This window comes from Desemzia sp. FAM 23990 (assembly GCF_045528485.1).
Lineage (GTDB): Bacteria > Bacillota > Bacilli > Lactobacillales > Carnobacteriaceae > Desemzia.
This window is the reverse complement of sequence record NZ_JBGQQW010000011.1, coordinates 1-57,671: the sequence shown is the minus strand read 5'-3', so window position 1 is coordinate 57,671 and position 57,671 is coordinate 1. Positions and strand designations below refer to the sequence as shown.

Genomic DNA, 57,671 nt, shown 5'->3' with positions numbered 1-57,671 from the left:
TATCACAAAATCCATCGGAAATAATACAGGTTCTAGTGATCTTGCAGAAGGAAGTGTTAATTTCAATGAAACATTCATATGAAGAATTAATTCATCATCATTAACAGTTAAGATTCCATCTAAATGAATGGGTGAAACGTCTAATATTTCTTCTTCTCTTTTTACTAAAGATTCTTTCAAATCTACGTTGTCAGAAAAGACGAATGGCTCATTTAGATATCGTTTTAATTCGTTTAGTGACCACTTCATTTTCATTTTTTTCACTCCTAAAGCAACAAAATTTATTATACTAGTGAAAAAATCCTTTGTCAAGATATTTTACCTTACACCTAAAAGTTATTTTCAGCTTATTTAAAGCATCTTTTCACTTCTTTTTTTGCAACGGTGAACGATTAAAGTCTTGGTCATCTTGATTTTGTTTCACTGCCAATTGATACACTTTACCTGCTAGAATATCCATTTCCCATAAAGAGTTGTTTTTTTGATTCAAACGACTAATGATCGGTAAAGGAACTTCTTTTTTCACTTCACTTAAATAGCGTTGCCCTTTTTCTGTAAATCCTAACACACGAATAGCCTTCGGACTTCGTAAAGCTTCTTGCATGTCTGTTTTTTTCAATTGCAGCAACACATAGATAAACAATCGTTGCAGGCGCACCCACGGGTATCGTTTTGTCTTTACCAATTCAATAAAGTGTTCAAAGGAATCGGCTTCAATTGCTTTTTGTTTCAATCGATGCTCAATACCTTCGTTCATTTGGTAAATTTCTCTTAGTTGCTCTTCTGACTGAAGGATCAGTTGATAATTTAAAAAGGGCCAAAATTTTTCCCAATTAGCAAAATCACTTTGTTGAAGGCTATCTAACGTTGCCGGCGGGACAGCTGTTTGAATAGCTGCTAATTTCTCAGAACCTTCAGCAGCTTTCAACAATACTTTTCGCAATGCCGTAGCACTTTGAAAGGGTGTATCCCCCAATTTTTCATCATGATATCCAGATCCAACACGTTTGACTGGATATAGGGTCATGGGCTTAGGATAGCGACTGTTTTCTTTCGCGTAAGCTAATCCTAAGATAGTATTCGGGGCTCCAACATTGAGTTCGTTACCTGGTATAACAGCTCTCACTGCTTGCTGCATTTGAGCCGCATAAGTCTCGCCATTATTCTTCAGCTGCCTGAACTTAGCTTCGATCTCTTTTTCATGGCGATCCCAGTTTTCAGTAAATAGCTGAAATTTCTCTCCGGTACCACTTTCAGTACCAAACGAGAGAGAATCACACTGCAGCGCTTGAAGAAGAGAAACACCGCCTTTAGCGAAATAATCAGCTGGTTGGACACTAAATGCTACCGGCAACTCAATGACCAGATCTGCTCCGGAAGACAACGCCATGTCTGCACGGTGCCATTTATCTACTATTGCGGGTTCTCCACGCTGTAAAAAATTTCCACTCATGACAACGATGATCACTTCAGCCGAAGTCTGTTTTTTAGCCTCTTGTATTTGATACCGATGTCCATTATGGAAAGGATTGTATTCGGCGATAATTCCGCAACTTTTCATAGTTGGTCCACCCTTCTCATTTCATTCAGCAAAAATGAAACCCTATTTTGTTTCTTTGCGGCAAACGAAAAACCAGCGTGTTGAATCATTAAGTATCTTTCCTTTTCCATAATCTGCAGAGACTTCAACTGAAGTAAAACCGGCCTTTTTCAACATTGAAAGATACTGTTTGATTGGATAAGTTCGTTCTTTATGGGTCTCATCAAAACGCTCGTATAAATCGATCTCCTCTTGGTAAACAAAAAATGTTAAATCGTGTTCAATGGAATGCGAAAATTCTCCTACATAACTTTTCCATAAAAAACTGATTTCTTCGGTCTGATCGTTAAACGTATAGCCGGGAAAAATTTCATCGATCTGATGAATAGAATGTACGTCAAACAGGAACACGCCATCTTCTGTCAAATGTTGGGAGATTTCTTCAAATGTTTTTTGAACAGCTTCTGCATCTGGCAGATAGCAGAGCGAATCGCAATAACATGTCACAGCATCAAACTGTTCTACCACGCTTAAATCCAACATATTGCCAATGATAAAAGGAATCGCCATGTCTACTTCTTCAGCTCGCTCTTTTGCAAGAGCGATCATTTCAGAAGACAGATCCAATCCAGTAACCTGATAGCCTTCTTGTTTCATTTTAATGGCTAAATGACCTGCTCCGCAAGCCAGATCCAATACATTTTCGTGTGTATCAGATAGGTTTTTTTTCGTGAAATCAATCCATAAATCGTATAGCTCTTCATCCATTAAATCATCATAGACTTGAGCGAAAATATTGTAACTCATTCCGTGATCATACCGGAAATATCCACTAAAGGAGCATCGCTCCATAATTTTTCCAAGTTGTAGAATGAACGTTCTGTGTAGTGGAATACATGGACCACAACGTCTCCTAAATCGACTAAGATCCATTTAGCTGAATCTTTTCCTTCGATTTGTTTGACAGAATATCCAGCTTCTTCAACGCTGTCGACGATTGCTTCCGCAATTGCGACAACTTGTCGATCATTATTTCCATGCATGACTACAAAATGATCGGCTAAAAGAGAAATATTTCGTACATCCATTACCATAATATCTTCCGCTCTTTTATCGTCCGCCGCTTTCACTACAAGTTCAAGCAATTCTTTATTTAATTCACTCATGTCTTTCCTCCTATTTGTTTGCTACCCATTTATTGAAAGTAGCCACTGCTTTTGGGTAAATCTTTTTTTTCGTTTGAATCAAATGCATCAATGTCTGTTGCGTTTCATATGTCACAGCTGCTTCTAAATCGTTGGATGCAAGACTTCTTGCTTCGTCTACTCCAGAAAATTTTCTTCCCGGTTCAATAAAATCTGCCACATAAATCACTCGTTCTAATAAAGACATTTCGCTTCTACCAATGGTATGGTAGCGAATCGCATTTAAGATGTCTTCATCCAAGAGGTGAAACTCTTTTTTGGCTATCTCTGCAGCGCATGGTCCATGCCATATATTGCTTCCATAGTCTAACAACTCTTCTTCCAAATGTTCATCAACAATAATCAGTTCTTTCATTTCATGATCAGGTCGCTCTTTAGCGTAATCATGACAAAGAGCTGCAATACTAGCTGCTTCTACTGAGGCGCCGTATTTATCTGCTAATTGTATAGCAGTCTCTTCCACACCTAATACATGCTTGAACCGTTTGGAACTCATCTGTGTCTCCACTTGAGCTGCCAGTTTATCTCTTGACAGCGAGATGAATCGACCTGAATAAACAAGCTGTTCTGGTTTAAGTTTCATAACTATACAACCCTTCTTGATAAATGTACTCAAGAACTTTTTGAGGAATTAAATAATTCACTGTACAGCCGGTGGCAATTTTTTTTCTTAAAGAAGTTGAACTAACGGCTATTTCAGGAACATCTACCCAAATCAAAGGATATTGACTCTCAATCACATATCCCGGTCTTTTGACCCCTACAAATTGAATCAATTGAGCCAATTCATCGATCTTATGCCATTTGGGCAGATAGTTCACCATGTCTGCACCAATAATAAAATAGTATTCTGTATCTGGATTCTGCTGAGTTAACTGCAGCATTGTCTCATAGGTATAGCTTTTTCCGCCACGTTCAATTTCAATCGTTTCAAGATCAAACTTAGGATTGTCTTGAATAGCTCTTTCCACCATTTTTAACCGATGCTCAGCCGCAATTGTTTTCTTAGTATCCACATGCGGCGGAGCAGCGGTAGGCATAAAATAGACTTTGTCTAATCCCAATTGTTGACATACTTGATCGGCAATCATTAAGTGTGCAACATGTGGAGGATTAAAAGTTCCTCCAAGAATACCAACTCTTTTCTTTGTTGTGGTTTCAGCAACTGGTTCACTTAAAACCTGTGTCCGTTTCCCAGAAAAAAACGATTCTTTCACACGACTTCCACTCCTTCTTACCTGTGTGCTCTTAGACGCGTTGCGAAAGGCAGCTCACACTACCGTTTCACAACCACAACTGTTTGGAAAGAACCCTAAACTGTTGTGGTCGTGAAACGTCCGGTGAGCTAAACGCCTTTCTTCACGCTCTTGGTATTTCTAATGATACTTTACGGTATTTTTCTTGCGTCGAAGGTTTGTACAGCACAATTACTCGGCCAATTTTTTGAACGGCTTGACATCCTACTGCCTGTTCAATTTCTTCAGCCACTTCTGGAACTTCTTCATCTGAGTTTTGCAGAATGGATACTTTGATCAATTCTCTTTTTTCTAATGCTTCCCCGATTTGTTTTAACATATCCGGATTCATTCCGTTTTTCCCAATTTGAAAAATAGGATTTAAATGATGTGCTTTACTACGCAAAAAACTTTTTTGTTTTCCTGTTAAGGCCATGCTGATTCTCCATTTCTGTATACGAACTTTTTTATATAATTGACTTTCTGATTAAAACATCGATTCCTTTAGGAGCCCATCCAGCTACTACAACTCCTGGTTCAGGGACTGTTACCCAGCCTAAACCAGCAAATACGATATCTGTCTTTTCTTTGATTGAAAATTCAAAGCGAACAAGTTCTGGGAAAGTATCTTTTTCTTCATTACGAGGTGGTTGCAATAATTCGCCTTTTTGTTTTTGATACAATTCATCTGCTTTTTCTAATTTAGTTCGATGAATATTCAAATCGTTTGAAACGTAACAAGTAAAGGAACTTCTATCCCCTTTGATAAAGTCAAATCGAGCCACTCCACCAAAAAATAAGGTTTGGCCTTCATTCAATTGGTAAACTTTAGGTTTGATCTCTTTTTTAGGAGCAATCAGTTTTAAGTCTTTTGCACCTAAAACATGCGCCATTTGATGACGATGAATAATTCCCGGTGTGTCAATCAATGAATTACCATCTTCTAAAGGAATTTCTATTTGATCCAACGTTGTACCTGGGAATTGAGACGTTGTAATCAAATCTTTTACTCCAGCAGAAGTATTGATGATTTGATTGATCAAGCTGGATTTCCCAACATTCGTGACACCGACTACGTAAACATCTTTTCCGTTACGATATTGTTCGATCATCTCTTTTAAGTGTTCTACTTCATCGGCTTTCATTGCACTAGTCAAAACAACATCTGTCGGTCGCAGACCAGCTTCATGAGCTCTTTCGCGTAACCATTGAGTCAAGCGTCCTCTTTTTTGTGATTTTGGCAATAAGTCTACCTTATTTCCAACCAGCAATACTGGATTTTTCCCAACAAAACGGTGCAATCCAGGAATCAAACTACCATTAAAATCGAACACATCTACTACGTTGACAATCAAGGCATCTTTAGAGCCTATTTCATTCAATAATTTTAGAAAATCATCATCTGTCAAATGAACATCTTGAATTTCATTGTAGTGACGCAATCTAAAACAACGTTGGCAATAAACTTCGCCCGTTTCTAAGCCTTTTTCTAAAGCTGTTTTTGGAGTATAACCCGCTTTAGTTTTATCAGTGGTTTGCAGCAGAGCACCGCATCCAATGCACCGAATTTCTTCTTCAGTCTTTAACTCTGTCTTTGTCATGTATCGATGTCCTCCATCTCATGTTTGGATCTTTTTTAATCAGGTGATTCATAATGTGCAACTCAAAGAAACGATTGATCTTGGTGTTCCAGGCATCTGAATTGAGAATCGGCTTCACTAAGACATTTTGGATTCCGGCAAGATTGGCGCCCCAAATATCTGTCATGATCTGATCTCCCACCATTAAAATCTCTTCTTTCGACAATTCTAATCCTCTAGTCGCTTCATTAAAACCTTTAGACAGCGGCTTCAATGCTCTGGCAACGTAACGCACACCTAATACATCTGCTACACGTTTCACTCGTTCATCGTTGTTGTTTGAAAGGATAACGATTGGTATATCAGCTGTTTTCATGGCTGAAATCCAAGCGATCAATTCTTCGGTACCATTTGGATTATTCCAGGCAATCAGTGTATTGTCTAAATCTGTCAACACCGCTTTTATGCCGTGCTCATTTAATTGTTCCGGTGTAATTTGGTAGATTGCTTCTACCATCCATGTTGGCTTAAATAAATTTAACATAACATCTCCCTACCCATTAAAATAGGAGCACTTCGTTCAGTACTCCCATAGTCTTCTATATTTTTATTATACGCAAAAAAGAAGGAATTTCAATTTTTGCTTTAATTCTTATGCTTCCTCTGGTGGATGTTGTTTAAACTTCTTAAAGAAGTTTAGTTTTGCCGATTCAATATACATTCGACGTTTTAAAGTAACCCCATCATTGCAGTCCAGCGGGTTAGATACTTTTCCAGTTTTGTAAAATCCTTTGATTTTATCTTTTAGGATTGGGTCTTTAATGTATTTCAACAGCAGCCTTTTAGGGACTACGTTAAAGAGTGCTTCATTTTTGACGATAGTCGGTTCGATCGGTTCCTTAGTCAACCAGTCTTTAATATAGTAGGCAGCTACGTTTTCTCCAGCAGCACAGACATAATAATGACTAACCCCTAATCGGCCATTCAATTCAAAAAACTTGTATTGTCCATCACGAGCATCGTATTTCAAGTCATAATTTGAAAAGGCATCAAAGCCGAACTCTTCGACTAATTTACGTACATTCTCATACACGCTTTCTTCTTCACGCGATAAAATGGCTAAATGATTTCCGATTCCTGATGGCGTGTGGTCTTCTAGTAGAATTTGTCCAAAGGAAATCAATTTCACTTCTCCATCTTGGATAGAACGGTATGCGGTAACCACAGCTTGTGTGCTGTCATCTCCGGGAATGTACTCCTGAAGAGCTACTTCGCCTTGATAGCCGCCTTTGCGCATAGCTTCAAAACTTTGTCTGTATTCTTCCTGGTTCTCTAAGATGTACACTTTTTTCTTTCCTTCAAAATGTAAATCTTGATAATTTTGAGAAGTAATAGGTTTCATGACAATCGGAAATTCAAATGGCAGATCTGCTTCAAATTCAGCACTGATTTTTGTCTTTGGATAAGGCACATTTAGCTTTTCACACGCTTCATAAAAATACTGCTTATCTGTAGCTCGTTTAAATACATTTTCGTCCACATAAGGAACTATCCAATTTTTAGGAAATCGTTCCTTATTGACGATCACAAATTCAGCATACAGATCGTCGCTTCCAAAAATAATTTTAGGGATATCCGGCGTTTCATTTTCCAACTTATTGACTTCATCAAATAGCACTTTTTCTTCTTTGATATCTGGCAAAACGTGGTATTCAAAAAAAGGCACGTCAGCAACAGGACCAATAATTCGCGAACAAAAGACATGGACTTTTATTTTATACTCTTCGTACAAAGAACGTCCAATCCCATAAGCTCCACGACTACCTCCAAGTACTACCGGTATAAATGTTTGTTTCATTACTATCATAGCCTTTCTTGATTATATATGATGCTTATTGTAAGTTTCTAGGTTCTTGATGACATGGAATGCATCACCTTCGTATTCAACATAGCCGTTTCCCACTCGTTGATTTATTTCTGCACCTTTCCCAACCACAGCAACGACAGTCGGCATCTCGATATGGCTCATTGCTTTACGGATAGCTTCTGCACGATCTTCAATAATTTCATAAGATCCGTTTTCAGCTATTACAGCTTCCGCTACTTGTTCAGAAATTGAGCGGACAGATTCATTGGCTGGATCATCCTCTGTAATATACACCATATCTGCAATGCGGCCCGCTACTTCCCCCATCTCTTTACGGCGGTTAAAAGCTTTGCCTCCTGGACAACCAAACACAGCGATCATTTGATGATTTGGATACTCTTTTTTCAACGAATTGAATAATACTTCAAAGCTTAATCGATTGTGAGCATAGTCTACGATTCCTACTAAATTAGTATCATGGCTCGTATACAATTCCATGCGTCCTTTTGCTCGAGCTTTCAACAAGCCTGACTTGATATACTCTACCGGGATCTCCAATACATACATTGCAGCAATTGCAGCTAGAGCATTTTCAACATTGAATAATCCAGCAATTCCTAAAGTCATTTTTTCTGTATACTGAGGAGTACGAACATCAAAAGTAATGTGGTGATCCTCTTTTTGAACGTTGTATCCATAAACATCAGCTTTTTCATTGTGTTGGCTAAACGTAACAACTTTATTGGCTTGTTTAGCGGCATTCTCTATTCTTGCAAGATAATCCGTATCCAAGTTCAAACAAATGGTTTTTGATTGCTTAAACAATAAGAGTTTTGAATTTAAATAATCGTCCATGTCACTGTGTTCTAAAGGACTTAGATGGTCTTCCGATATATTCAGAAAAATTCCTATCTCAAAATCCAGGCCTTTTGTCCGATCGTATTTTAATGCTTGGCTGGAAACTTCCATTTCAAAAAATTCTACTCCAGAATCCACTGCCGTTCTAAAATTTTGTTTTAATACCATAGCTTCAGGTGTGGTCATACGAGAAGGAGCTTTCGTTACCCCATCATAGTTTTCTACTGAAGAGAAATAAGCAGAATTTTTTTTCTGATTGGCTACCAGATAGTCATCTAAGATAGAACGAATAAAGTTCGTAGTCGTTGTTTTTCCTTTTGTACCTGTCACACCCACTAAGGTCAAATCTTTTTCTGGAAAATCAAAGAATAAAGAACTTAACAAAGCCATAGCTTCGCGTATATCCGTTACTAAGATCACCGGTGCATCTACATCATATTCCACTTCGCTCACATAAGCTACAGCACCATATGAAACTGCTTGTCTCAAATACTCTTCTTTAAAATTTGCTCCTTTACAAATAAACAAAGAAGGGTCACTGACTTCTCTTGAGTCATAAGTCATCTGTAAAATGACATTCTCAGTAATCATCGAGTTTTGGTCAATGGTTGTTTTGATCAGAATATCATTTGCAACTAATTGATTGATGTATTCTTGTACTTTTAAAGCTTTCATGTATCCATAACTCCCTTTGCTTAAACTAATGGTTGAGTCCGTCGTGCCAGTTCCACTGTTTTCCGAACCAAAACATCATCAGCATCTACTACATTACTCTTCTTTTTGTGGTCGTAACTATTGAAGATAGATAATTCAGTGCATCCCAGCACTACATAATCACACTGTTCCGCTTCGAAACAGGACACCATCTTATTGTAACGAGGCATATTGATATTGGAATTTTGCTTGATATCTACATAGATCAAGTCGTTAACGATTTTTTGCAACTCTTTGTTCGGTACGTAAGAAGCAAATCCAGCTTCATTGAGTTTATCTTCATAGATTTTCGATTCGATCGTACCTTCAGTGGCAGCAATCCCGATTTTCATCCCTTGTTTTGCTCCCCGTACCATCAGTTCTTTAACTGTTTCATCAATCATGTTTAAAAAAGGAACATTGATCAATTGGGCTAATTCATCGTAAAAGAAATGTGCCGTATTGCAGGGCATCACAATAAAATCAGGTTCCATCGCTGCCAGTTTTTGCAAACCAGAAGCTAGCACAGGAACTGGGTTTGGCGCGCTTTTGTCTAAAATATATTCCGTACGATCCGGAATACTAGCTTTATTGTATACAACATAGTTTAAATAATCTTGGTCTTTATTAGCAGCAGATAACCGGTTTAGTTCCTGAATAAAATTTTCAGTTGCTAAAGTTCCCATACCACCTAAGACAGCAAATAAATGTTCACTCATCCGCTTCTACTCCTTAAGTTAACTTAAGTTTAACAAACTTCTATTCATTATAACAAAATATTCTACTGATTTCATAAATATGAGAGGGCAAACAGATAAAAACACCCGTTTACTCTAAAAAAAACTGTAGCAGTTTCTAAAACTTGACGTGCCAAACAGGCCCTTTATCAAATACAGCGAACGAATACGAAAGGGATTTTATCATTATGGACAAAATAAAACAACCGATGCAGAAATACGACTATTTCTGCATCGGTTGATTGCTTAATCTTGAAGTAGTTCAAATATTTCTATGGCTACGATGTCGATATCATCAAATTGATATACTTGACCGGTTGCTCTTTCTTCTAGTTCATAGATTCCTGCTTTTCCATCATAAGTAATCAAACAGCGCTCAGCGCCCTCTTTTTCAAAACGACGAACTTGTACTTCTCCGTCTGTGCCTTCTTGCATAGCTTCTAATCTTCGTATAATGGCTGTTAATTGTGAAGACTTCATGATTCGTGCCCCTTTCAAACTTGACTCAGTACCATTTTAACAGATTTTATTGCAAATAACACTATACTCACTTGTCTTTTATGAAAAAAAATATCCATCGTCTCTATATCCCTGTTAAATAAAGCTTTCCTCATCATCCAGTACTCACATTTGCCCCACAATTATGATAATTAAATTATAGACACATCCTTAGAATAATCAATTATTATTCCATTAACTGATATCTAATAAAAAAAGAGCTGCAATCATTTCGTCGCAGCTCCTGATAAAATGAACCTAATCAATTTTCCCACCATAGTTTGATCAAAGCTTGAGTTCCATCATTGCCATTCCCTTTGCCTTCTAATTCTTCATAAAGTTTTTCAGCAAGAGCAGTAGCGGGTAAATTAAGATTCATTCTTTTGGCTTCATCTAGAACGATCTTCAAATCTTTCACAAAATGTTTGATGAAAAAACCTGCAGAATAATCTTCTTTTAAGATACGAGGTCCATAATTAGAAAGCGACCAATTTTGAGCGCTCCCTCCTCCAACGGTGTCCAAGACTTTTTCTATGTCTAACCCTGCTGCTTTTGCGTAAACCAACAGCTCTGTCATTCCAGTCATTGTACCTGCAACCATGATTTGATTTGCCATCTTGGTGTGTTGCCCGCTGCCAGCAGACCCTTGCAGATTTAATTTCCCAGAAAACTCTTCAAGAATCGGCTTCACACTATCAAAAACTGGTTCATCTCCACCTACCATAATCGTTAACGTTCCATTTTTCGCGCCTAAATCTCCTCCTGACACAGGAGCATCTAAAACAGCGATTCCTTTTTCTATACCGGTTTGATAAATTCTATTTGCTAGTGTTGGGGTGCTGGTCGTCATATCAATTAAGATATGTCGTTTTGTAGCTGTTTTAAATATTCCGTTTTCGCCATAATACACTTCTTCTACGTCCGACGGGTAACCTACGATGGTGAAGATCACTTCTGCATTTTCAGTTACTCCAGCAGGCGTATTTTGCCATTTAGCCCCCAACTCTATCAACTCACTAGCTTTGCTTTTAGTACGGCTATAAATTTGCACCTCATATCCTGCTGACAATAAATGTTTCACAATTGACGTACCCATTACGCCAGTCCCAATAAACCCTATTTTTTTCTTCGTCATTGATCTATCTCCCCCAATTTATTCTTATAGTGCATCAATTATACCATTTAATGTTGCCCAATAGTCATTACCCAGACATCAAAAGAAGCTTCTACTTCTTGTCGTGAAGGAACTCGCTTTCTAGTTGCTGTTGTTGATAGAACTCTAGCCATAATGCTGCTAACCGTTCTTCAGAATAATAGTGGTTCCCTTCTACAGCTTGCTGTTTCAGTTCAACATACGCATCAGGTTCATTTTTCAAGCGGGATATAGCTTCTTTCATACTCGATCTATCAGCACTAGGAAGATAATAGCCTTTCAAAACTGGTTCATAAAGCGGTAAATCTCTTAACATCACTGGAGTATTACTAGCGAAAGATTCTAATATACACATTGGAAACAGCTCTTCATAAGAAGGCAACAAGAATAAATCAGCCAGGTTGTAGTAGTCCCGCATTTCATCACGCTGAATAATCCCGGTAAAGGACAAGTTTTTTGGCGGTTGCTCCATTATTTTTTTAAACTTCTCATAACCATCCGTGATTTTCCCAAATGAAAATCCGCCAGCCCAAATAAATTGCACATCCGGCATCTCTTCTGCTAATTTCACAAAATCATAGACTCCTTTACGTTCTTGCACTTGACCGGCACCAAAAACAACAAATTTCTCTGCAGAAATTCCTTTAGCTTCTCTGAGTTGTTTTTTTTGTTCTGGCAAGTAAGCAAAAAAATCCTTTTTCGCTACAAAATTAGGAATATATGTAATTTTATTTTCAGCAATTCCGTATTTCTTTAATTCTTCAATAAAAATAGGATTTACCACAACTAAATGGTCCATCCTTTTATAAAAAGATATGACGTATTTGTAAAAAGTATTTTCTATGATACGCGGTAAATGAATACTGCCTTTAAGAGTAGACGGTAAAAAATGCACATACCCTATCTTTCTTCCAAATCGCTTTCTAAAAAAAGTGCTGAGATAAAAAGGCAGGTCAATAGTGTGGTAGTGACTGATAGCCGTTTTAGAATATTTATTGATCGATAATTCGATAGAATGAGGATGGTACTTCCTTAACAGTTGAATCAGCTCTAAATAAGCGCTCCCCACTCCTTGTCCTTGTACTTTATCAGCAGAAGAAAACATATTTACTTGAAGCATTTTTTACCCTCTCCTTACTGATTTTCGATAAACTTTTGAATCCACTTGTTTTTCTTGATTGTGGATGTGTATCGCCTCTTCGTAATACTGCAATACCTCTTCCCCAAAAACGGTCGCTGAGATAGAGTTTAACAAGTTTTTTCTTTCTTTTGTAGTTGTTTCTTGTTTCTTATCATTGGTTAAATACTCAATGATCGTTTGTCCCAGTTCTTCATCTTTTTGATAAGTTTTACCCAATTTACCACTGTAGATCAACATATCGGTATACGAACTGGATCTTGCGACAATATCTGTTCCTGCCGCGATAGCTTCAATATAAGTAAGACCTTGAGATTCAGAAGTTGACGCATTCACATATAGATCTGATGCTTGATAATAAGCATTTACTTCATCGACGCTTACTTCTCCAGCAAATCGAATCGAATAATCGATTCCCAATTCATGGCTCAATTGTTCCAATGCACCTCGAATAGGCCCATCTCCGACAACGATTAATTTAGCGGTCGGAAACTCAGCCAATACTGTTGGAAAAGCACGCAAGATAGCTTGAATATTTTTTTCTTGTGCTAACCTGCTTAATGACAACAATACCAGCTCATCTTCTGAAATAGCTAATTCCTGGCGGATATCACGTGTAGATTTGGCACTTAACTTCTTCAAATTAACCCCAGTTGGAATCACTTTAATGCTTCTGGTAACGCCATAAGAAATCAATTTATTTTTTGCTTTTTCACTCGGGGCAATAACCCCAGCAGTTTGATTGCAAAAATACTTCGAAACCAATTTTACATGTGAGGGTCTGAGGACTTTCCCTTTTGCCACGTAATGCAAATAATCTTCATACATCGTATGGTACGTATGAACACAAGGAATGTTCAGTTGGCGCGCTACATACTTACCTGTCATTCCCAAACTGAATTCCGTATGAGTATGCACTAAATCAAGTTTCAATTCCTTTGAAGTTTTTAGCGCACTAAGCATTCCGCGAAATGCTACACGTCGATCTTTGAATGAGAAAAAAGGGATGCTCGAAAAGCGGACAATGTTGGGCTCAGATTTCTGCGCCATGGGATCTGTCGTAGTAAAAATAATCACTTCATGTCCATGTTCTTCCAACTCTTCTTTAAGCGTTTGGATTGAAGTAGCAACACCACTAACTTGCGGGAAATACGAATCAGTGAAAATTCCAATTCTCATTTATTTTCACTCCTTTAATAAGATTATACGTTTTTTTTATAAAAAAAACAGTTTATATACTGTAAAAATTCTATGTAAACTTATTTCTATTTATCACCATCTTACCTTATCATATAAAAATTAAAAACTTATCCAACTTTAGCATGAAAAAAGATAATATTTTTAGTCTATACACAAAAAGGTTCATTAGGCTTATCTCCTAATGAACCTTTTCTATTTGTTTCAATTAGCGTTATTTCACGTATTCTTCAACCAATGCAACAACTTCATCAGCAGTATCACAATCATTGATTGCTTTTTCTGCAAGTTCAGTCATCTTAGTAGAATCTAATTTTTTCATTAAGCTGCGTGTTTTTAACACACTTGAAGCACTCATTGAAAATTCGTCTAATCCTAATCCTAACAATAACGGAACAGCCGTTTGATCTCCAGCCATCTCTCCACACATACCAGCCCATTTGCCTTCTTTATGCGCTGAATCAATAACATTCTTGATTAAGCGTAAAATTGAAGGATTGTAAGGTTGGTACAAGTAAGAAACGCGCTCATTCATACGGTCAGCAGCCATTGTGTATTGAATCAAGTCATTCGTTCCAATACTAAAGAAATCAACCTCTTTAGCAAATTTATCTGCAATCACAGCTGCAGCTGGAATTTCAATCATGATACCAACTTGGATAGAATCAGAAACTTCAATACCTTCATTGATCAAGTTTTCTTTTTCTTCCATCAAAATAGCTTTCGCTTCACGGAATTCAGCTAAAGTAGCGATCATAGGGAACATGATACGTAAGTTACCATGAACTGAAGCACGTAATAGCGCACGCAATTGTGTTCTAAACATATCAGATTCATTTAAACTAATACGAATCGCCCGATATCCTAAGAACGGGTTCATTTCATGAGGCAAGTCTAAGTATGAAAGTTCTTTATCCCCGCCGATGTCCATTGTACGGACAACAACTGGTTTGCCTTCCATACTTTCTAATACTGTTTTGTAAGCTGTGTATTGATCATCTTCTGTAGGGAAATCTGTAGAATCCATGTATAAGAATTCTGTACGGTATAAACCAACAGCTTCAGCACCGTTATTGTGAACTCCGTCTAAATCTTTAGGCGTTCCAATATTAGCAGCTAATTCAATGTGTTTTCCGTCAGAAGTAACCGTAGCTTCTTCTTTTAATTTATCCCATTCAGCTTTTTGAGCTTCAAAAGCTTCAGCTTTTTTAGCATACACTTCAATAGTATCAGTATCTGGTTTAATGTAAACTTCGCCTTCTAAACCGTCTACAATAATTTCGTCTCCATCTACTACACGTTGAGTGATTTCTTTAGAACCAACAATTGCAGGGATTTCAAGAGAACGCGCCATAATCGCAGAATGTGAAGTACGACCTCCAACATCTGTAACAAAAGCTTTTACGTATTTACGGTTTAATTGAGCTGTATCACTTGGCGTCAAATCATGCGCCACAACAATCACTTCTTCATCAATTGTTGAAGGACTTGGCAATTTAACTCCTAATAGATGTGCTAGAACACGTTTACGGACATCTTTGATATCTGCAGCACGTTCTTGCATGTAAGGATTGTCTTCCATGCCTTCGAATATAGCGATGAATGTATCTGTTGCTTCTTGCAAAGCACTTTCTGCATTGATTTTGTTGTCTTTAATGTTGCTTTCAATCGTTCCAATTAAATCAGGATCAGAAAGCACCATTAAATGAGCATCGAATACTTGCGCTTCTTCTTCTCCTAGGCTTTTTGCAGCATTTTCACGGATCTGTTCAAGTTCCCCTTTAGCTTTCGCTACAGCGTCGCTTACACGTTGAATTTCCTTTTCAGAATCTTCAACTGTTTTTTTGGTGAAAGTTAGATCAGGTTCAATGAGCATATAGGTTTTTGCTGTGGCAATACCATCACTTGCTGCAATCCCTTTCAACACTTCTACCATTATTCAGATAAGCCTTCTTTCTTCATTGTTTCCTCAATACCGTTGATTGCTTCAGCTTCGTCTGCACCTTCCGCAGTGATGGCAACGTCAGCACCTTGTCCAACACCTAAAGACATTACGCCCATGATTGATTTTAAGTTTACTGATTTACCTTTGTATTCAAGGTTGATATCTGAGTTGTATTTACTTGCTGATTGTACTAATAGTGTAGCTGGACGTGCGTGGATTCCTGTTTCAGCTACGATATGAAATTCGCGTTTTTCCATAATTGGTTATTCCCCTTTATTTCGAGTATTTTTTTATGAGAGTCAGATTCAGCTGTTTTTTTACTGAAACCAGTAATTTCAACGACCAAAAATAACCCTTTCACAAGATAGATTACCATTTTTTTATTCTTTTCACAACTATTTTTACATTCAACTCATTATTTAATCAGAAATTTAATTATTTTAGTCTTTTTCGTAATGATAAATGACATTCCCACCTAATTCTGCTTTCCCTACAATACGGCTTTTTTCTGGATGCTTATTCCATACCTCAAGAAATACCATGAAATTTTCTTTAGAAACAGCCAATTCACTTTGTTCCTCAGAAACTAATGCATTTAATTGAGCATTCATTTCTTCCATTGTCATGTAATCACCTCACAAAAATTTAGTTCTCTCTATAGTGTATCACTTTATTAAAATAGAAAATAGATGTATCCTGTCGGTAGAATGTAGATTGCCTATGGTTAGAGAAATCTTTTTAATAGAAAATACTTGAAAGTCAGTATTGGTCAGTGTATAATAAATCCATAAAGGTCAGATATAGTCAAATTCTAATTTGACCTATAAATCAATCTTTGAAAGGTTGTGTAACGATATGTTATGTCAAAATTGTAATCAAAACGAAGCAACGATTCATTTGTATACAAGCATGAATGGTCAAAAAGGTCAACTAGATCTTTGTCAAAATTGTTATCAAGAATTAAAAAATGCACAAGCTAGAGGAATGGGAAACAATAGGCCCCCACAAAATCCTTTTGGTTTTGGAAACCTAGATGATTTATTCCGTTCTATGCAAGGCGGAACAAAAAATTATTCAAATTCAAATGTCCCTCCTACTCAGAATGGTTCTGGTGGCGGCAATCAACCTCCTACTAGAAGAAAATCTGGAATTTTAGGTGAATACGGTACTAATTTAACTGATCTCGCAAAATCCGGTGCAATCGACCCCGTTATTGGCAGAGATCAAGAAATTGAACGTGTTCTGGAAATTTTAAATCGCCGTACAAAGAACAACCCAGTTTTAATCGGTGACCCAGGTGTAGGTAAAACTGCCGTGGTAGAAGGTTTGGCTCAAAAAATCGTGGATGGAGACGTACCGCAAAAATTAATGAATAAAGAAGTGATCCGCTTAGATGTAGCTTCCTTAGTACAAGGTACGGGTATCCGTGGTCAATTTGAAGAACGTATGCAACAATTAATGAATGAATTGAAACAAAATAATCAAGTCATTCTATTTATTGACGAGATTCATGAGATTGTTGGTGCTGGAAGTGCTGACGGCAGCATGGACGCAGGGAACATCTTAAAACCTGCTCTTGCTCGTGGCGAACTGCAATTAGTTGGTGCTACTACCTTGCGAGAATATCGTTCTATTGAAAAAGATGGTGCTCTTGAACGTCGTTTACAACCTGTACGGGTAGATGAGCCTACTGTAGAAGAAACCTTCAGTATTTTAAAAGGAATTCAAAAGAAATACGAAGATTATCATCAAGTAAACTATTCAGATGAGTCTATTCGTACTGCTGTTAATTTATCTGATCGTTACATTCAAGATCGTTTCTTGCCGGACAAAGCTATCGACCTTCTTGATGAAGCAGGTTCAAAGAAAAACTTAACGATTCAAACAGTTGACCCGCACATTATTGAAGATAAAATCGCTGAAGCTGCTCAAGAAAAACAAGCGGCTTTGCAAAACGAAGATTATGAAAAAGCAGCTTTTTATCGCGATCAAGCAGCTAAATACGCGGCTATGAGAGATCAACAACAACCCGATTCCGATAAACCAGTGATCACAGAACAAGATATGATCAATATCATTGAAATGAAAACCAACATTCCTGTTGGCGATTTAAAAGAAAAAGAGCAGACTCAATTGCGTAATTTAGATAAAGATTTGAAGAAACACGTTATTGGACAAGATGCTGCGATTGAAAAAATTGCTAAAGCTATTCGCAGAAATCGTGTTGGATTTAATAAAAAAGGACGCCCGATCGGTTCATTCCTTTTCGTTGGACCTACGGGTGTGGGTAAAACAGAATTGGCTAAGCAACTAGCTTTTGAATTGTTTGGAAATAAAGAGGCCTATGTGCGTTTTGACATGAGTGAATACATGGAAAAACATAGTGTGTCTAAATTGATCGGTTCTCCTCCAGGCTATGTCGGTTATGACGAAGCTGGACAACTGACCGAAAAAGTTCGTCGCAACCCGTACAGTATTTTACTATTAGACGAAATTGAAAAAGCTCATCCTGATGTATTGCATATGTTCTTGCAAATTCTAGATGATGGACGCCTAACAGATGCTCAAGGGAGAACTGTCAGTTTTAAAGATACGATCATTATTATGACAAGTAATGTAGGACAAGGGGAGATTGAAGCTAGTGTAGGATTTTCTGCAACCAACCAATCTAACCGCAGTTCTGTCTTAAACCACTTGACCGACTACTTTAAACCAGAATTCATCAACCGTTTTGACGGTATTATCGAATTCAATTCTTTAACTAAAGAAAATCTGCTGCAAATCGTAGACATTATGATCAATGACGTCAACAATATGCTTCAAGACCAACACATTACACTTGATGTGGATCAACAAGTCAAAGAAAAACTCGTTGATTTAGGTTATGATGCTAAACTAGGCGCTCGTCCTTTACGCAGAGTAATCCAAGAACAAATTGAAGACCGTATCGCTGATTTTTATCTAGATCATCCAAACGTCAAAGAATTAATCAGTACCACAACTGATGATGGAGAAATCACTATACAAGCTAAAGATAACCACACAGCTGTAGAAGCAGTGAAGGATTCATCTTCTGAAGAAGCAGAAGACTAATTTAAGCCCCTCTTTTCATGTGTAACCTTCAAAAGGTAGCGCGTAACGCCTAGCTTTTGAAGGTTTTTTCTTTTTTTAGGCAATAATCTTTTGTAAAACGCTTTTCTGAGGTTTATAATAAAATTATATAAATTTAAATTCTTTAAAAATTGAGGTGGAGAACGTGAAATTAATCGATGTAACCAATAGTCATTCTCATTTAGTGAATAATCAGCTGGAAAATACAGATGCCGTTTTTATAAAAGTTTTTTCATTAGGTTCCACCACGGTCATTTTTTCTGGAGCACCAACACATCAAGATGTGATTCTTCAAAATAAAAACCGGAATATAAAAAATTCCGAGATTCATTTTGCAATTGAGAATATTTTAGAAGTGAATCCCGAGGACGTTGAAATCTTTCCTGCTTCTCATCTTGTTGAACTATCTATTAAAGTTTAAACTGATTCATAATAAGCAGCCTGGAAAACTTATTCGGTTTCCGGGTTGTTTTATATGCCGATTCAGCAAGCCCCTCTTGTTGATCTTTACTACTGATGTAATACTTAAGACAACCATTAAGCAAAAAACTACTCTAGAGGTATTTCCGATCAGCTTTTCAAAAAACTGGAAGTTCAATAACATTTTGATACAGGACCCTCCAACATGCAGTTTAAAACAGTCAGAGAGAAAAAAAGTTTATTCTGCTGTTTCAAACTGCATGAAAATTCTATTGCTTACGTATCAAATTGAAACGACTTCATTGATTTTGTCGAATTTATTCCTCACCAAACAAAAACGTCTCTTTCAATCCTGATACAGGAATGAAATGAGACGTTTTTTTATACTAAGCAAGGATAATTCATTGCTTTTTACAGTAAGCTTTTTAATTCCACGTCTGGATATTTGTCTGCAAACCAGCGCATAGCAAATTCATTTTCGAATAAGAACAACGGATTGTCGAAACGGTCTTTCGCTAAGATATTCCGACTAGAAGACATATTTTCATCTAAGTCTTTTTCATCGATCCAACGTGCAATCTTAGTTCCCATTGGCGTCATAATGATTTCTGAATTGTATTCGTGTAACATTCTGTGTTGGAATACTTCAAATTGCAACTGACCTACAGCGCCAATAATGTAGTCTTCTGTATGATACGTTTTGTACAACTGGATGGCTCCTTCTTGAACCAATTGTTGCACACCTTTGTGGAAAGATTTTTGTTTCATGACATTTTTAGCGGAAACTTTCATAAACAACTCAGGCGTAAATTGTGGAAGATTTTCAAATTCCACATTTAAGTTGTTTTCATAAATGGTATCTCCAATTTGGAAGTTACCAGTATCGTATAGACCAATAATGTCTCCAGCAACTGCATGTTCCACTGTCTCACGTGTTTCAGCCATAAATTGAGTGGAATTGGACAATCTCATTTTCTTAGCCGTTCTAGCAAGCGTTACGTCCATTCCCCGTTCAAATTTCCCTGAACAAATACGCACAAACGCGATTCGGTCACGGTGAGCAGGATTCATGTTCGCTTGAATCTTGAAAATAAAACCTGAAAATTTTTCATAAGCTGGGTCAACTTTTTCATCTTCTTTTGTTTCATGAGCAGATGGTCCTGGAGCGAATTCTAAATAAGTATCTAAGAACGTTTGAACTCCAAAGTTTGTTAAAGCAGAACCAAAAAATACAGGTGTCAATTCTCCAGCTTGTATTTTTTCTCTTGAAAATACATTTCCTGCTTCACTTAATAATTGCGCATCTTCTAACGCTTGATTGTATAAAGAATATTGCTTCAATGGATGTTCTCCAATGATTTCGCCATCTTCGTCCAATGGAGCGTATGCTTCGCCGTTCATTCCATTTACTTCAGGACGATGAACTTCTACACGATTATTGTATAAATCATATAAACCAAGCAGCCCTTTACCCATACCAATCGGCCAGTTCATAGGGTAAGCATCGATCTCTAACACTTCTTCCAACTCATCAATCAGATCCAATGGCTCTCTTCCATCACGGTCTAATTTATTGATAAAGGTGAAAATTGGAATCCCTCGCATACGACAAACTTTGAATAATTTCTTCGTTTGCGGCTCGATCCCTTTGGCACTATCGATCACCATAACTGCACTATCTACAGCCATCAACGTTCGATACGTGTCTTCTGAGAAATCCTCATGTCCTGGTGTGTCCAAGATATTGATGCGTTTGTCTTGGTAATCAAACTGCATAACTGAACTAGTAACAGAGATTCCACGTTGCTTTTCAATTTCCATCCAGTCAGATTTTGCAAATTTTCCGGTTTTTTTCCCTTTTACTGTCCCAGCTTGACGAATCGCTCCCCCAAAAAGCAACAATTGTTCCGTAATGGTTGTTTTACCAGCATCCGGATGGGAAATAATGGCAAAAGTTCTCCGGGATGACACTTCCTCTTTTAACGTTTGTTTCATTTTTAAATCCCTCTTTTTTTAGTATAATCTATATTTTTTATATGAATAAACGAACACGGTTGCTCGTGATAAGTTCAACTTACCAATGATATTTATACATCTTATCATCAATAACCTATCATTTGCTGCGTGCTTTTTAGTTAAATTTCAACTACAACTAATGTATTATATCATAACTTGAAACTAAGGGCGAGACAAATGTCGTTTTATGCGCAACGGATCTCTTTTAATCAAACAAATACAAAAAAGGCTGGGAAAAATCCCAGCCTTTTTCATCTTGGTCTATTTTTATACGGTTGCTTCTACTTTGATTTTTCTTTCTTGTTCTACTGCAGCTTGTGCAAGTAAGTTCAAGTAGTTCCAAGGACGATCGAATACTGGTTGGAAGAAGAAATCAACGTAAGCCAAGTCTTCAATAGTCATTTTGTTTTGAATAGCTAAAGACAATGTATTAGCAGATTGAGTGATATCGTATTTAGACATTACTTGTCCACCCACGATACGGTTTGTTCCTACTTCGTACACTAATTTCATCAATAGTTTTTCGTTTGTCGGCATAAATTCAGGACGGTAGAAATCTTCCACTACGACTGAACGTACGTCTAATCCAAAGTGAGAAGCACTGTTCACATTCACACCTGTAGAACCAATATTGAAACCAAACAAGTACAATCCAGAAGTGGATTGAGTCCCACGGTATTTAACAGTTGGTTCAATAATGTTTTTACCAACTAACGTACCCATACGAACAGCATTTGTAGCTAACGGAATGTAAGCAGATCCGCCGTTTGGATTGTAGTGTACTGCACAACTGTCTCCAGCAGCGTAAACATCTTCGTTGCTTGTTCTCATGTATTCGTCAACTAAGATAGCGCCATTTGGCAACATGTCTACTTGACCTTTCAATAGTTCATTGTTTGGACGGAATCCAACACACATGATAACCATTTCAGTATCAAATGAACCGCCAGAAGTAACCACTTTACTTACTTCACCATTCTCGTTAGCTTCGAAACCATTTACTGTTTGGTTTAGAGCTAATTTAATGCCACGCTCTTGCAAGTCGTGTTCTAATACATCTGTAAGTTCTGCATCTAAATATTTATTTAAGATTCTGTCTAATCCATCAATCAAAGTAACATCTTTACCAGATTCAGCAAATGCTTCAACTAATTCAATACCAATATATCCTCCACCAACAATAACAACTTTTTGTTTGTCTTTAGCTTGGCGAATGATTTCGTTGGCTTGATTGTAGTTTTTGCACAATAAGATATTTTTAGAATCGATTCCAGAGATTGGAGGAACGATTGGCCATGAACCTGTCGTATTAACTAGTTTGTCGTAAGATTCTTCAAAAACTTCTCCAGTTTTGATGTTTTCTACAACTACTTTTTTAGCTGCAGTATCAATTTTTGTAACATTATGCTCCATGTGTACTGATGCACCCATTGAAGCTAATTCTTCAGGATTTGAGTAAAACAACCCTGCTGGATCTTTCACAACCCCACCTACATAAAGGGCAATTCCACAAGATAAGAATGACACATTGTCATTACGTTCAAAAACAGTTACTTCTACATTTGGGTTGTCATTTAGAATTGTTTTTACAGCTGATGTTCCAGCATGCGTACAACCTACTACTATTACTTTCATTGTGAATCCTCCTGATGGACCTCATCTTGGTCTAATTTCGGTATTTGATGAATAAAAGTTGTTCTTATTCACAGGTCACAGAATACTACATCTTTCACAAACTTGTCAATGCTTTATTCAGAAGTTCGTGTATTTTTTATTCAGAAGTTCGTGTATTTTTTTTCAAATTCCGATATTTGTATTCTTTTCTAAGCTTGTACATATTGTGAAGATAGCTAATAATAGTTTTGGTCACTGCATAAGTCGGAACAGCTATGATCATTCCCAGCACACCTGATAGATTTCCTGCCACCAATAACAATACGATGATGGTCAGTGGATGGATATCTAAGGATTTCCCTATGATATTAGGTGAAACCAGATTGCTTTCAATTTGTTGAATGACCAATACTACTAGAGCTACTTTCAAAGCTTGAACAGGTGAGATGGTCAGAGCCAAGACAACGGCTGGAGCAGCACCGATAAATGGTCCAAGATAAGGAATGATATTCGTTACGCCGGCAATCAGTCCTAACAGCAATGCATAAGGCTGCCCAACGAGTAAATACCCTAAATAAGTAAAGATACCAATGAATAAACACACTAAAGCTTGTCCACTAATATAAGAAGAAATGGTATTGTTCATCTGTCCCATTAAACCAATCATTTCTGTCCGGTACTCAAAAGGTAAAAACCGAGAGATGGCTTGGGGCAATTTACTGCCATCACGGAACATATAAAATAACATAATCGGTACGGTAACAATAAAAATCGCTGCATTGGTTACGATACCGACTAGAGAGCCCAAACTTGTGGTGACATTTGTGATCAAGAAATTCGAAACACTTCTTATCGTCAATCCAAAAGAATCCACGATTTCAGTAACATCAATTTCCTTAAACCACTCTTGCTCTTCTAATTTGGCTAATTGCATTTCTAAATTATTGACTACTTTTGGCAAGTTCTCCAGTAATTGCCCGATTTGTGTCAGAATGGCTGGAATCAATGTCAAAACCAAAATGATTACAATGCTAATAAAAACCAAGAGTACGATAGGAGTAGCGATTTTTCTTTTGATATTGATTTTTTCCAGTAAAGATACAATCGGAGTCAGCAGGTAATACAGAAATCCAGCAGTTAGAATCGGCATAAACAGTGTAGCTATAAATGTTGTGACGGGGAAAAATAGGAAGTCGATTTTTGTCATAATAAAAATAATGGTGACGACTACCAATAGCCACACTGTCCAGAACATCAACTTAGAATCTTTCATTTTATTCATATTTTGCATTCCTCTTTCGCGAAGGGTCATAAATTTTTTAATTCATTTTTGAGAACAGGTAATTTTCCACTAATTGTTCGGTGGCAACTATCGAGTCATTATGCGTTCTTTCATAGGCGTGGCTAGCATCAATTCCAGCTCCGATCAAGGCATGTCGTACGTCGGCTCCTGCTTTCATAGCTGCTGAAGCATCGCTTCCATAATAAGGATAAATATCTAATTGGTACGGGATTTGATTTTTTTCACACAAGTTAGTCAAGTTTTTTCTAAATTCATAGTGATATGGACCGCTCGCATCTTTCACACAAATGGAAACAGAATATTCATCTGTTTGTTGGTCATCGCCCATAGCTCCCATATCAACTGCTAAATACTCCACTACTTTATCTGAAATATTGGAGTTGCCGCCATATCCGATTTCTTCATTGTTCGAGATAAAAAAATGCGTCGTATACGGCAATTTTCTATTGTCTGTCTTTAATTTCTTCAAGAATTGGATCAAGATTGCTACGCTCACTTTGTCATCTAAGTGACGCGACTTGATAAAACCTGTTTCTGTAATTTCGGTACGAGCATCGAAGCTGATAAAGTCTCCGACTGAAATTCCAAGAGCTTTAGTTTCTTCAGCGTTTGTGATTTTTTCGTCTATTCTAACTTCGATGTTGTCTTGGTTCCTTTCTGCTTCTCCGGCATCTTTATACACATGAACGCTCGTTTGGTGCATCAGGATTGTGCCAGAGTAAGTAGTATCATTCGCAGTATGAATAGTGCAGTATTCTCCTTCAATAGCATTGAATCGAAATCCACCAATCAAATCGATTTTCAAACGGCCATCTGGTTTGATGGCGCGGACCATCGCTCCTAATGTATCTACATGAGCAGTGATGAAGCGTTCTTGTTCCTTGGTTTCGCCCTCTACGGTAACAATTAAACTCCCTTTTCGATTAATAGTCGGTTGATACCCTGCTTTTACCAAGGTAGATTGGATTGACGCAATGATTTCGTATGTATTGCCTGTTGGAGAAGGAATCGTAGTTAGTTTTTTAACGACATCAATTGTTTTTTCAGACATTTATTTAACTCCATTCTATGTAATTTTTTATAATTTTAGTATAAGCTAAAGAGTTTGAGAATGAAAGGCAGGTTTTTGTTTTCAAATTTCTTTTCTTTCGCAAAATCAGTTCTGATCATTTTCCATAACCCCTTTTTAAAAACGATAGCAAAAACCCTTCAACATTTGCCGTTGAAGGGTTTCCTTACAAGCTGCTTACTTATTTATCCGCTTTTTCGTACGGTTTAAATGTCAACTTATACTCTTCATTTAGTATCAGAGCAGCTGAAAATAGTTGTCCATTTTTTTTCTTAAATCCTTTTAATAGTGCAGACTCTCTCTGAGACAGCAGCTTTTTGATGGTAGCCTCAGACAACGTTTTTCCTATAAAACGTTTCGGCAAGGTAAATGAACAACCGTTACTGTATCCCTGACAACCATAAAATTTTCCTTTATCCATTATCGATTTCCCGCATACAGGGCATATTCCAACTTCTTTTTTTGCAGAGGTCGAAGCGCTTATCTGGTCAGACCAGTCACTCCTTTCCATCACTTCAGCACTTGAAACGATGGTATGATGAATAAATTTTTGGATATTCGTCAAGAAAGCTTGTTGCGTACCTTCTTCTTTCTTTATTTTCTTTAAATAGGTTTCCCACTTAGCTGTCATCTCAGGGCTGCTTAATAAGGTATTTTCCACTGCTTGACAGAGTATGACCCCTTTTGGAGTGATCGTCACATTACTTTTTTGAATATCAATGTAGGTTTGTTTTTTTAGTGTTTCAAGGACGTTCGCCCTTGTCGCCTCTGTGCCTATTCCTTCAGTCGCTTTTAAAATTTCTTTTTCTTCTTCATTTTCCAACTCTTTGCCACACGTCTTCATTGCTGTGATTAAAGTTCCCTCTGTGTATGCTTTTGGCGGAGATGTAAATCCTTCTGTTGTTTTTAATTCAGTATCAACAGATTCTTTTTCTCTCAGCAAAGGCAGCTCTGTATTCTCTTCCTTCTCTGTTTTCTGGCTCATCGAAAATTCCAGTCTTCGCCAGCCTTTATCCAGTACCGTTTTCCCTTTACTGATAAAAGGCACTCCCTTAATATCTACAGTAACAACGGTTTCATCATATTGATAATCTGTTTCGAACATGGCTACTGTTCGTTTCAACACCGTAAAGTAAATTTCTTTTTGAATAGAAGAAAGTTTCGTTAATTCTTTTTGTGTCGGTACTTTTTTTGTGGGAATAATGGCATAGTGTTCTTGTACTTTCGATCCATCAACATAACGCTTGCGTTTGCTTTTATTAGGCTGATCAATAGCGTAGTTTAGTACACTTTGATAGCCTTCCAATCTGTCAAGCAGATAATAGAACTCTGAATCTGTAATATGCCGGCAATCACTTCGAGGATAACTCAGTAATTTAGCCTCATAAAGTGACTGTACATGTTTTAACGTGTCTGAAGGGCTCACTTTATATTTCTTATTGACAAGACTCTGTAAGTCGCTTAAAGAAAATAAATATGGCGACGGCTGTGAGATTCTTTTTGTTTTTACCTCCGTGATCGTACCTGGATTATTAGCTAGTAATAGATGCGTTTGTATCAATTCTTGCAATTCTTTTTTTGTTTGAAATTTTTTAGTATATTTGGCTTTAAAGGTTCCATTTTCAGTAGTTACCATAGCGTGTAATTCATAAAAAGGTTGAGGAACAAACGTGTCAATTTCTTTTTGACGATTATAAATCATATACAAGGTTGGTGTTTGAACACGTCCTACACTAAATACCCCTTCGTTAATACCTTTTTTCTGTAGCGATAACGTATACAGGCGAGATAAATTAATGCCCACTAACCAATCGCTGATTTGTCTAGTTTGTGCTTCAATATAAGCAGAATAAAAGTCTCTCCCTTCTCTTAGAGCATTAAACCCTTTTTGGATTTCATCTGCTTCCAAAGAATTAATCCATAATCGCTTGATTTCTTTATTCTCCACTTTTGCTTGATGGATAATTGATCTCGCAATATTTTCCCCTTCTCGATCGCTATCGGTTGCTATAACAATTTGGTCAGCGTCTTTTAATAACTTTTTTACTACTTGAAATTGCTTGGTTTTTCCTCGGCCTACTTTGAATTTAAATTGTTCTGGGATGATAGGCAATTCTCTCATATCCCATTTTTTCCATTTTTCTTTGTATTCATCAGGAGCAGCCAATTCCACCAGATGCCCAAATCCCCATGTGATAATATCAGTGGATGAGTGCAACACGATATAGCCGTCTTTTTTGGAGTATTTGCCAAATGACTCAGCATAGGCTTGTGCTTGTGAAGGTTTCTCTGCTAAAATAACACGTTTCATACTTTTCACATTCCTTAATTCTCTATTTTAATAAATGATTTTTCCTTCATTTTTTTAGACTTCACTTTACCAACTTGAAAATTCTTTTCTAAGTATATAGTACACTTTTTTTACTTTATTTTTGTAAATTCTATCGACATTTAAAATGAATATCCCTTTTTTCAAAAAAATTGAAAGCAGCTACACTATTTTTTATATAGACCTGTACCAGTTTTTTGAATTGTTCTTTTTTTCTGATTGTGTTACTCTAATTAACAACTAATAAGAAAACGGGGCTGATAAAAATGAAGTTCGAATGGACGACTGATCTTGAATCTATTACATATACGGATGCATTATCCATCCGTAAGAAAGTTTTCGTTGAAGAACAAAAGGTACCAATGGACTTAGAAATTGATGAATTAGAAGATAAGACACTTCATGTTGTGGGCTACTCTAATCACGTTGCAGTTGCTACAGCTCGGATGTATGAAAAATCTCCAAAGACTTATAAAATACAGCGCGTTGCAGTAGACTCAGATTTGCGCGGACAGCAATTAGGCGCTCAATTAATGCACGAAGTAGGACGCTATGCTGCTCAATTGGGTGGAGAAGCTATGGTACTTGATGCACAAGACTATGCTATACCATTTTATGAAAAGATCGGATTCCAAATCACGGACAGTGAAGGTTTTATGGATGCGGGAATTCCCCACCATTCAATGAAAAAAGAACTACACCCATCAGAAATTTAAAGATGACGGGGAATTTTTATATTGTAAAACCACCACAAAGGTCGAGCTACAACAGCTCCACCCTTTGTGGTGGTTTTTAATTAGCGGATCAGAGAAAATTTAAAAAATAAGCGGCAATATTAAAATAAATAAATACACTGGTCAAATCACTTAATGTCGTTATAAACGGACCACTCGCTACTGCCGGATCAAATCCCAACTTATCCATCAATACTGGAATCAGGCTTCCTGCTAGATTGGCGATAGTGATTGCAAACAGCATTGCTACTCCAATAACCAGGCCTAGCACAAAGTTTGATTGCCAAATACCGATCAATAAGAAAACAGTGATTCCGGTCACGAGTCCAGTAATGAGTCCTGAAGAAAGTTCTCCCCAAATCATCCGGCCAATTTTGTTTTGTCGATCTTCTTTTTCAGCCAATCTGCGAACAGCTACAGCCAATGATTGCGTTCCTGCATTCCCTGCAGTCCCAGTAATCAATGAAATAAAAACGGCTAAAATACTTGCTTTGCTGACCATAATCTCATAATTGCTGATAAGCGTTGAAGTTCCCATTCCTAAAAATAATAAGGTCACTAACCATGGCAAGCGTTTAGAAGCTACTATAAAGGGATTTTCTGATTTTTCATCTACGTCTACCCCAGCCAAACCAGAGTAGTCACTGGTTGCTTCTTCATCAATAACATCAATAATATCATCAACCGTGATGATTCCCACTAAGCGATCCACTAAATCGATAACAGGAACCGCTAAGAAGTCATAGTCACGAATAGCGTGTGCTACTTCTTCTTGATGATCTGTTACCGTTACAGATTTCAAGCGGGTTCCCATGACATTTCCAACGAGCTCGTCATCTTTACGTGTAATCAAATCTCTTAAAGAAAGTACTCCAACCAGCTGTCTTTTTGCATTTGTCACATATAAATAATAAATGGTTTCGGCTTCTTCTGCTTGTCGCTTAACCTCTACTAAGGCTTCTTTGATCGTTTGATTTGCTGAAATGGATACAAATTCAGTCGTCATAATCGATCCAGCTGTATTGTCTTCATAAACTAATAAATCACTAATTTCTTCCGCCTCATCAAGAGGCATCAAGTCTAGAAATTCTTTTTGTTGTTTTTGCTCCAGCTGATTTAGAATATCAACGGCGTTATCCGTGTACATCTCACTTAACATATCCGCAGCATATTGGATATTCATTTCTTGCAAATAATCTTCGATAAACTCTTCATCTTCCTCTATGGTATCAAATAAATCCGCCATTTCCTCAGGAGAAAGAAAATTATACATCCGTTTTCTTTCTTCTTCTTCTAAGGATAAATAAAATTGGCCTTGATCATAAGTATGCAGTGAAAGAAAATACCTTCTAAAATTATTGATATCGCCGTCTGCTAAATACTGTTTTAAAAATTGTAATTTATCCTCTAATCTTTCAGGGGTTTCTTTCACTTTGTTTCTTCCTTTCTACGAGGTGATGCCATGAATCTGTTGTAATCTCCAGTTTTGAATATCTTTAGGGTAGTCTGCTATCAGAACAATTCTTTCTTTTAAGAACGGATGATAAAAAGACAGCTCTCGACAATGCAGAGCTTGCCTTTGAACACACTTATTTTCTTTTCCTCCGTATAATGAATCCCCCATCAATGGAAAACCTACTGAACTAAAATGGACTCTAATTTGATGTGTACGTCCTGTATGCAGTTGGATGTCAACTAAAGTATTTTTTTCAAATTCTTCCTTTACCCAATACTCCGTTAAAGCTGGTTTGCCACTTTCATGGACTCTCCGTGTAATAATAGAATCACTTGTACGGGCGATTGGTGCGTCTATATGTCCATGCTGCTTTTTTAAGTGCCCAGATATGATGGCAGTATATTTTTTTATGACTCGTTTATCTCTCAGCTCTTGATCAATCAGTGCATGAGCGTAGCGATGTTTAGCGAAAAACATCAAACCTGATGTATCGCGATCCAACCGTGAAACGATATGAATCACTTTATTCGGGTATTCTTTTTGATTAAAATATCCTTTTACTCGATTAGCCATGGTATCTTTTGGATGGACGTTCGAAGGAATAGAAGCTACTCCTGCTGGTTTATTGACAATCAAAAAGTGATCGTCTTCAAACGCGATATCTATTGGCAGATCCGAGGGTTCGATATTAGGCGTTCCTTCATCATCCGGAACGGTGATTTGTATATGATCATTAAATGACAGCTTATAAATAGACTTTGTTTCTTTCTGATTGACTTCTATTTTGCCGCCTTGAAATTTCACTTGAGCCAACAAGCCTTTAGAAACACCTTGCTGTTTTAAAAAAGTTTTTACTTGCATCGGTTCTTTTTCTTTGTATTGCCAACTAAACATCATACTTTTGTTTCGCTCCTAAAAATCCTGCTTCTACGCGGTTCCAAAAATGGGTATGGCGGTAGCGTGCAAAATGTATTCTTTCTTCAGCCACACGATAAGACAATTCTACGATGTTTTTCTCTGAAGAGGTGAGGTGATCAATCGTTAACACAAATCCTTCAGAAGTTACTGGTTTTAACGTCAACCATTCATCTGTAGGGATAATCATCGGTGAACTTAATGTGCGAAATACGCGATTGTTTATCGAAGCTATTTCTGCGATTTGGATAGCATTGATTCTGGGATGAATAACAGCTCCCCCAACAGATTTATTGTATCCAGTCGATCCTGTAGGTGTTGAAACACACATTCCGTCACCTCTAAAACGTTCAAAAAATTCATCCTTAATATAAACATCACAGACCATCGTACCATCAACACGCTTAATGGCAGATTCATTCAATGCTAAAAAGTGAGAAGGTTCTTTACGGCTTTGGTAAGTTGCGGACACATCTAGTAAAGGATAGCTCACACTTTCACCTTTATCTCTGATCAAACTTTCCACAAGTTCTTTGATTTCAAAGTCTCGCCAATCCGTATAGAACCCTAAGTGTCCAGTATGCACCCCTACAAATCGAACTTGATTCAACATATGGGCATAGCGGTGAAAAGCAGACAACAATGTCCCATCTCCTCCTACTGTTACGACTACATCTGGATTTTTATTGTCTAATTTCAAACCAGCTTTTAAAGCTAATTCACGAAATTGTTTTACTAATGCAACTGATTTTTCACTCTCATTACTTACAATCCCTATATTCACAGTTGACCTCCTTATGTCCAATTATTTTGTGACTGTCGGTGCTTATCCTATAAGAATTTCAGACACATTTTATCGTATTTCTTCTCTGATTTGCGACATCTCTTCATCCAATCTGAATGCTGCTTCAGCTGCTCTTTCAAGACGAGATCTAAGCTCTTCAGGTAAATCATCTTGGTATTTATAGTTTAACGAATGCTCAATAGTCGCCCAAAAATTCATCGCCAACGTTCGAATTTGGATTTCCACTAAGATGTTTTTTTCCCCATCTATCAACTGAACAGGATACTCTATAATAATATGATACGAGCGGTAGCCGCTATCTTTTTTGTGTAAAATATAATCTTTTTCTTCTATAATCGTCATATCTTTTCGTTTTTGAATCAACGCTACTATATCGTGAATATCGTCTACAAATTGGCACATTATACGCAATCCAGCAATGTCTTGCATTTCATTTTCTAAATTTTCAAACGAAATGTTCCGCAATTCCATTTTACCTAAAATACTGTCAACTGGTTTGACCCTGCCAGTGACAAATTCTATTGGATTATGCATATTTTCTGCATGGTATTGTCTCCGCAATCCTCTTAGTTTCACTTTCAACTCTTCTACAGCTTGTGAATAAGGAGATAAAAATTCAGTCCAATTTTCAATCATAGCAACAACCTTCTTTATCGTTCTTGTCTTTTAAGCTTTCATAAGCTTCCAATAATATTAGTTTACCATATTTTGAATTAAAGAAGAAACTTCGCGTAGCCTTATTCTATGTTAAACTAATTTAGATAGCAAAACCTGACTAGAGATATGAAGGAGAGTTTATAATGAGCGAAGAACTAGAAATTGAATTTAAAAATCTATTGACTGAAACTGAATATTTATCTTTACTCCATTCGCTAGGAGCCAAACAATCCGATTTTTTCACTCAAGAAAATTATTATTTTGATACTCCTACTGAGGCATTGAAAACTTTGAATGCCGGACTTAGAATACGGATTTTACCGTTTGCAGCAGAATTGACGTTAAAGACTCCCTATGGACTTCACTTATTGGAAACCACAGATAACTTAACACTCGCTGAAGCTTCTCATCACATCACCAACCACACGATCAAAGCAGATGGAGCTGTAGGAACTAAGCTTTCTGAATTAGGAGTGGGCGTGAACGATCTCTATTGCTTTGGTTCTTTAAAGACTGTCCGATTTGAAAAAAAAGTTCCTGAAGGATTGATCGTCTTGGACAAAAGTTCGTATGTTGGCAAAACTGACTATGAATTGGAGTATGAAGCACCTGATCATGAAAGCGGAATAGCCTTTTTTAATGCCTTTTTAACCAAGAATCACCTTTCGAGAAGAATCGGAAAAAACAAAATAGCTCGTATGAAAGATGCCTTAAATAATTAATTGTCAAAACTTGTGACTTCATCAAAGCATTGGTATATCGGTACTTTACCAATAATTGTGGCAAGTTTGTTACAAGGCTGACAACTTTTTTCAAAAATCAGTTCAGTCAATTACTATTTTTCTTCTATTTTTGATAAAGTGTCTATGTTGCCACAAAGAGTAGGCACAAACAAAAATATAAAATGTAAGGTGAAGATGAATGCTTACTACAAACCAAGTGATTGAATTTTATTTATTTATTAACCCTATGGACAAAGACAGTTTTGAAAACATCCAAAATATATTAACCTTTACAAAAACGAGACAAGAAAAAGTCAAATTGCACATTTTGCCGCTTTTAAATTTACCAAGTTTTAATCACTTTATGTACAAAAACAATCTATCAGAAAAAGATTTGGATATGAGAAATCAATTATTCTCTCAAACTTACGATATGTGTTTAACTTTTATTGCTGCTTCCATGCAAGGCAAGAAAAAAGGACGCAATTTTTTATTGCATTTACAAGAAGCCCTATTTGACCAAAACCGTTCTTATTCTGAACAATTGATTCTAGAAATTGCAGAACAAACAAAAGTCGATATTCCAATGTTCATTGAAGACAAAGCATCTGACTTTGTAAAAGCAACTTTCTCTTCTGATCAAAAAGTTGCTCGTGAAATGAACGTTGAAACTACTCCTTCTTGTGTGATGTTTAATGATTCTATGTATGAATATGGTTTATTATTAGAAAACAAAGTTTCTTACTCATTATTGAATAACTTATATTCTATTGCTCCAAATCAATTGGATACGGTTATTGAAAAAAATATTTTTCCAACATTAAGAGTGTTAAACTAATCCATTATTCCACTAGAACTGTTTCTTGCTATAATTCTTCGCAGACTTTGATTTAGCCAATCGAAGTCTTTTTTTATTCTTCAAAAAAAGGATTGAGACAAGTATCTCAATCCTTTTTAATATCTATTTTAGTTATCATCAGTAAAAAAACTTATTCCTCATTCTTCAGTTCTTTGACTAATGCTTCTAATTCATTTAAGCGTCTTTCAAAGACGTTCATGGCTTTTTGAATGTATTCTTTTTCTGTCATGTCTACGCCGGCTTTTTTCATCACTTCGATCGGGTAATCACTATTTCCGGATTTTAGATAAGTTAAGTATTTATCTAATGCTCCTTCTTCTCCATGAATGATTTTATCTGCTAAAGCTGTAGCTGCAGAGAAACCAGTAGAATATTGGTAAACATAATAATTGTAGTAGAAATGGGGTATTCTAGACCACTCATAAGCAATTTCCGGATCTTTCTCAACTGCAGGTCCATAATAACGAGCATTTAAATCCCCATAATAATTGGTTAAGAATTCTGCCGTTAAAGGTGTCCCCTTTCTGGCTTCTTCATGGATTGTATGTTCGAATTCAGCAAATTGAGTTTGGCGGAAGACAGTTCCTTTAAAACCATCTAAATAATGGTTTAAAATGTAGATACGGTCTTTAGGATCCGTAACAGTTTGAAGTAAATATTCAGTTAAAATATTTTCATTTGTTGTAGAAGCAATCTCTGCTAAGAAAATAGAGTAATCTCCATAAACATACGGTTGGTTATCTCGCGTAAAGTAGCTGTGAGCACTATGTCCTAACTCATGAACTAATGTGTATAAATTGTTTAACGAATCATGCCAGTTCAATAAGATATATGGATTAGTAGTATATGCTCCCGAAGAGTATGCTCCACTACGTTTTCCGCTATTTTCAACAACATCGATCCAACGATTTTTAAAAGCTTCTTCTAATACAGATTTATACTCTTCTCCTAATGGTTGAAGAGCTTTCATCGTTTCTTCTTTGGCTTCTTCATAGCTGTACTTGATTCCAGCTTCACCAGTAATTGGTGTATACATATCGTACATGTGTAATTTATCTAAACCAAGCAACTCTTTTCTAAGAGCCACATAGCGATGCAGTAATGGCAAGTTTTCTCCTACAACTTCCAATAAGTTATCATGTACCGATTCAGGAATATGATTGTTTGCTAAAGCTGATTCACGTGCTGAACCATAATTGTGTACTTTAGCATTGTAGTTGTGGTATTTCACATTAGATCCTAATGTACTCGCAAAAGTATTTTTTAGTCCTTGGTACACTTCATACAATTTTTTAAATGCTTGCTCACGAACAGAACGATTGGTGCTCTCTAACAATTCTCCAAAGACTCCATGAGATAGCTGCACGTCTTCTCCGTTTTCATCTTTGATCACAGGAAATTGGATATCCGCATTGTTTAAGACGCTAAACGTTTTGCTTGAAGCTCCAAAAATTTCACTTGCACCAGCCAATAATGCTTCTTCATTAGCCGATAGAACATGGGCACGATTGTCTGTCATTTGATTGATAAAGTGACGGTATAACTCTAAGTCTTTGTTCTCATCAAAATAACTAGATAATTGAGCTTCAGGCAGCTCCAACACTTCAGGTTCGAACCAAGCCATCGCTTCCCCTGCTTTTGACGCCAATAAAGATGCTGAATCATACATTCCTTGATATTGAGAATCCGCTGTATCTTGATCATTTTTCAAATGCGCATAAACATAAACAGTCTCCAATTGATTAGAAACAGCTAACAAGGTCTCTATAGCTTGTTGAAAAGTTTCAGCATTCTCTTGCAATCTTCCTTTATAACTGGTGATGTTAGCTAGACTGGACTCTACTTGTTGATAAGCTTTTTCAAATTCAGTATCTGTTTGAAAAATAACCGTTAAATCCCACGTTAATTCCTCAGGTATTTCGTTTCTTTTTGGTAATTTGTTTGTCTCACTCATGACATGACCTCCTAAATTTTCATCACTTTTTAATCTTACCATAATTTTCTTATAAATGAAGTCTCATCATTTAATTTTCATCCTTTTTTAGTTTTCATACCATTCGCTTCAAAGTCAGCACTTCTTTTTTTAAATCCATTTTTTCGAAATCTTCTAGTTTTTCTCTTTCATTCCGATAATAATGAGGTGTTCTAAGAATGATCCATTCCGTTGCCGAAAGAGATGCAAGCAATTTATTTTCCACCAAACAAAACAAATACTGATACAGATAAGCTTCTTTGGCATTATCTAGTAGACAAGGAGAATGGAAAAATTCAATTTCTTTTTGGTGTTTCATCTCATCTATTTTCTCCTCAATGTCTTTTTTTGAAAGGACAGCTCCTACCCCTTTTCCTTCAATCCATTCTAATACGATAAATTTCCAAAAATGCGGAATAGTCCTGATCAGTATTTCATTTTTGATTGGCAGATAAACTTCTCGTGGTAAAGAAATAAGAGATTGTCCATGATAATAAATGTATTTTTGAAATTCTACCATTTTTGGATTTTGATAAATGCGACCTTTGACTAAATATTCATGACTTTTGGTAAAGGAAAAATCACTCTCTTTCTGTTTCTTAAACGGATTTAAATATTTTATGGAATCGTCAAATGAGAAAGTTAGTTTATCTAAGGGTATATTCTGCTTTTGATATCGAGGATACTGACCCGGTTGACATAAAGAAATACGAAAGCAGACTTCAATTCCTCTTTTCTCAACATTCAAGCTTACATAATAGAGACCAAGCAACTGTCTGTATCTCAGGAAAAGTTGTTGGAATGGAGTCAATCTTTTTCTCAACTGGAATTTACTGCCTGTAATCCAGATTACTTCATATCCATTCTTCTGGTACCCTTCAGTTCGCTCAATCATTTTTTCCATTGATAGAGAACTGCATTGAAATTCTATTGCAACAGGGTGTTGACTAGTCGGCCAAATCAGTAAATCAGGTCTTTGTTTCAATTCAGGCAAATAGGCTTCTAACTGGCACGGTATATTCTGTTTTTTAAACCAATCATACAACAATTTCTTCCCTGACAAATGTTCTTCAGTTTCTCCTTCTGAAAAAACCGAACAATTATTTTGGGTATAATGCGCAAAATGAGCTTGCATAAGTTTGCCTTTTTTCAAAAAAACAGCTTCACGACAGCCCGGACAAAAAAAAGCTGCTTCTGTTTCTTTTTCCTTTCCTTTTTCGACTTGATCCGCAGTAACGTGACAATTTTTTGCATCCAATGCTACAAACATACCTATACACTCCTTAGTTGCGACTAGTTTATTTCTTATACTATACGCAAAAAAGAAGAATTTTTTTTAAGGTAAAAAAAAATAAGATAAACTAAAGTAGCTTTGTCTTATTTTTCTCTTTATTCTATTTTCTGTTAATTGAAATAGTAGCGCGTTAATTCTAATGCACTTTTTTCCATGATTCTTTTTCCGTACTCTTCCAAAATACTGCTTGTAACAGTTGTATGTTTAGCAAATTCCAGTACCAATGCTAATTCACGATCTGGGTTTTCAACTGGCATCTCTTCTGTAAAAAACACCAATTCTAGATAATAATGATCCTTGTAGAAATAAACATTTGATACACCATTTTCTAAATACAACATTCTAGACAACCCAATAAAATCTTCAAACTCTTCGAATTCAAATACAAACTCTTTGGTTCGTTTGGTAATATCATTTAGATATGAATCAATTTCATCGATCTCTTCAATCTCATCTATCTCATTTTCTAGATTATCACCCGTTATTTTATTTTGAATGTACTGAGCCATATCCTCTCTGCTGAAACCATCAGCAGTTGATAAATCTAAATGGTCAGTCGATGGATTATCCTTACTGATGTATAGTTCCAGACCGCTTCCTTTTGGCAAAACCTGAAAGGTAATGGCATCAGATTCATGGAACTGTTCATCAATATCCACCTCTTCTAAAATACTATAAAAGAAATGTTCAATTTGTTTACGGTTACCTAACAGATCTAAAAATTTAATTCCTCTTGCTTCCAAATCAGAGTGCTCAATTTCTACTCGTATGGTGTCCTCATCAATTCGTTCCATATCCATAGTCTTACACCTACTTTCTATGCAATTCTAAAGAATTGCTGGCTAAAAAGCTCAATTATCTTATAAATTTATTGTATAGTAAAATATCTAAATGTAAAGTCAAAAATCTGAATTCAGCTTTGAATGATATAAAAAGAGCCAGCCCAATTAATTTGGCACCAGCTCTTTAAGTTTTTTAATTCGTTATATCTCACGTAAATTTATGGTAGCTAACAGCACGTATTGATCTTCTTCTTTTGAGTCGATCTATTCAAATGCCTGCAATGATTTGAGCTTTTTGCAATTCTAATGCACGAACTTCTCTTGGTAAGAAACGACGAATTTCATCTTCGTTGTATCCAACTTGCAATCTCTTTTCATCTACCATAATCGGACGACGTAATAAACCTGGATTATCTTGGATAAGATTAAATAATTCTTGTAAAGTCATATCTTCTAAATCCACATTTAACTCTTGGAAAGCTTTTGAACGAGTGGAAATGATTTCTTCTGTACCGTCTTCTGTCATACGTAAAATAGATTTTATTTCTGTAATCGTTAATCCTTCAGAAAAAATATTTCTTTCTACATAAGGAATGTCATTTTCTTCTAACCATGCTCTTGCCTTTCTACATGAAGTGCAGCTGGGTGATGTAAATAATGTAACCATATGTATCTCTCCTTTTGCGTTTCTCTATTTTCTTGGTCTGTTCCTCAATTACTACCTTACAACAAATAGTATAACGAACTAAGTTTCTAAAGTCTACCCTTTTTTGACATCTTTTTGTCAAAAATTGTTTTTTTTTTTGTGTCTTTTTGGTAAAAATAATTCGTCAGTTCACATTTTTCATTAAAAACCCCTTTAGAATAAGAGTTATACTTTATTTATGTATATTTATAATAATTATAAATAAGTATTAATTTCATTTTAAACTGCTTTATAAGTTTGTATTATTCACTTTAGCAATGTGTTAAAATAAAGGCATTGCTGTCACTAATCGGCAATGGATTAGAACATCATTTTAATTTTACGAGGAGACTTATAATGAACTATTATAAACATCCCCCATTTTTTACCTTATTGGTTTTGATCGTTTGTATCCTACTTCAACCAGTCTTTTATAAAACCATTAGTCTATTGTATACCATCAATTTAACATTTTTATTTTCCGCTTTATTTTTATTTATAGGTTTTTTCTTGGCTATGGTTTCTCTGGGAACTTTTGATTCTACGCAGTTATTGTTCCACCACATCTTTAAACGACGTTTATCTGCTTCCTCGTCTCAATCAACCCAACCAAAACCTGCTCACTATTGGTCACAAAAAGTAGGGAAATCTTATTTGTTTCCATTAAATATAGGCTTTACATTGTTTGTTTTATGTATGTTTTTTTTGGCTATCTATTATTTGTTTTAAAATTTCGAATCATAATTCTATCGAGTTTATGAAAATTTTGCGTTTTTACATAACAAAGTCTGTTTTTTTTGTTATGATATTTAAGAAGTATGAAATGCACATATACAGGGAGTGTACAGAATGACAAAAACTATTTTTTCAGGTATCCAGCCTAGTGGAACACCTACCATAGGAAACTATATTGGAGCGATGAGACAGTTTATTCCGTTACAAGAAGAATTCAATTGCTTCTATTGTATCGTTGATGAACATGCCATCACAGTTCCACAAGACCGTCTAAAATTAAGACAACAAACGAAAAGTTTGGCCGCTCTCTATTTAGCTATTGGATTAAATCCAGAAAAAGCGACTATCTTTATTCAATCTGAAGTATCTGCACATGCAGAAGCTGCTTGGATCGTTCAATGCAACACGACAATTGGAGAATTGGAACGTATGACTCAATTTAAAGATAAATCGGCTAAAAACGGAAAAGCTGGTGTATCAGCTGGACTTCTTACCTACCCGCCACTAATGGTAGCAGACATCATATTGTACCAAGCGGAATTGGTGCCTGTAGGAGAAGATCAGAAACAACACTTAGAATTGACTCGTGATTTTGTTCAACGTTTCAATAACCGTTACGGAAACAACAATGAAATCTTAACTTTCCCAGAAGTTCATATTCCTGAAGCAGGCGGCAGAATCATGAGTTTGCAAGAACCCACTAAAAAAATGAGCAAATCAGATGAGAATCAAAAAGGGTTTATTTCTATGCTGGATGAACCAAAAGTGATTCGTAAAAAAATCAAAAGCGCTGTGACGGATTCAAGCGGAATTATTGAATACGATCCAGAAAACAAACCAGGTGTCTCTAATCTGTTGACTATCTTCTCTTCTTTTACAGATGAGCCAGTGGCTTCCATTGTAGAACGTTATGAAGGTGTAGGATATGGACAGTTTAAAGAAGATCTAGGAGAAGCAGTCGTTGCTGTTTTAGAACCCATCCAACAGCGTCACAATGAGTTGTTAACGTCAGAAGAGTTAGATACGGTTCTGGATAAAGGTGCAGAAGCTGCTCGATTTGTTGCCAATAAAACATTGCGCAAAATGAAAAACGCTGTGGGATTAGGCCGCAAAAGATAAATGAATACAAAAAAAACAGTCTGTTTTTTTTGCCAAATCATGGCGTAAAAGAACGGACTGCTTTTTTGCTTAATACATTAAATGAACTAATTCTTCTTTTGTCACATCACCAAAATATTTTTTGATGTCTATATTGTCTAACACTGCCGAAATTTCCTTAGCGTCATATTTAATACCGACTAATTTTTCTTCTACATCAGAAATTTCACCTAGACCAAAGAAGTCTCCATAAATTTTCACTTCTTTGATGACTCCTTTTTCAACGTTTAACTTCACATCTATTGAACCAATAGCAAATCTTTGACCACGTTCGATGTCAAAATCAGGAGATCTTCCATAATTCCATTCCCAATTTCCTGTATATTCTTTTGAGAATTTTTCAATTTTTTTCCAGTCTTTTTCCGTCAATTTGTACTCTTTTGCTTTTTCAACAGAGTCCACATCATAAATATTCAACAACAATTTTTCACGGAATTGTTTTGTATTCATGTACTGATACTCATCCGACATAAACGGTTTGATGTTGGTTACGCGACTTCTAACAGATTTGATTCCTTTAGATTCTAATTTTTCTTTTTTCGGTTTCAATGCTTTTACAACTGCATCAATCTCACTATCAAACATGATGGTTCCATGAGCCGTCATACGTCCGTTTTTAGAATACATCGCATTTCCAGAGAATTTTTGACCATTGATCAGTAAATCATTACGCCCTTTTAATTCTGCACCTTCAACACCAATTTTATGCAATGCGTTGATTACAGGCTCAGTAAACTTGCTGAAATTACGGAAAGAATCTCCGTCATCTTTAGTGATAAAACAAAAAGACAAGTTTCCATAATCATGGTATACAGCTCCACCGCCAGAAAAACGACGGACAACATGAATATTGTTTTGCTCCACATAATCACGGTTTACTTCTTCGTAAGCATTTTGATTTCTACCGATAATAATAGAAGGTTCGTTAATATAGAACAATAGGATTGGTTCGTCTAAATGGACTTCGTTCAATAAATAATATTCAATAGCTAAGTTCAAACGGGGATCTGTCACTTCTACCCCATTGCGTTCGTTTTTAACATAATACACATTGCATTCCTCTTTTCTTTAAGTAACCGCTTGTCTAAAAGCCTCTCCCTTAAAAGTTCTTAAACGAATCATTCGTTTAAATGGTCAGCACTAAATCCTTCTCAGCTAAAATGACTGAATGAGATTCGAACTCTTCCATTGCTTGGGTTTTCAATAGCTCTAAATCTCCATTTTGAGGCAAATGAGTTAAGATCAATTTTTTAACTTGTGCCTGTTTGGCTATTCTCCCTGCTTCAACAGCTGTCATATGCACTCGATGATTTTCCATCCCTCTGAAGAAATTTGTGTCGCATAAAACGACATCGGCTTCAGTTGAAAACGGAATAAAGCTTTCTAAATAGCCTGAATCTGCTGTAAAAACCAATACTTTTCCAGTTTTCACTTCAGTGATCCTAAAAGCAAAACAAGGAACAGGATGCAGTGTTTTCATCGTCTCTACTTCAAATGGTCCCACAGAAAAAGTTTCTCCCTCTTGATAAGGAATTCCTTTAGAGACTCGATCCATTGTTAATCTCTTAAAGTTTTCTTCATCCTCCGTATGTCCATAAATAGGAACAATTGGAGCTCGATTTTCTCCAGTGCCACGTAACTGGCGAGTAAATTGAAAGACTCCTAGATCAGCAATATGATCATAATGATAATGCGAAATCAATACAGCATCGATGTCCATCGGATCTACATGATTTTCTAAAGCAATCAATGATGCACTCCCTGCATCTAACCATAGATGAAAATCCTCAGACTCTACTAAATAAGAAGACGTTCCCTCATTCTTTGAAGGGTATCCTCCCCAATATCCTAATACAGTTAATTTCATACGCAACCTCCTAGTAAAATTATTTTTCAAACAATATAAGCACGAAACATTCATAGAAGTCTTTTATCTCACAATTACTACTTTACAGGATTCAACACTATTTTTAAATAATAAAACACTCAAATACCTCTATTTGAGTGTTTTACAGATACTTTTTATTCTACATTTGTACGTGAGATACAATTTCGTTCTTTTATTGCTTCGACCAATTCGACTCCGATTTCATTTCCTTGTCTAATACATTGGCTAAGACCGTAACCTTCTAACCCATTCCCACCTATTAAGACCCCGGGATACTTTTCCTTTAAAAGAGGTCCAACGATTTCTTTCATATTTTTTTCCAAATCAACAGAGAATTGAGGAATAGCATCCGGCCATCGTTTGATGATACGGTAATTCGGCTTTTGGGTTATTCCAAGCATCATTTCTAAATCGTTTAAGATTTTTTCTTCAATTTCTTTATTGCTGAGTGAAACAATCATGTCTTCACCTTTACGTCCAAAATTGACTGCCAGCAAAACTTCTTTTGAAGAATACAAGGTAGGCCATTTTTTCTTGAGAAATACAATAGAGGAAACAAATGAATCATTCCTTCTAGGAGTGAGTATCCCAAATCCAGCAGGATAATTCTTTATTGCTTCTGGGTCAAAACTAAATACTATGTGTCCTACTGAAGCTGCTTTTATTTGAGAAAAATATTTTTTAAGTTCTTTATCTTTAAACAGCTTGCTGTATTCTGTCGTTGGAGTTGCCACACATATTGCACCAACCCTAACTTCTTCTTTAAGATTTATATTGAGAATATAAGTATTTTCTACTCCCGATTTGATTTCAACTACTTTTTTGCTGTATTGAATATGCGGCTTTAAAATTTCCTCTAATTTATTCGTCAAAACAGAAAGCCCTTGTGCAAAGGTCGCATAGTTTCCAGATTGATCTTGCAACTCCGGATGATCCAACAAGGCTTTTTCAATACTGCCATACTCTTGTTCCAAATCAAAAAGAACTTCATTCGTTGCTCTAACACCCATATCGTCTATATCATTTGCATAAACCTTTGAAAAGAAAGGCTCTAACATTAGTTCGACAATTTCATCGCCTAGTCTTCTTTTCAGGAAACTGCTTACTCCTATATCTTCTTCCAGCTCTTCAGGCTGCATGAAACGATCTTTAAAAGTAGCCATTTTACCGTTAAAAGAAAGCATTTTATTCTTCCAAATATCTTTTTTATTTATCGGTATACCTTTATAAGTAGGGTAAGGATTTTGATGCAACTCGTTATAATAAAACAAATCTTGTTTATCGCCTTCGTTAAAAATAAGCTGGTCTTCTAATCCCAGTTCTTTAACCAGTTCCATTGCTTCTGGATATCGAGTATCAATAGATTCAGCTCCTAAATCTAAGTACTGATTCTCCACTTTCATACTGTAGATCTTACCACCTACTCGAAGAGCACTTTCCAAAATAATCAACTCAAACGGTAAATTTTCAGCTTCAATTTTTTGTTTTATTCGATAAGCAGCTGTAAGACCGGTTATACCTCCGCCAATAACTGCAATCCTTTTTTTTGCTCGCTCCATAATATCTTCACCTGCCGACAACTTGAATTCTTTAACCAATTGATCCTCCTAAGTTTTTCTTAACCAGTACTTCATCAGATGTAGTAAGAAATAAAAGAGTCTTAGCTAAACGATTCTATATTTTTCTTATAGAATTATCTGTGATGACTTTTTAGTCAAACTTAATTTTATTCACTGTATCCCAATCTAATCGTTTAATCACTTCGGTTACTAGTTTGACGGTATTTAAATAATCTTCTTCATGAATGACAGAAGTGTGCGAATGCAAATAGCGTACGGCAACAGTTATCGCCAATGCTGGTATGCCATTACGAGATACGTGCTGGCTGCCTGCATCTGTTCCTCCTCCTGTAATCACAGTCAGTTGATAAGGTATTTCCATTTCTTCTGCTATCCCTATGACAAAATCCCGCAATCCTTTATGTGCAACCATTGATGCATCATACAAAATAATTTGCGGACCTTCACCAAGTTTTGAATCAGCTTCTTTTGGCGTCATCCCCGGGGTATCTCCTGCTGTACCTGTATCCAGTGCAAAGGCGATATCTGGATTCACTAAATGAGTAGCTGTTTTTGCTCCACGCAGCCCCACTTCTTCTTGAACATTTCCGACTCCATAGGCTATATTCGGATGCTCAGATTCTTTTAAATTTTCCAATACCTTTAATGTAACAGCTGTGCCGATCCGGTTGTCCCATGCTTTAGCCAAAATAAATTTCGAATCGTTCAATCTTCTGAATTCAGTATAAGGGGTAATCATATCACCAGGTTTAACTCCCCAAGAAAGAACTTCTTCTTTACTTGAAGCCCCTATATCGATAAACATATCTTGAATATCATAAGCCTTCTCGCGAATTTCTTTGGTTAATACATGTGGTGGTTTACAGCCTGTTACTCCATGGATTACTTTATTTGAAGAAGTAGTGATTTCAACTTGTTGAGCTAACATGACATTTGCCCACCAACCACCTAGTGGCGTAAATTTAATAAAACCAGCTTCTGTTATGGAGGTTACCATAAAGCCAACTTCATCCAAATGGCTCGCAAATAGAACTTTAGGACCATTCTGGTCTCCAATCTTTTTGGCAACGATACTGCCCAACCCATCATATGTAATGTTATCTGCTAGAGGATCGGCATATTTATTAAAAACCTTACGAACTTGTCCTTCGTTTCCAGGAACTCCCTTAGCATCCGTCAGTTCTTTTAAAAAATTGAATTCATCTTTCTCCAAATCTACGACCTCCGTCCATTTTTTAAATAGTCCATCTTATTATATCATGGATTTTTTCCTTTTGGTTAAATACTATTCATTTATGTAGTTTTATTTCCATTCTGTTATCATTCTTTTACAGCACAAAAAAATAATCCAAAAAAGGTCTCTCTTGTTACAGAGAACCACCTTTTTGGATCCATAGTTGTTTTATACTTTTTCGGCTTCTTTCATAGTACTGAAGTTCCCTTTTTCTGCACCATCATTAAGAATACGCTCTACCACTAAAAATAAAATCGGTAAGAGGATGTCGTCTGCATAACCTGCTAGAGGAACAAAGTCAGGTATCAAGTCAATTGGGCTGATAATATAGAGTATGATCCCTATAACTGCCAATTTCTTTTTGCCTTTTACATTAGAATTAAACATCGCCAGACATAGTGACTTGATTTTACCAATCGGTGTTTTTATAGATTTCTTTCTTACTTTCATGATAACATTGTCCTTTGCTCATAGAATTTATAGTAGGCAACAAGAGTGATCGTTGTCTTCTCTACTACATTTTCTAGTATAAAGCTTTTCAACCGATAAACAATCAGACTAAAGGATGAATTTAGCAGACTCGATCATGTGCTCATTCGCCATTGATATCAGCCCATTTATAAGTATATTCTGCGCCGACAGGATGCGAGATGATCCCTTTTACTTTTTCTTTTTGTAAGACAGCTTTATATTCTTGATAAACAGGAGCAATAACCGCTTCTTTCATTAATGCTTCTTCTGCCTGCAGTAATAAATCCCAGCGTTCATTTTCATCTGTCTCGCCGTTTTCTGCCTTTTCGATCAACGAATCATAGTATTCGCTTGAAAACCCAGTTTTATTATTTCCATTGCCAGTTGTAAATAATCCTAAAAAATTGATTGGGTCAGCATAGTCAGCTCCCCATCCTGCTAATTGAATATCGTAGTTTTGTTCTTCATCTGCAACTAAACGGGCATAAAAAGGTTTATTTGAAATCGTGATTTCCAACCCAGGTAAGGCATTCATTAAATTGTTTTGCAAGTAAGCCAATGATTCACGTCCAATTTGCGTATCATCTCCAATAATTTCCAACGAAACACTGTCTACACCTAGTTCTTCTAAACCTGCTTTAAAGTGAGCCGCTGCTTCTTGCATATTATAGGAAAGCAAATGTCCGCTTTCTTTTCTAAAATCTGTCCCGTCTTCAGGATTAAACGCAAATCCTTCTGGTACTAGACCATCAGCCTCGATCGAACCATTTTGCAGCACTTCATCCACAAATCCAGTCTTATCAATGGCTTTAGCGATTGCCTGACGGATATTCTCGTTTGTAAGAGGAGTAGGTTCACCATTCTTTTCTTGATTAAACTTCAAGTAATACACAGATGATGTTGGGATATAGGCTAGCTCAGAATGATTTTTTTCCAACTCAATAAATTCGCCAGTCAACATGATTTGATCTACTAAATCGTTGTTGTATAAATTTATAGCCGTATACGTTTCTTTTATCACATCCACATTAATCGTATTCAAAGGAACAGCATTTTTGTCCCAATATTGTTCGTTCTTTTGATAGATCCAACTTAATCCTGTACCATCCCATTCAGTTAGTGTAAACGGACCATTATACAGTAAGGTTTCACTAGAAGTTGCATAATCATATCCCATCTCCGTAACGAATTGCTCGTTTTGAGGAAAAAAGACAGGAAGTGTCAGCAAGTTACTAAAATAAGTGATCGGTTTTACCAATTGAACTTCCAATGTTTTATCATCTAGAGCTGTTACACCTAGTTCTTCGGGATTTAACTCACCTGCTAAGATCTCACTTGCATTCTGGACGATATCTTCAATCAAATGAGTTCCCAATGCGTTTGTTTCAGGATCGACCAATCGTCGCCATGAAAAAACAAAGTCTTTCGCGGTAACTGGATCGCCATTAGACCAAAGCGCATTTTCTCTTATTGTGAATGTATAAGTCAGTCCATCCTCACTAACTATTGGCTCTTCAGACGCCATACCTAAAACAATTTTGCCTTCTTCAGCTTGACGATACAATCCTTCAAACACATTGTTCATCACATTCCCGCTGACCATATCTCTTTGCAACACCGAATCCATAGTCGGTATCTCAGAAGTCTCTGTCAAATTTAAAACATTCTGACTACTTTGTCTTTCTGTATATTCTTCTGTCAAATAAGGGTTTCCAGCTTCGTTCTGGCAAGCTCCTAAGAAAAATAGTGTCGTTAATAATGCTCCAGCTAATTTTATGGTGTGCTTTTTATGTTTCATTTCTTAATCTCCCTGATTTTTAAAGCCATTTTAGTGTTTCTTCTTATTTGATATTAGCATCAAATTTTTATGCTTACAATGATTTATTGACTAGAACAACCTTTTCATGAAAGAATTCTCTTTTATCAAGTCAAAATTCTTATACAAATTTAGATCTAATAAAAAATAAGCACTACAATATTTGGCGTTGATAAGTAGAAAATACATTTCTTCACCAATGCTAGAAAATGAAGAACAAAAAAAGCACCCTCAATTAAGAAGATGCTTTAAGTATCTATAATTATTTGTTCAATGCTGTTTTAGCTTGTTCAGTCAAAGCAGTGAATGCTGCTGCATCGTGAATAGCGATATCTGATAACATTTTACGGTTGATATCAATACCAGCAACTTTAAGTCCGTGCATCAATGTGCTGTAGCTCATGTTGTTCATACGAGCAGCTGCGTTGATACGAGCGATCCATAATTTACGGAAGTCACGTTTCTTTTGACGACGGTCTCTGTAAGCATATTGGTAAGATTTCATTACTTGTTGGTTAGCTACTTTGAACAAAGTATTTTTTGAACCATAGTAACCTTTTGCTAATTTTAAAACTTTTTTACGGCGTTGGCGCGTAACTGATCCACCTTTTACACGTGGCATAATAATTTCCTCCTCTAAGCAAATTCCTTTAGAAATTGCTTAACAAAATTGTAAGTTAGTTGTTTTTCTTTCGACTGAAAAACATAGTCTCTTTAAAAAAAGAATTATTTCATTTGTGAAACCATTTGACGAATACGTTTGAAATCGCCTTTTGAAACCATTGCTGATTTACGTAATTTACGTTTTTGTTTCTTAGTTTTGTGAGCAAACATATGGCTCGTTTTTGCGTGATGACGTTTTAAACCGCCATTACCTGTTCTTTTGAACCGTTTTGCAGAACCACGGTGTGTTTTTTGTTTTGGCATGTGTATATCCTCCTAAAATCTTCTTACTTTTCTGTAGTTTTTGGTGCCACCATCATAAACATGCTGCGGCCTTCCATTTTAGCTGCTGTCTCAAGAACAGCGATATCAGCTACTTCTTTATAGAAACGGTCAAGAACTTCTTTACCGATTTCTTTATGTGTAATAGCACGTCCTTTGAAACGGATAGAAGCTTTTACTTTATCCCCTTTTTCTAAGAACTTGCGTGCGTTACGAAGTTTCGTGTTAAAGTCACCAATATCGATTGTTGGACTCAAACGAACTTCTTTTACACTGATTGTTTTTTGATTCTTACGAGCTTCGCGTTCTCTTTTTTGTTGTTCGTATTGGTATTTACCATGATCCATGATACGAGCAACAGGTGGTTTCGCGTTTGGAGACACTAAAACTAAATCTAGGTTTGCGTCTTCGGCAATCTTTAATGCTTCACTTTTTGACTTCACACCAATTTGTTCACCATCACTACCGATAACTCGCAATTCGCGTGCACGAATGCCGTCATTTACCATACTATCTTTTGCTATGGTCATTCACCTCCGTAAAATTTGAGAGAAAGATCAGCAGAAAAATAGACGAGTTCATCATGAACCCGCCTATAAATAAATACGTACTTACGCCGTGCGTAAGACATCTTCGTTTATATCCAGCCCAGAGACTTTACGTCAGCTAAGGCGAGAAGCGGGTGCTCCTGCTTTGTTTTCTCAACTTCTATATCTTACCATTTTCTCAGTTTCTTGTCAACAAGTTATTATTCTTTTTTGAAAGCACCTGTTCCGCTTCATGTTTGACTTTTTGCATGAAACGGATGGTATCTTCCTCAAATGGATGACGAATACCGCAACCCGGCGACAAGATTAAGTTTTTGCCTTCCGACTCTAGAATACTGCAGTAAATCTGATGACGCGATTCGTTGCGATTATTGTGAGTGATGTCCATTCGCGCAATACCGCCTAACACGCATTTTTGCGTAAAGTCGATACCTTCTTGTACAGCAGGAAGAGTTTCCCAAGCATGCAAGTTAAAGACTTCTACTGGGTAATCTTTCAATACATCAAACATAATATTCTCTCCATGAGCATGAAGGGCGTTGAACCAACCGTCTTTAGCTCCTTCCAGAACCTTTAAATCATAAGGAACACCATATTGCTTATATACCGCTTCAGACAATTTGTCATAAGAGCTCATTTGACTGGCTAAATAAATGCCTGCTGCCCCCATTTCAACAGCTCTTTCTGCTAACTTTGCAGTCGCTGCCGTAATTTTTTCTAGCGCTTGATGGATCAAACCATCTTGGTCTTGTTTTAAATAGTCGCTGATTTTACCTTGCGCTAATTTGTCAGCGGTTGTCAATGGACTGAAAATAGTCATGACAACTGGAGCTTCACCATTCATTTTTTCTACTAATTTTTCCAAATGATCTAGTTCACGTTTTAAAACTCCTTCGTCAATAGACAATTCAGGTATTTTACTCCAATCGCTGTAGCAACGAACAGGAGTTTCAATCACTTCCGCCACTCCACCTTCAGCTACCTCAGAAAAATCAATAGTCGTACCATAATCTTCTACGGCATACATGCCATTGTTCATTGTTTTGATAAAATCTAAGTTGTACTCTTTATATAGTTGATAAGTGGCTTCGGCAATTTTCTCCGGGTCTCGATCAATTTTTGGCATATGTGTCCAAAACGAAAAAGGTACTTCAGGAAGCTGCTCCCCTTTAATTGCTTGTTGAATTTTTTCTACTTTATGCACTACTGCTGCCCCTTTCTGCTTAACGCGCTCTTCCTACCTGTAACCGTTTCTCGATACGGTTGAAAACAACTAATAACACGCCGCATATGAGCCAATACACGAGAGCGGCTGCAACATATGATTCCAAATAACGTGAACTTAATGCAGCTGCGTAACGCGATTGCGCCATAATGTCTACAGCTACTACAGTAAAAGCCAATGATAGAGCTTTAATGATTTTTAAAAAAGCATTTAAGAACATCGGCAATGCTACTGCCAAAGCTTGTGGCACGATAACTCTTTTTAAATTTTGCTGCCGTGTAAAACCTATCGACATTCCGGCTTCAATTTGCATGGGGTCAATAGACTGGAATGCCCCACGGATGTTCTCGGATTCAATAGCAGCCTCTAAAAAGACGTACGTAAACAACACTATAATCAGACTGGGGAATTCGTGTGGTTCCATCTGAATCCCTGCATAGCCTAATAAAGTACTTATCCCATCCGGCAAACTGGCGTTGATCACAAATAAATGCACAATCAACGGTACTCCACGCGTATAGGAAATAAATACATTGATGATTTGAGTCAACACCGGCACACGTTTCATCTTCACGAAAGCCAATATCCCACCAAATACAATTCCTAAGACCAATATGATGAACGCGATGAACATTGTACGAGGGACTACTCGAAAGACAATGAAGATGGTTTCAATCATAGTTTGGACATCAAAATTCATAAAAGTCCCTCCTTAACGCACAAATTTTCTAGTTTTCTTTTCTAATAGACGCATGACTTGCTCCAAAACAACCGATAAAGCCCAATAAATCAGTGCTACTGCTACGTACACTTCCAGTTGGTAAACACCCAGCGTATTGGCGATGATAATGTCTGCTTGCCCCATAATATCCACCAATCCGATGAGAAACAATAAAGACGTATCCTTTAGTAAATCAATCAATGCGTTCCCCAAACTTGGTAATGCAATCGGCAGTACCTGCGGAAAAATAATCCGTGTCAGTTTTTGCCAATTGGTCATTCCGACACTGATAGCTGCTTCATGTTGAGCTTTGGGTATAGCCAAATAACTTGGGCGCAAAATTTCAGAAACAAATGCGCCATTATAAAGAACTAATGCAACAATAGAAAAAGTGACTCTGCTGATAACATTGATGTTGATTCCAATGCTCGCAAATAAAACTGGCAAACCATAATACACAATAAAAATGTGAATCAACCCAGGTGTACTTCTCATAAATGATGTATACATATTCAGCAATTGACTGATAACAGGCATCTTTTTAATCCGCAATGCTGTCACAACTACTGCCAATAAAAAGCCTAAAACAGCTGTCACGCTAACAATGTAAATAGTTAATGGTAATGTTTCGATTAATGACGGGAAAATATTCGTGATGAATTCCAGATCCATCGTATCCCTCCTCGTTAGGAAAAATTCTATGGTGATTTCAGCGTACAAACTATAATACCTCCTTTGTTGACTAACAAATGGAGGCATTATAGGATGCATTTACTTAATAAAGGTCTTATCTTATTCTGTAATTTCGTATTGGAACATATCTTCTCCGTACCATTTTTCAGATAGAGCAGCTAATTCTCCATTTTCACGAAGTTCGCTGATTGCTTTATCCAACTCTGTTTTTAACTCTGCTTGATCTTGAGCCATCATCAAGTAAGTTGGATTGACTTGAACGGGTTCTTCTACATGCGATACATTTAAATTCAATTCTGTAATGATCTCTTCTGCTCCAAGATTAGACGGCATAACTACAGCGTCAGAAACTCCATCATTCAACGCTTGGAATCTTTGTGCAAAGTTGCCACTTTCACCTAATTGGATGTCAATTTGAGCCTCTGGATGAGCTTCGTTGTAGTCTGTCAGCAAATTAAAAATCCCACCATTAGGAGTGACCGGATGAACGGTTTTTCCTACTAAGTCATCCAGTGTTTGGATTGAATCATCATCGGCTCTTGTATAGATTCGAATAATACTGACTCCCGTATACTCGTCAGGGAAAAGATACATTTCTTCTCTCTCTGGATTTTTAAATAATCCTCCACCAATAAATGCATATTTCCCTGTATCCACACCAACTTGTGCTGCTTCCGCGTCTACACTTTCGATGTTAAATTCATAAGAATCAATAGCTTCATCAAGCATATTGATCAATTCTACTTCATAACCGTCTAATTCTCCACTTTCATTTGTAAAACTCAAAGGATTAGAAGCATTTTCAACCGCTACCGTAACTGTTGTCGCACTTCCATCAGCTGGTGATTCATTACCAGTATCTTCGTTTCCGCATGCTGCTAAGACTAATGCGGTAGACATAATCGCTAAACCTGTTAATTTTTTAAACATCTTGTCCACTCCTTTTTTAATGAATGATTCTGTTACACCTGTTCAGAAAAGGGGTTTTCCAATTCTTGAACAAATTGTTTAGTTCTCTCTTCTGTCGGATGGCTGAAAATTTTCTCTGGTGGTCCTTCTTCTACAACATAGCCGTTTTCCATAAAGACAACATGATTGGACACATACTTGGCAAAGTCCATTTCATGAGTAGCAATTACCATAGTCATACCTGTCTTGGCTACTTTCTGCAACACTTTTAAAACCTCTAGAGATCTTTCAGGGTCTAATGAGGAAGTTGGTTCGTCCAGCAGCATAACTTTTGGATGCAATGCCATGGCTCGAGCAATTCCGATCCGCTGCTGCTGTCCTCCAGAAAGTTCGACTGGATATTGATCTACTTTATCGAGTAAGCCTACACGTTCAATTTCCTGACGTGCAATTTTTTTAGCTTCTTCTTTCGACTTCTTCTGAACCACTACGAGCCCTTCCATCACATTTTCCAATATCGTTTTGTTGCGAAACAAGTTGTAATTTTGGAAAACCATGGCCGTTTGTCTTCTCATTTGAATGATATCTTTTTCCGACACTTGCTCATTATCAATGGTCAACTCATCAATTGTAATAGACCCTTTATCTGCTTTTTCTAAAAAATTGATGGTTCGCAATAGTGTGGTTTTCCCCGTTCCGCTTGGTCCGATTAAAGCGACTACTTCACCTGATTTAATCTCAAGGTCGATGCCTTTTAACACTTTGTTTCCATCAAATGATTTCTCAATGCCTCTCAGATTGATCATGCATTTCCTCCTAAAATCCCAGTTTTATGGGTGCCTATTTCTACTGTTGATCCAAAAAAGACCTAAACTAAGTGATAAAAAAAAACGCCAAGCACTCTTCGTTGTGCAAGGACGATTTATTTACGCTGTTCCACCTTGGTTTTCAGTTAGTTTTTTTCCAACCGAATGAGTATTGTCTCCAATACCCCAGCACAATAACGGATGCTATGACCGTGCCGATCTAAGGTTTTCCCCTCTCAATCAACCAGTTCAAAGGTGCACTTCAATATAAAAGGGGTTATCTGCTCTCAGCATCTCAGATTTTCTGTACACGTCTTTTATATTTACTTTCCTTCTCGTCACTTTATTTATTCAATTTCCGAACCATCATTTGTCTACACAATTTTTGATCAGCACTACCTATTTAAAATAGTTTAGCAAGTTTCATAATGCAAAAGCAATACTAAACTCCTTCTAAAAAGTAAGTTAATTATTTCACTTACTTTTCTTATAGCTGCTTCTTAACTATCTTATAGTTGAAAAATGAGCTCTTCATCTTCTAGCATTGGTAAAGAAATTTCCTCCGACCTATGAGGTTCCTTATGGAAAGCCATGGGAGGTAGCGACCTCAAAAAGTTAGAGTAAAAATCTAGTTTTTTGGTGGGCATTTTTTTTACGGCAAAGTATAGTGAAGTGAAGATAGGATTTGAACATCAAGAGTAAACTTGCCTTGATGAAGAATGAGGTTTGAACATCAAGGGTAAAACTGCCTTGATGAAGAATGCGGTTTGAACATCAAGCGTAAGCTGAGCTTGATGAAGAATGAGGTTTAAACATCAAGGGTAAATTCGCCTTGATGAAGAATGAGGTTTGAACATCAAGGGTAAAACTGCCTTGATGAAGAATGAGGTTTAAACATCAAGGGTAAATTCGCCTTGATGAAGAATGAGGTTTAAACATCAAGAGTAAAACTGTCTTGATGAAGAATGCGGTTTGAACATCAAGGGTAAGCTGAGTTTGATGAAGAATGAGGTTTAAACATCAAGGGTAAATTCGCCTTGATGAAGAATGCGGTTTGAACATCAAGAGTAAACTCGCCTTGATGAAGAATGAGGTTTGAACATCAAGGGTAAAACTGTCTTGATGAAGAATGAGGTTTAAACATCAAGGGTAAATTCGCCTTGATGAAGAATGAGGTTTGAACATCAAGGGTAAAACTGTCTTGATGAAGAATGAGGTTTAAACATCAAGGGTAAATTCGCCTTGATGAAGAATTAGGTTTGAACATCAAGAGTAAATTCGCCTTGATGAAGAATAAGGTATGAACATCAAGAGTAAAACTCGCCTTGATGAAGAAATGGGTTTGAACATCAAGGGTAAAACTGTCTTGATGAAGAATGAGGTTTAAACATCAAGGGTAAATTCGCCTTGATAAAGAATAACCTAAGCAGTCCCATATCCCTCCAGGAATTTCTAAGAATGAGTTTCTAAAAGATTCTATTTAAAAAGACAGTAGTTTTTACTTACCAACGTCAAATGTTGTAGAATCGAAAAATGGAAAAAGAAGTTCTTGAAAAAACTCCAAGAACTTCTTTTTCCATTTTCTATCTATATAACTTATTTTGTCTGTTTCCCAAATGTTTTGATTTCATCATTTACCATTTGTAAGAAAGCTTCCAGACTTTGAACATGAGTTTCTTTATTTCCGTATCTGCGAATAGTTACAGATTCGTCTTTTACTTCATTATCTCCTACAACGATTTGGTAAGGGATTTTTTGTGTTTGTGACGCACGGATCTTGTAACCCATTTTTTCGTTGCGATCATCCAACTCTACTCTCATGCCTAATTGTTGCATACGTTCTTTGATTTCAGAAGCATATCCTGTATGCAAGTCTAAGTTTACAGGAATAATTGTTGCTTGTACTGGCGCTAACCATGTCGGAAAAGCTCCTTTGTATTCTTCAATCAAGTAAGCAACAAAACGTTCCATTGTAGATACGATTCCACGGTGGATAACAACTGGACGGTGGTTATTTTCGCCATCTTCCCCAACATAAGTTAAGTCAAAACGTTCTGGAAGCAAGAAGTCTAATTGGATCGTTGAAAGAGTTTCTTCGATTCCGATAGCTGTTTTTACTAAAACATCTAATTTAGGACCGTAAAATGCTGCTTCTCCTTCTGCTTCGAAGTAATCCAGTTCCATATCATCCATAGCGGCTTTAAGCATTGTTTGAGCTCTGTTCCACATCTCATCATCATCAAAATATTTATCTGTATTATTAGGATCACGGTAACTTAACCGGAAACGGAAATCAGTGATCTCAAAGTCATCATATACAGCCAACATCAATTCTAAAGTGCGTTTGAATTCGTCTTGGATTTGATCAGGACGTACAAATGTATGTCCATCATTCAATGTCATTTCACGTACACGTTGCAATCCTGATAAAGCTCCACTCTTTTCATAGCGGTGCATTTGACCAAGTTCAGCAATACGGATCGGTAACTCACGGTAACTATGAATATCATTTTTGTATACCATCATGTGGTGTGGACAGTTCATTGGACGCAAGACAAGCATTTCTCCATCACCCATGTCCATTGGCGGGAACATGTCTTCATGGTAGTGATCCCAGTGCCCTGAAGTTTTGTACAAATTCACATCAGCCATAATAGGTGTGTAAACGTGTTGATAGCCTAAGCTGATCTCACGGTCAGTGATGTAGCGTTCAATCGTACGACGGATGGTCGCACCTTTTGGCAACCAGAAAGGAAGTCCTGATCCAACTTCTGGGGAAATCATAAACAAGTCTAATTCTTTCCCTAATTTACGGTGGTCACGTTGTTTCGCTTCTTCGCGCATTTGTAAAAATTCTTTCAAATCTTTTTTATCAATGAATGCTGTTCCGTAAATCCGTTGCATCATTTTATTATCAGAGTTTCCTCTCCAATAGGCTCCCGCAAGTGACAATAATTTAAAGACTTGAATACGACCAGTTGAAGGAACATGAACTCCGCGACACAAGTCAACAAAATCGCCTTGGTCATAAACTGTAATCACATCATCTTCAGGAAGTGCTGTAATCAATTCTACTTTATAAGGATCATCTCTAAACAAGTCCAAAGCTTCTTCGCGTGAAACTTGTTTGCGCACGATTGGGTTGTTTTCTTTCACGATTTTCATCATTTCAGCTTCGATTTTTGGCAAATCTTCTTCTGTGATGGCTTGTTCCGTATCTGTATCATAATAAAAACCTGTAGAAATAGCTGGACCCACACCAAATTTAATATCTGGGTATAAGCGACGCAATGCGTTTGCCATCAAATGAGCTGTTGAGTGACGCAAAATTTGTAATGCATCTTCGTGATCTGGTGTCACGATCTCAATATTTCCATTTACTTCCAAAGGACGTTTGTAGTCTACTAACTCCCCATTGAATTTCCCAGCTAAGCCTTTTTTAGAAAGACTCTTGCTGATACTTGCCGCGATTTCTTCTGTTGTTACACCTGATTCAAACTCTTTTACTGCTCCATCAGGGAATGTTACTTTAATACTGTCTGACATGATAATTCCTCCAATAAATAAATTTAAGTACATTAAAAATATCAAAAAAAACAAAAAGCCCCATTTATGATCGAAAAAGGATCATAAATGGGACGTCAAATTACGTGGTTCCACCCAAGTTCAGCACACAACTAATCTGTGCTCTCTGGGCTATATAACGTTAGCTAAACGGCATGATGCTACTATAAGTTCACATCTGCTCTCGAAAGTGGTCAATACAAGTCCATTTTAGGAAATTCTCAGCAATCTTTCCCTCTCTTTAAAACGTGCCGCTTCTATTGGTGTCTTTCTCAAAGATTTTTATATCATAACTATTAAAACACGTTTATCGTTTTGGTGCAAGTTTTTTCAACATTTTATTCTTCATATATCGTTCGAACGTGATAATGTCCTAAGTAGGTCGAAACATAAAATGTCCCAAAATGATAAAATAAAATCATGAAAAGGATACTACTAACGATGAATGAAGATAAGAAATATAAAGTAATAAAAGCTGTGGCAGAAAAAAGAAAGGAAAAAAAGAGAGCTTGTGTTGAACTTGGGCTCTCGATGAGGCAAGTCAACAGATTAATTCAAGACTATCAAGAAGGAGGAAAAGCTATTTTTTCACACGGTAATAGAGGAAAAATAGCTAAGCACGCCGTGCCAAAGGAAACAAAAAAACAAGTGATTGAGCTCTATCAAAGTTTTAAGATAAAGCCTAATGTGAAGCATTTTACTGAAATTTTAAAGGAGGTTCATGACATCTGTTACACCGATACGACCATTCGTCATATTTTATATCAAGCTGATATTCTATCCCCTAAAACTCAAAGAAAAACACGTAAGAAAATAAAGGCTCGAATCAAATCTAAATCAATGAAAGGTAAAAAAGAGTCTGATAACCCACTGGTTCCAAGAGCCGAAGATCAAATGGAGTTACCCGAAAAAAGTCACCCTAGCCGTCCTAGAAAGAAATATCAGGGGGAGCTTATTCAAATGGATGCCAGCTCCTATAACTGGTTTGG

At 36.7% G+C, this 57,671-nt stretch carries 55 protein-coding genes and 2 other annotated features (1 of these 57 running past the window's edge); of the genes, 8 read left to right on the top strand and 47 right to left on the bottom strand.

Annotation, left to right across the window (positions count from 1 at the left end; all coding sequences use genetic code 11):
• The 19 genes from ACEN4I_RS06150 to ACEN4I_RS06060 all read right to left on the bottom strand — a co-directional run.
• Positions 1–255, bottom strand: the beginning of a protein-coding gene (locus ACEN4I_RS06150) for a YceD family protein (protein ID WP_407102491.1). 321 nt of this gene lie to the left of the window's left edge; only the first 255 of its 576 coding nucleotides appear in the window; its start codon is at positions 253–255; its stop codon lies beyond the left edge, outside the window.
• Positions 256–364: 109 nt separating this feature from the next.
• Positions 365–1,561, bottom strand: coding sequence for a nucleotidyltransferase (locus ACEN4I_RS06145; protein WP_407095542.1), 1,197 nt, complete (start codon positions 1,559–1,561; stop codon positions 365–367).
• 42 nt (positions 1,562–1,603) lie between these two features.
• The gene (locus tag ACEN4I_RS06140) at positions 1,604–2,347 is read right to left on the bottom strand and encodes a class I SAM-dependent DNA methyltransferase (RefSeq protein ID WP_407102492.1); all 744 of its coding nucleotides are present in this window, start codon (positions 2,345–2,347) and stop codon (positions 1,604–1,606) included.
• The gene (rsfS, locus tag ACEN4I_RS06135) at positions 2,344–2,706 is read right to left on the bottom strand and encodes a ribosome silencing factor (protein WP_407095544.1); all 363 of its coding nucleotides are present in this window, start codon (positions 2,704–2,706) and stop codon (positions 2,344–2,346) included. Before rsfS ends, ACEN4I_RS06140 begins: the two co-directional genes overlap by 4 nt.
• A 10-nt stretch (positions 2,707–2,716) precedes the next feature.
• On the bottom strand, positions 2,717–3,328 hold the full coding sequence (gene yqeK, locus ACEN4I_RS06130; protein ID WP_407095545.1) for a bis(5'-nucleosyl)-tetraphosphatase (symmetrical) YqeK: 612 nt from the start codon (positions 3,326–3,328) through the stop codon (positions 2,717–2,719).
• A complete protein-coding gene (locus ACEN4I_RS06125) occupies positions 3,318–3,962 on the bottom strand; it encodes a nicotinate-nucleotide adenylyltransferase (RefSeq protein ID WP_407095546.1) in 645 nt (214 codons plus the stop codon). The genes yqeK and ACEN4I_RS06125 overlap by 11 nt, the downstream gene beginning before the upstream one ends.
• A 142-nt stretch (positions 3,963–4,104) precedes the next feature.
• Positions 4,105–4,416 (bottom strand): ribosome assembly RNA-binding protein YhbY, encoded by a 312-nt coding sequence (gene yhbY, locus ACEN4I_RS06120; protein WP_407095547.1) that lies wholly within the window; start codon positions 4,414–4,416, stop codon positions 4,105–4,107.
• Between the two features lie 31 nt (positions 4,417–4,447).
• On the bottom strand, positions 4,448–5,581 hold the full coding sequence (yqeH, locus tag ACEN4I_RS06115; protein WP_407102494.1) for a ribosome biogenesis GTPase YqeH: 1,134 nt from the start codon (positions 5,579–5,581) through the stop codon (positions 4,448–4,450).
• A complete protein-coding gene (locus ACEN4I_RS06110) occupies positions 5,556–6,104 on the bottom strand; it encodes a YqeG family HAD IIIA-type phosphatase (RefSeq protein ID WP_407102495.1) in 549 nt (182 codons plus the stop codon). The genes yqeH and ACEN4I_RS06110 overlap by 26 nt, the downstream gene beginning before the upstream one ends.
• A gap of 108 nt (positions 6,105–6,212) precedes the next feature.
• Positions 6,213–7,418 (bottom strand): carbamoyl phosphate synthase-like protein, encoded by a 1,206-nt coding sequence (locus ACEN4I_RS06105; RefSeq protein ID WP_407102496.1) that lies wholly within the window; start codon positions 7,416–7,418, stop codon positions 6,213–6,215.
• Between the two features lie 21 nt (positions 7,419–7,439).
• Positions 7,440–8,960, bottom strand: a complete 1,521-nt coding sequence (locus tag ACEN4I_RS06100; protein ID WP_407102497.1) for a Mur ligase family protein — start codon at positions 8,958–8,960, stop codon at positions 7,440–7,442.
• A 20-nt stretch (positions 8,961–8,980) separates the two neighbouring features.
• Positions 8,981–9,697 carry an aspartate/glutamate racemase family protein gene (locus tag ACEN4I_RS06095; protein ID WP_407102498.1) on the bottom strand — a complete coding sequence of 239 codons (717 nt, stop codon included), beginning with the start codon at positions 9,695–9,697 and terminating at the stop codon, positions 8,981–8,983.
• 264 nt (positions 9,698–9,961) lie between these two features.
• Positions 9,962–10,195 (bottom strand): YkuJ family protein, encoded by a 234-nt coding sequence (locus tag ACEN4I_RS06090; RefSeq protein WP_204210536.1) that lies wholly within the window; start codon positions 10,193–10,195, stop codon positions 9,962–9,964.
• Between the two features lie 280 nt (positions 10,196–10,475).
• On the bottom strand, positions 10,476–11,348 hold the full coding sequence (locus ACEN4I_RS06085; RefSeq protein WP_407095553.1) for an NAD(P)-dependent oxidoreductase: 873 nt from the start codon (positions 11,346–11,348) through the stop codon (positions 10,476–10,478).
• 91 nt (positions 11,349–11,439) lie between these two features.
• The gene (locus tag ACEN4I_RS06080; protein WP_407095554.1) at positions 11,440–12,486 is read right to left on the bottom strand and encodes a glycosyltransferase family 4 protein; all 1,047 of its coding nucleotides are present in this window, start codon (positions 12,484–12,486) and stop codon (positions 11,440–11,442) included.
• A gap of 3 nt (positions 12,487–12,489) precedes the next feature.
• A complete protein-coding gene (locus ACEN4I_RS06075; protein ID WP_407095555.1) occupies positions 12,490–13,683 on the bottom strand; it encodes a glycosyltransferase family 4 protein in 1,194 nt (397 codons plus the stop codon).
• A gap of 232 nt (positions 13,684–13,915) precedes the next feature.
• Entirely contained in the window at positions 13,916–15,637 is a 1,722-nt protein-coding gene (gene ptsP, locus ACEN4I_RS06070) for a phosphoenolpyruvate--protein phosphotransferase (RefSeq protein ID WP_407095556.1), read from the bottom strand.
• The gene (locus ACEN4I_RS06065; RefSeq protein ID WP_204210516.1) at positions 15,637–15,903 is read right to left on the bottom strand and encodes a phosphocarrier protein HPr; all 267 of its coding nucleotides are present in this window, start codon (positions 15,901–15,903) and stop codon (positions 15,637–15,639) included. Before ACEN4I_RS06065 ends, ptsP begins: the two co-directional genes overlap by 1 nt.
• Before the next feature lie 183 nt (positions 15,904–16,086).
• Positions 16,087–16,272: a hypothetical protein gene (locus ACEN4I_RS06060; protein WP_407095557.1), complete on the bottom strand. Its 186-nt coding sequence runs from the start codon at positions 16,270–16,272 to the stop codon at positions 16,087–16,089.
• A gap of 229 nt (positions 16,273–16,501) precedes the next feature.
• On the opposite strand from ACEN4I_RS06060, the gene ACEN4I_RS06055 reads away from it, so the two are divergent.
• Both ACEN4I_RS06055 and ACEN4I_RS06050 read left to right on the top strand, forming a co-directional pair.
• Positions 16,502–18,739 (top strand): AAA family ATPase, encoded by a 2,238-nt coding sequence (locus ACEN4I_RS06055; protein WP_407095558.1) that lies wholly within the window; start codon positions 16,502–16,504, stop codon positions 18,737–18,739.
• A 163-nt stretch (positions 18,740–18,902) separates the two neighbouring features.
• Positions 18,903–19,178, top strand: coding sequence for a DUF1827 family protein (locus tag ACEN4I_RS06050; RefSeq protein ID WP_407095559.1), 276 nt, complete (start codon positions 18,903–18,905; stop codon positions 19,176–19,178).
• Positions 19,179–19,588: 410 nt separating this feature from the next.
• Here the strand turns inward: ACEN4I_RS06050 and ACEN4I_RS06045 are convergent, their stop codons facing one another.
• From ACEN4I_RS06045 to ACEN4I_RS06025, 5 genes are all read right to left on the bottom strand, one after another.
• The gene (locus ACEN4I_RS06045) at positions 19,589–21,172 is read right to left on the bottom strand and encodes a peptide chain release factor 3 (protein WP_407095560.1); all 1,584 of its coding nucleotides are present in this window, start codon (positions 21,170–21,172) and stop codon (positions 19,589–19,591) included.
• 288 nt (positions 21,173–21,460) lie between these two features.
• Positions 21,461–22,828 carry an FAD-dependent oxidoreductase gene (locus ACEN4I_RS06040; protein ID WP_407095561.1) on the bottom strand — a complete coding sequence of 456 codons (1,368 nt, stop codon included), beginning with the start codon at positions 22,826–22,828 and terminating at the stop codon, positions 21,461–21,463.
• Between the two features lie 136 nt (positions 22,829–22,964).
• The gene (locus ACEN4I_RS06035; RefSeq protein ID WP_407095776.1) at positions 22,965–24,089 is read right to left on the bottom strand and encodes an AI-2E family transporter; all 1,125 of its coding nucleotides are present in this window, start codon (positions 24,087–24,089) and stop codon (positions 22,965–22,967) included.
• A 37-nt stretch (positions 24,090–24,126) separates the two neighbouring features.
• A complete protein-coding gene (locus tag ACEN4I_RS06030; protein WP_407095775.1) occupies positions 24,127–25,161 on the bottom strand; it encodes a M42 family metallopeptidase in 1,035 nt (344 codons plus the stop codon).
• Between the two features lie 199 nt (positions 25,162–25,360).
• Positions 25,361–27,490, bottom strand: a complete 2,130-nt coding sequence (locus tag ACEN4I_RS06025; RefSeq protein ID WP_407102499.1) for a DNA topoisomerase 3 — start codon at positions 27,488–27,490, stop codon at positions 25,361–25,363.
• A 284-nt stretch (positions 27,491–27,774) separates the two neighbouring features.
• Here ACEN4I_RS06025 and ACEN4I_RS06020 point away from each other — a divergent pair, with 284 nt between their 5' ends.
• Positions 27,775–28,224: a GNAT family N-acetyltransferase gene (locus ACEN4I_RS06020; RefSeq protein ID WP_407102500.1), complete on the top strand. Its 450-nt coding sequence runs from the start codon at positions 27,775–27,777 to the stop codon at positions 28,222–28,224.
• Positions 28,225–28,312: 88 nt separating this feature from the next.
• On the opposite strand, the gene mgtE is transcribed toward ACEN4I_RS06020, so the two are convergent.
• The 4 genes from mgtE to ACEN4I_RS06000 all read right to left on the bottom strand — a co-directional run bounded on the left by mgtE (position 28,313) and on the right by ACEN4I_RS06000 (position 32,054).
• On the bottom strand, positions 28,313–29,674 hold the full coding sequence (gene mgtE / locus ACEN4I_RS06015; RefSeq protein WP_407102501.1) for a magnesium transporter: 1,362 nt from the start codon (positions 29,672–29,674) through the stop codon (positions 28,313–28,315).
• A 15-nt stretch (positions 29,675–29,689) separates the two neighbouring features.
• Entirely contained in the window at positions 29,690–30,595 is a 906-nt protein-coding gene (locus ACEN4I_RS06010) for an RluA family pseudouridine synthase (RefSeq protein ID WP_407102502.1), read from the bottom strand.
• Positions 30,585–31,397 carry an NAD kinase gene (locus tag ACEN4I_RS06005; RefSeq protein ID WP_407095770.1) on the bottom strand — a complete coding sequence of 271 codons (813 nt, stop codon included), beginning with the start codon at positions 31,395–31,397 and terminating at the stop codon, positions 30,585–30,587. The genes ACEN4I_RS06010 and ACEN4I_RS06005 overlap by 11 nt, the downstream gene beginning before the upstream one ends.
• A 69-nt stretch (positions 31,398–31,466) precedes the next feature.
• On the bottom strand, positions 31,467–32,054 hold the full coding sequence (locus tag ACEN4I_RS06000) for a GTP pyrophosphokinase family protein (protein ID WP_407095769.1): 588 nt from the start codon (positions 32,052–32,054) through the stop codon (positions 31,467–31,469).
• A gap of 164 nt (positions 32,055–32,218) precedes the next feature.
• Here ACEN4I_RS06000 and ACEN4I_RS05995 point away from each other — a divergent pair, with 164 nt between their 5' ends.
• Both ACEN4I_RS05995 and ACEN4I_RS05990 read left to right on the top strand, forming a co-directional pair.
• The gene (locus tag ACEN4I_RS05995) at positions 32,219–32,797 is read left to right on the top strand and encodes a CYTH domain-containing protein (RefSeq protein ID WP_407095768.1); all 579 of its coding nucleotides are present in this window, start codon (positions 32,219–32,221) and stop codon (positions 32,795–32,797) included.
• 199 nt (positions 32,798–32,996) lie between these two features.
• Positions 32,997–33,635 carry a DsbA family protein gene (locus tag ACEN4I_RS05990; protein WP_407095767.1) on the top strand — a complete coding sequence of 213 codons (639 nt, stop codon included), beginning with the start codon at positions 32,997–32,999 and terminating at the stop codon, positions 33,633–33,635.
• Positions 33,636–33,786: 151 nt separating this feature from the next.
• Here ACEN4I_RS05990 and pepF read toward each other — a convergent pair whose 3' ends face one another.
• The 4 genes from pepF to spxA all read right to left on the bottom strand — a co-directional run bounded on the left by pepF (position 33,787) and on the right by spxA (position 38,371).
• Positions 33,787–35,610, bottom strand: a complete 1,824-nt coding sequence (gene pepF / locus ACEN4I_RS05985; protein WP_407102503.1) for an oligoendopeptidase F — start codon at positions 35,608–35,610, stop codon at positions 33,787–33,789.
• A gap of 94 nt (positions 35,611–35,704) precedes the next feature.
• On the bottom strand, positions 35,705–36,898 hold the full coding sequence (locus tag ACEN4I_RS05980) for a competence protein CoiA (protein ID WP_407095765.1): 1,194 nt from the start codon (positions 36,896–36,898) through the stop codon (positions 35,705–35,707).
• Between the two features lie 134 nt (positions 36,899–37,032).
• Positions 37,033–37,722, bottom strand: coding sequence for an adaptor protein MecA (locus ACEN4I_RS05975; protein ID WP_407095764.1), 690 nt, complete (start codon positions 37,720–37,722; stop codon positions 37,033–37,035).
• 250 nt (positions 37,723–37,972) lie between these two features.
• Positions 37,973–38,371 (bottom strand): transcriptional regulator SpxA, encoded by a 399-nt coding sequence (gene spxA / locus ACEN4I_RS05970; RefSeq protein ID WP_407095763.1) that lies wholly within the window; start codon positions 38,369–38,371, stop codon positions 37,973–37,975.
• A 375-nt stretch (positions 38,372–38,746) separates the two neighbouring features.
• Here spxA and ACEN4I_RS05965 point away from each other — a divergent pair, with 375 nt between their 5' ends.
• On the top strand, positions 38,747–39,118 hold the full coding sequence (locus ACEN4I_RS05965; RefSeq protein ID WP_407102504.1) for a DUF3899 domain-containing protein: 372 nt from the start codon (positions 38,747–38,749) through the stop codon (positions 39,116–39,118).
• A gap of 120 nt (positions 39,119–39,238) precedes the next feature.
• On the top strand, positions 39,239–40,243 hold the full coding sequence (gene trpS, locus ACEN4I_RS05960; protein ID WP_407095761.1) for a tryptophan--tRNA ligase: 1,005 nt from the start codon (positions 39,239–39,241) through the stop codon (positions 40,241–40,243).
• A 69-nt stretch (positions 40,244–40,312) separates the two neighbouring features.
• On the opposite strand, the gene ACEN4I_RS05955 is transcribed toward trpS, so the two are convergent.
• From ACEN4I_RS05955 to thrS, 15 genes are all read right to left on the bottom strand, one after another.
• On the bottom strand, positions 40,313–41,332 hold the full coding sequence (locus ACEN4I_RS05955) for a lipoate--protein ligase (RefSeq protein ID WP_407102505.1): 1,020 nt from the start codon (positions 41,330–41,332) through the stop codon (positions 40,313–40,315).
• Positions 41,333–41,408: 76 nt separating this feature from the next.
• Entirely contained in the window at positions 41,409–42,149 is a 741-nt protein-coding gene (locus ACEN4I_RS05950) for an MBL fold metallo-hydrolase (protein ID WP_407095759.1), read from the bottom strand.
• Positions 42,150–42,304: 155 nt separating this feature from the next.
• A complete protein-coding gene (gene hemG, locus ACEN4I_RS05945; RefSeq protein WP_407102506.1) occupies positions 42,305–43,768 on the bottom strand; it encodes a protoporphyrinogen oxidase in 1,464 nt (487 codons plus the stop codon).
• Between the two features lie 112 nt (positions 43,769–43,880).
• Complete coding sequence (locus ACEN4I_RS05940) at positions 43,881–44,963, bottom strand: M42 family metallopeptidase (RefSeq protein WP_407102507.1); 1,083 nt, start codon at positions 44,961–44,963, stop codon at positions 43,881–43,883.
• Between the two features lie 189 nt (positions 44,964–45,152).
• The gene (locus ACEN4I_RS05935; protein WP_407102508.1) at positions 45,153–45,434 is read right to left on the bottom strand and encodes a YkvA family protein; all 282 of its coding nucleotides are present in this window, start codon (positions 45,432–45,434) and stop codon (positions 45,153–45,155) included.
• A 142-nt stretch (positions 45,435–45,576) separates the two neighbouring features.
• Positions 45,577–47,253 (bottom strand): peptide ABC transporter substrate-binding protein, encoded by a 1,677-nt coding sequence (locus tag ACEN4I_RS05930; protein ID WP_407102509.1) that lies wholly within the window; start codon positions 47,251–47,253, stop codon positions 45,577–45,579.
• A gap of 280 nt (positions 47,254–47,533) precedes the next feature.
• Positions 47,534–47,893, bottom strand: coding sequence for a 50S ribosomal protein L20 (gene rplT, locus ACEN4I_RS05925; protein WP_407102510.1), 360 nt, complete (start codon positions 47,891–47,893; stop codon positions 47,534–47,536).
• 104 nt (positions 47,894–47,997) lie between these two features.
• Positions 47,998–48,198, bottom strand: a complete 201-nt coding sequence (gene rpmI, locus ACEN4I_RS05920; protein WP_407095753.1) for a 50S ribosomal protein L35 — start codon at positions 48,196–48,198, stop codon at positions 47,998–48,000.
• A 23-nt stretch (positions 48,199–48,221) separates the two neighbouring features.
• Positions 48,222–48,746 (bottom strand): translation initiation factor IF-3, encoded by a 525-nt coding sequence (gene infC, locus ACEN4I_RS05915; RefSeq protein WP_407095752.1) that lies wholly within the window; start codon positions 48,744–48,746, stop codon positions 48,222–48,224.
• Between the two features lie 28 nt (positions 48,747–48,774).
• Positions 48,775–48,916 (bottom strand) — a sequence feature (ribosomal protein L20 leader region).
• Between the two features lie 26 nt (positions 48,917–48,942).
• A complete protein-coding gene (locus ACEN4I_RS05910; protein ID WP_407102511.1) occupies positions 48,943–49,968 on the bottom strand; it encodes a uroporphyrinogen decarboxylase family protein in 1,026 nt (341 codons plus the stop codon).
• A 19-nt stretch (positions 49,969–49,987) separates the two neighbouring features.
• Positions 49,988–50,689 (bottom strand): amino acid ABC transporter permease, encoded by a 702-nt coding sequence (locus ACEN4I_RS05905; RefSeq protein ID WP_407102512.1) that lies wholly within the window; start codon positions 50,687–50,689, stop codon positions 49,988–49,990.
• A gap of 12 nt (positions 50,690–50,701) precedes the next feature.
• Positions 50,702–51,382 (bottom strand): amino acid ABC transporter permease, encoded by a 681-nt coding sequence (locus ACEN4I_RS05900; protein ID WP_407095749.1) that lies wholly within the window; start codon positions 51,380–51,382, stop codon positions 50,702–50,704.
• 120 nt (positions 51,383–51,502) lie between these two features.
• Entirely contained in the window at positions 51,503–52,333 is an 831-nt protein-coding gene (locus tag ACEN4I_RS05895; RefSeq protein ID WP_407102513.1) for a transporter substrate-binding domain-containing protein, read from the bottom strand.
• 32 nt (positions 52,334–52,365) lie between these two features.
• A complete protein-coding gene (locus tag ACEN4I_RS05890; protein WP_407095747.1) occupies positions 52,366–53,118 on the bottom strand; it encodes an amino acid ABC transporter ATP-binding protein in 753 nt (250 codons plus the stop codon).
• A 1,596-nt stretch (positions 53,119–54,714) separates the two neighbouring features.
• Positions 54,715–56,664, bottom strand: coding sequence for a threonine--tRNA ligase (thrS, locus tag ACEN4I_RS05885; protein ID WP_407102514.1), 1,950 nt, complete (start codon positions 56,662–56,664; stop codon positions 54,715–54,717).
• Positions 56,665–56,749: 85 nt separating this feature from the next.
• Positions 56,750–56,967: a binding site (T-box leader), on the bottom strand.
• Between the two features lie 156 nt (positions 56,968–57,123).
• On the opposite strand from thrS, the gene ACEN4I_RS05880 reads away from it, so the two are divergent.
• Positions 57,124–57,671: helix-turn-helix domain-containing protein (locus ACEN4I_RS05880; protein ID WP_407127654.1), on the top strand; the 548-nt coding region annotated here is incomplete at its 3' end.

Bases quoted from the DNA above. Each gene is read 5' to 3' on its own strand.
- ACEN4I_RS06145 (WP_407095542.1), bottom strand. From the start codon at position 1,561: ATGAAAAGTTGCGGAATTATCGCCGAATACAATCCTTTCCATAATGGA.
- ACEN4I_RS06140 (WP_407102492.1), bottom strand. From the start codon at position 2,347: ATGAGTTACAATATTTTCGCTCAAGTCTATGATGATTTAATGGATGAA.
- rsfS (WP_407095544.1), bottom strand. From the start codon at position 2,706: ATGAGTGAATTAAATAAAGAATTGCTTGAACTTGTAGTGAAAGCGGCG.
- yqeK (WP_407095545.1), bottom strand. From the start codon at position 3,328: ATGAAACTTAAACCAGAACAGCTTGTTTATTCAGGTCGATTCATCTCG.
- yhbY (WP_407095547.1), bottom strand. From the start codon at position 4,416: ATGGCCTTAACAGGAAAACAAAAAAGTTTTTTGCGTAGTAAAGCACAT.
- yqeH (WP_407102494.1), bottom strand. From the start codon at position 5,581: ATGACAAAGACAGAGTTAAAGACTGAAGAAGAAATTCGGTGCATTGGA.
- ACEN4I_RS06110 (WP_407102495.1), bottom strand. From the start codon at position 6,104: ATGTTAAATTTATTTAAGCCAACATGGATGGTAGAAGCAATCTACCAA.
- ACEN4I_RS06105 (WP_407102496.1), bottom strand. From the start codon at position 7,418: ATGAAACAAACATTTATACCGGTAGTACTTGGAGGTAGTCGTGGAGCT.
- ACEN4I_RS06100 (WP_407102497.1), bottom strand. From the start codon at position 8,960: ATGAAAGCTTTAAAAGTACAAGAATACATCAATCAATTAGTTGCAAAT.
- ACEN4I_RS06095 (WP_407102498.1), bottom strand. From the start codon at position 9,697: ATGAGTGAACATTTATTTGCTGTCTTAGGTGGTATGGGAACTTTAGCA.
- ACEN4I_RS06090 (WP_204210536.1), bottom strand. From the start codon at position 10,195: ATGAAGTCTTCACAATTAACAGCCATTATACGAAGATTAGAAGCTATG.
- ACEN4I_RS06085 (WP_407095553.1), bottom strand. From the start codon at position 11,348: ATGACGAAGAAAAAAATAGGGTTTATTGGGACTGGCGTAATGGGTACG.
- ACEN4I_RS06080 (WP_407095554.1), bottom strand. From the start codon at position 12,486: ATGCTTCAAGTAAATATGTTTTCTTCTGCTGATAAAGTACAAGGACAA.
- ACEN4I_RS06075 (WP_407095555.1), bottom strand. From the start codon at position 13,683: ATGAGAATTGGAATTTTCACTGATTCGTATTTCCCGCAAGTTAGTGGT.
- ptsP (WP_407095556.1), bottom strand. From the start codon at position 15,637: ATGGTAGAAGTGTTGAAAGGGATTGCAGCAAGTGATGGTATTGCCACA.
- ACEN4I_RS06065 (WP_204210516.1), bottom strand. From the start codon at position 15,903: ATGGAAAAACGCGAATTTCATATCGTAGCTGAAACAGGAATCCACGCA.
- ACEN4I_RS06060 (WP_407095557.1), bottom strand. From the start codon at position 16,272: ATGACAATGGAAGAAATGAATGCTCAATTAAATGCATTAGTTTCTGAG.
- ACEN4I_RS06055 (WP_407095558.1), top strand. From the start codon at position 16,502: ATGTTATGTCAAAATTGTAATCAAAACGAAGCAACGATTCATTTGTAT.
- ACEN4I_RS06045 (WP_407095560.1), bottom strand. From the start codon at position 21,172: ATGAAACAAACGTTAAAAGAGGAAGTGTCATCCCGGAGAACTTTTGCC.
- ACEN4I_RS06040 (WP_407095561.1), bottom strand. From the start codon at position 22,828: ATGAAAGTAATAGTAGTAGGTTGTACGCATGCTGGAACATCAGCTGTA.
- ACEN4I_RS06035 (WP_407095776.1), bottom strand. From the start codon at position 24,089: ATGAATAAAATGAAAGATTCTAAGTTGATGTTCTGGACAGTGTGGCTA.
- ACEN4I_RS06030 (WP_407095775.1), bottom strand. From the start codon at position 25,161: ATGTCTGAAAAAACAATTGATGTCGTTAAAAAACTAACTACGATTCCT.
- ACEN4I_RS06025 (WP_407102499.1), bottom strand. From the start codon at position 27,490: ATGAAACGTGTTATTTTAGCAGAGAAACCTTCACAAGCACAAGCCTAT.
- ACEN4I_RS06020 (WP_407102500.1), top strand. From the start codon at position 27,775: ATGAAGTTCGAATGGACGACTGATCTTGAATCTATTACATATACGGAT.
- ACEN4I_RS06010 (WP_407102502.1), bottom strand. From the start codon at position 30,595: ATGATGTTTAGTTGGCAATACAAAGAAAAAGAACCGATGCAAGTAAAA.
- ACEN4I_RS06000 (WP_407095769.1), bottom strand. From the start codon at position 32,054: ATGATTGAAAATTGGACTGAATTTTTATCTCCTTATTCACAAGCTGTA.
- ACEN4I_RS05995 (WP_407095768.1), top strand. From the start codon at position 32,219: ATGAGCGAAGAACTAGAAATTGAATTTAAAAATCTATTGACTGAAACT.
- ACEN4I_RS05990 (WP_407095767.1), top strand. From the start codon at position 32,997: ATGCTTACTACAAACCAAGTGATTGAATTTTATTTATTTATTAACCCT.
- pepF (WP_407102503.1), bottom strand. From the start codon at position 35,610: ATGAGTGAGACAAACAAATTACCAAAAAGAAACGAAATACCTGAGGAA.
- ACEN4I_RS05980 (WP_407095765.1), bottom strand. From the start codon at position 36,898: ATGTTTGTAGCATTGGATGCAAAAAATTGTCACGTTACTGCGGATCAA.
- ACEN4I_RS05975 (WP_407095764.1), bottom strand. From the start codon at position 37,722: ATGGATATGGAACGAATTGATGAGGACACCATACGAGTAGAAATTGAG.
- spxA (WP_407095763.1), bottom strand. From the start codon at position 38,371: ATGGTTACATTATTTACATCACCCAGCTGCACTTCATGTAGAAAGGCA.
- ACEN4I_RS05965 (WP_407102504.1), top strand. From the start codon at position 38,747: ATGAACTATTATAAACATCCCCCATTTTTTACCTTATTGGTTTTGATC.
- trpS (WP_407095761.1), top strand. From the start codon at position 39,239: ATGACAAAAACTATTTTTTCAGGTATCCAGCCTAGTGGAACACCTACC.
- ACEN4I_RS05950 (WP_407095759.1), bottom strand. From the start codon at position 42,149: ATGAAATTAACTGTATTAGGATATTGGGGAGGATACCCTTCAAAGAAT.
- ACEN4I_RS05935 (WP_407102508.1), bottom strand. From the start codon at position 45,434: ATGAAAGTAAGAAAGAAATCTATAAAAACACCGATTGGTAAAATCAAG.
- ACEN4I_RS05930 (WP_407102509.1), bottom strand. From the start codon at position 47,253: ATGAAACATAAAAAGCACACCATAAAATTAGCTGGAGCATTATTAACG.
- rplT (WP_407102510.1), bottom strand. From the start codon at position 47,893: ATGCCACGTGTAAAAGGTGGATCAGTTACGCGCCAACGCCGTAAAAAA.
- rpmI (WP_407095753.1), bottom strand. From the start codon at position 48,198: ATGCCAAAACAAAAAACACACCGTGGTTCTGCAAAACGGTTCAAAAGA.
- infC (WP_407095752.1), bottom strand. From the start codon at position 48,746: ATGACCATAGCAAAAGATAGTATGGTAAATGACGGCATTCGTGCACGC.
- ACEN4I_RS05905 (WP_407102512.1), bottom strand. From the start codon at position 50,689: ATGAATTTTGATGTCCAAACTATGATTGAAACCATCTTCATTGTCTTT.
- ACEN4I_RS05900 (WP_407095749.1), bottom strand. From the start codon at position 51,382: ATGGATCTGGAATTCATCACGAATATTTTCCCGTCATTAATCGAAACA.
- ACEN4I_RS05895 (WP_407102513.1), bottom strand. From the start codon at position 52,333: ATGTTTAAAAAATTAACAGGTTTAGCGATTATGTCTACCGCATTAGTC.
- ACEN4I_RS05890 (WP_407095747.1), bottom strand. From the start codon at position 53,118: ATGATCAATCTGAGAGGCATTGAGAAATCATTTGATGGAAACAAAGTG.
- thrS (WP_407102514.1), bottom strand. From the start codon at position 56,664: ATGTCAGACAGTATTAAAGTAACATTCCCTGATGGAGCAGTAAAAGAG.